This window comes from Bacillus sp. M6-12, assembly GCF_002860285.1.
In the GTDB taxonomy this organism is placed as follows: domain Bacteria; phylum Bacillota; class Bacilli; order Bacillales; family DSM-1321; genus Peribacillus.
This window is the reverse complement of the sequence record NZ_PGVF01000035.1, coordinates 1-57,671: the sequence shown is the minus strand read 5'-3', so window position 1 is coordinate 57,671 and position 57,671 is coordinate 1. Positions and strand designations below refer to the sequence as shown.

The window sequence follows — 57,671 nt, the reverse complement described above, 5'->3', positions numbered from 1 at the left end:
ATTTGCCGGATTATTCTACTGAGGAATTAATGCAAATTGCTGAAAAAACAGCAGCAGACAACGACTATATCTTAACCCAGGATGCTTTGCGGGCTATTGAAAAACAAATAGATAAGGAACGGGTGGATGAAACGTTTGGCAATGCCAGGGCAGTCCGCTCGATTATTACAGAGGCAATTTTCAACAAAGGTTCCAATGCTGACCTCTCAGATACTGGAAAGTTTCCATTTACAATGCTTGAAGGAAAGGACTTTAATCGAAAAGAAGAAGTCAGCGGGCGTTCTCCGATTCAAAGGCTTGAAGAACTTGTCGGCCTTAAAGAGATTAAAAATGAGGTAAAAGCGTTAAGATCCTTTGTAAATATCCAGCAAATTAGAAGGAAAAAGGGATTGCCCTCGATGCCAATTCAGCTGCATGCCGTGTTTACCGGCAATCCAGGCACTGGAAAAACAACGGTTGCCAAACTTTATTCAGAAATACTCAAAGAATGCGGCATATTGAAAAGGGGACACCTCGTTATCGCAAGCAGGGTGGACTTTGTGGCAGGATTTGTCGGTCAAACTGCGATTAAAACAAAGAAAAAGATTCGGGAATCACTTGGAGGCGTTCTTTTCATCGATGAAGCGTACTCTCTTTTAAGCCAATCAGGAGGCGATTTCGGCAAGGAAGCGGTTGACACACTTGTTGAGGAAATGACGAAGCATAATGAGAACCTGATCGTTATTCTTGCCGGATACACAGACGAAATGAATAGCCTGTTAGAAAGTAATCCAGGACTTCGGTCGCGTTTCAAAAAATATTTGATCTTTACCGACTACACTGCAGATGAAATGCTGGAAATAATGGAGCGGTATGGAGAAACCTATCAATATTCGTTAGATGAAGAAGCGAAAGTCTGGTTAAAGAATTATTTGGAGAGACGAAGTGTGAAAGGGAATGGCCGATATGCAACCAATGTAATCAATGAAGCCATCCAGCATCAGGCCTTCCGTTTAATGGAAAAGGGTACGGACATGATAGTCGATGATATGTTGCTTGAGATTCAAAAGGAAGATATACAATCTGCAGTTGAAAAGCTGGAAAGAGGGGAATTTTAGGTGCTGATATCAGAAAGAAAAGTGGAGGTCCGCTATGCGGAAACAGATCAAATGGGTGTTGTCTACCATGCTAATTATTTGGTTTGGATGGAACTCGGCAGGACTCAGCTAATTAATGATCTAGGCTTCAATTATGCTAGCCTGGAGGAAGACGGTATCATTTCGCCGGTCATTGATATCCAGGCTTCCTATAAGAAGCCGGTAAGGTATGGGGAAGAAGCAATGATCAAGACATGGATAGAAGCATATGACGGCTTCCGAGTAACCTATGGATATGAAATTATGACTCAAGCAGGGGAACTTTCGGTTCAAGGGACTTCTGTTCATGTTTGTGTAAAAAAGGATACATTCCGCCCCATTTCTTTTAGGCGTGCTTATCCGAATTGGCATGATGCCTATGAAAAGAGTAAGAAAACTGAATAACATTGTTAAAAGGAATTTAACAAAGCAGGGTAGGGATAAATTTGGCATTCGGAATAAAGCGGGAAGATATTGAAAACTGGAAAAGGAAAATAGACCGGGGAGAAATAGCCTTCTTGACTCATTATTGGCTGGATCCCCGTTTTCCCGGCTGCAAAACAATCACCAAGGCAGGCTGTAAGGATCTTTCCAGGCTGGCAGAATGGGGAAGGCAATATGGGTTAGAAAAAGAATGGATACATATCCGAAAAGAGGGGTACTCCCATTTCGATCTGTTAGGTGAGAAGCAGCGGGAAATCTTAAAATTCGAAGGAATTAAAGAAAGATTAGTTGAGGAAACAGCTGAATATGAATGAAAACCTTGCCCGCTGGCAAGGTTTTTATCTTATTGCAGTTTTTGATAATCAAATACCGGTTCATCATATTTTTCGCTATAAGCTATATGGAGATCATGACCGTCAAAATACCATATATCATTTTCCTCTATAAAAAACGAAATACCGCGGGAAACAGTTTTTGCACCAGCCTTTACGGGGTGGTCTTTATTAATCCCTAAAGAAAAACCGCTTTGAACGGGACTGGAGCCGCCATATCTTACAAATAAACGTACGGAATCGCCCTCGTGCAAGTTTAATTCACGCTCATACCATTCAGTTGCCTGTTCAGAGATCGAAATGTTCATGTAAATCCCCTTCCGTATTATCCTCTGCTTTTATCAGTATAAAATAAAAGCGTTATAGATGCGAATATACAGCACTACTGATGAAGGAAGCCTCAATGTACTAATATCCTAAAAAAATGATGCCGCCCCAAGCCATAAGCAGGCTGATAACGAAGTGCCATATCAAGGAGGGGAGAATGCTTTTTGTTTTTATTGCAAGGACTGCATATAAAAGTCCGCTGATAGCAAAAAGGAGTGAAAAAGGCAGTGTAAACCCTAAAGTAATATGGCTCAGCCCAAAGCCAAGACTTGTGGCAGCCACTGCCCAGCGAACTCCGATTACTTCCTTAAATCCGTATAAAAGAAGGCCTCGCCATAAAAACTCCTCCAGGAATGCATTAACGAAAGCAAACGAAAGTCCTGCTAGGAGGAAGTTTCCTTGCAAATTTCCAATATTATTTTTAAGCAGCGGAACAAAACAGACGATAGTTAAGGTAATGGCCCAAATCAGGAAATGCTTTAACTTGAGGGTACGAAGCCGAAATACAGTCCATGGAGCCACAACAGGAAGATTCCAGTCAGGTGATGTAAAGCCCAGGGACATTTGCTGTTTAAAGGATTTCATAATGACAAAAACAGGAACAGCGTAGCAAATTAGCATAAGCCTGTTCAGCACCACTTTCATGGCTGTCCCGGCCGAAGTAAAATCTGTAAATTTAACACAATACAAATAGGCAAGGTCGCCCAAGGAAAAAGCAACTATCATCCAAATAAAATAGCGGTCGTATTCCTTTAGGAATGGGAGTATCAGCATACTGATTCCCATAAAAGCAAATCCAATAGAAAATCGCTGCAATTGATTGAATAAAATAATGAATATAAACATGGCAAGCAATATTGCCCGTAAATGGGTAAGCCTAATTGTATCTTCCCCAAAAATCCTCATCTCTTTATCACCTTTTTCAAATTTCCTTATCCGACGGCAAGATTTGTTTAAATACACAAGTCTTTGCCTCAGTATGATAGGCGAGTGTACCGGCATAATGGCCGGCAAAACCGCTTACATCACGATGTACATCTTTTGAAAGGCCATTTGTTAATTCATTAGCGTTCTCTGAAAATAGCTGAACAGAAAATAGTTAAAAATAGAACAAACTGCAATTATGGCGATTGTCGTGGAAAGGACTTCAGCGATTAATTTTGTATTCAAGGACATAAACAAACCCCTTTCTGTATTCTGAAAAAAATAAATAACCTCCTGAAAAACATAGGCCTTTTTTCTCATTATAAAGAAGAGGGGCGAAATAATTTTTCACAATTACGACATCTTTTCAACAATTCTTCTAATGCCAGAGCATGTTTCACAAATGGGAAAGCGAATCGCCTGGAACGGAGATCAACAGCCCAAATCAAAAAATAACTGCAGTCAAACTTGATGAAATCGAGTTTGACTGCAGTCTGACACCCTTTCAATAGAGAGGGTGTTATTTGCTATGTAATATTTACTCCCTCTTTTTTCGGGGTGACAGCCATTTTATCTTAGGTTCTGTTTTATTTTTAATTCGGCTGATATTTGCCCGGTGGCGGTAGATGATAAAAGTCGCCATAACCAGCAGGACTATTAGCAGAGGGATGTCTTCATGGTTTGTGGCAAGCGTATACACGACGGCAAATACCGCAGTAATCATCGATGCAAGTGAAACATATTTTGTAATGAAGAGTCCAAGAGCAAATACAAGGAATACCAGCAAGAACAGCATTGGAGCGTACCCAAGCAAAACTCCTCCCGAGGTTGCCACTGCCTTTCCGCCGCGGAAGCCCGCGAAGATTGGAAACATATGGCCGATAACACTGAACACACCAGCCAATAGCGGATGAATGTCCGCACCTAGCCAAATGGGAACAAGAGTAGCCAGCGTACCTTTCAAAACATCCATCAGCGTTACAGCGATGCCAGCCTTTACCCCCAGCGTCCGAAAAGTATTGGTTCCGCCCAGGTTGCCGCTGCCGTGTTCCCGGATGTCTTTTTTATAAAATACCTTGCCAATAATAAGTCCAGAAGGAATTGAGCCTATCAGGTATGATAGAATTAATGAGATAATTATATTCATAAAATTGCCCTTTCTAAAACAGCTAAAAGTTTCTCTTCATTTTAACATGAGTTGGACAAAAAGCCATTAGGGAGATTATATTATGAAAAATTTATTTGGTGCCGTCCAATGGGCGGCTTTCATGATTGCTTCATCGATCGTAGCCCCAATTGCCGTCGCTGATTTATTTCAGCTAAGTCAAGCAGATTCCGCGGCCTTTGTCCAGAGGACGATTATGGTTCTCGGAATTGCAGGGATCATCCAGATTACTGTGGGTCACAAACTGCCAATAAATGAAGGTCCTGCAGGGCTTTGGTGGGGTGTCTTTGCTTTATATGCGGGATTTGGAGCTGCCCTTTTTGGGTCTGCATCCAACACGCTTCAGGCTCTGCAGGGAGCATTGCTTGCGAGCGGTATGTTATTTGTTCTGTTAAGCCTGTTGGGCATTATCACCCGGATAAGCCGATTGTTTACTCCTGTGGTAACAGGTATTTATTTGCTGCTGCTAGTTTTGCAGTTAAGCAAGTCGTTTATTGGCGGAATGCTGGGGGTCGGCTATCTTAAAGAAGGAATCGATATAAAAGTTGCAGCTCTTAGTTTTGCTGTTGTTTTAGTTACCTTTTATTTTACCAGACATAAAAATGGAATTATACGCCAATATGCTATATTGCTTTCATTAGTCTCTGGTTGGCTGCTGTTTATCCTTGCCGGAGCGGGTAAAACCATTTCTTTATCTGCAGGAAAACTCTTTTCCTTTCCAGAAATCTTCGTTTTTGGACCTCCTGTCTTTGAACCGGGTATGATTGCTGCTTCAGCCTTTGTAACATTATTATTGTTAACTAATATGATTGCGAGCGTTCAGGTGGTTGAAAACGTTTTAAACTCTGCTGGAAGGGTCGAGATGAAGACGGTTAGCCTGAAACGGGCCGGAATTGCTACAGGAATCAATCAGGTCTTCGGAGGCCTGTTTAGCGCAGTGGGGCCTGTGCCCATTTCAGGCGCTGCAGGGTTTATTTCATCAACCGGATTTACAGCACGGCTCCCGTTCATTTTCGGCAGTCTGCTTGTAATAATATTAAGCTTTTTTCCGTTTATGATGAAGTTTTTTTCAGCTATTCCAGTTCCGGTTGGATATGCAGTAACTTTCGTCATTTTTACAAATATCATTGGACTTGCGTTTAAGGAGTTTGATAAAGAAATCGAGTCAGACAGGATTCGAACTGTAATCGCCATTTCTCTTTTTTGTGGGGTAGGGGTGATGTTTTTGCAGCCCGAAGCATTTGCCGGTATGCCTGTGATAATAACATCGATACTAAATAATGGGCTGATTCTTGGAAGCGTCGTAGCGATTATTACTGACCGGTTCACTAGCAGATTAAAAGCATGAAGACAATCGGTATTTGAATTCTTTTTCTCTTAAAGGAATTTGGAGTTTAACGTTTAAATTTAAGATAGTGGGTATAAATATTATCAGGTGCAAAAGAAAACATTACAAGGAGGGTTCTGTATGATTGAAAATCTAGGCAGAGATGAAATAAGGGAAATCCTAAAAAAAGCAAAAAGGATAGCGGTAGTTGGTTTATCTGACAATCCAGAACGTACTTCCTACATGGTTTCCCAGGCGATGCAGGCGAACGGCTATGAAATTATTCCGGTTAACCCTTCAATTCAGGAAGTCCTCGGAGTAAAAGCTGTTTCTTCCTTGAAAGATATTGAAGGACATGTCGATATTGTGAATGTTTTCCGCCGGTCAGAATACCTTGCCGAAGTTGCTGAGGAGTTTGTTCAAATCGACGCCGATATTTTCTGGGCCCAGCTTGGCTTGCAGGATGAAGCTGTTTTTACATACCTGAAAGAGAAGGGCTATGAAGTAATTATGGACCGCTGCATAAAAGTGGAGCATGCTTTAACGAAATAATAGGCTGCTGGCGGTGCAGAATTTTACGGAATTTCACATATCAGTCAGTAAGGAGGAGCGTATTTCACGCTCCTTTACCATCTTTACTCCTTTTAATCTCCATCCTTAATTTCATCGTTTTCGTATGCAGTTCCTCACAGTAATTCTCTTTTTTTTTCGAAAGGTTATTTGCCAAATAAGAAATTATCGCTACAATAAGTCATAGGTGTTTTATGTCCTGCCGCATAAAAAATTGTATATCCAGCTTTAAAATAAGAACATTTGTTCTTTAGGTGAAAATGCCTTATACTTATAAAAGTATGTAAGGCAAGTATTGTTCGGATAAGCATCGGTGCGAGACTGGCAAATATATATTTCCAGTATTGTGTGAATGCTTTGTGCTTGAAACGAAAGGGGATTTTTTAGTGGCTAGAAATGTTAAGCCAATCGATTATAATGACGATGCGATCCAGGTTCTTGAAGGCCTTGAAGCCGTCAGAAAACGCCCGGGCATGTATATCGGCAGTACAGATGTACGCGGGCTTCACCATCTTGTTTATGAAATTGTTGATAATTCCGTTGATGAAGCACTAGCAGGCTTTGGCGACCACATAATTGTAAGGATACATAAAGATAACAGTGTGAGCGTAACTGATAAAGGGCGAGGTATGCCAACAGGTATGCATAAGATGGGGAAACCAACTCCTGAAGTCATTTTAACTATTTTGCATGCTGGGGGGAAATTTGGGCAGGGCGGCTACAAAACGAGCGGCGGTCTGCACGGTGTTGGTGCTTCGGTAGTCAATGCCTTATCAGAATGGCTTATCGTTACAATCAAGCGGGACGGGTTTGTTTACGAACAGCGTTTCCATGAAGGCGGCAAGCCATTAACCACCCTTGAAAAAACCGGAAAAACGAACCAGTCAGGAACGAAAATTCACTTTAAGCCAGATCCGTCAATTTTTTCAACAACAACATATAATTATGAAACCCTGTCTGAACGCCTGCGGGAGTCAGCATTCCTGTTAAAAGGGATGAAGATTGAATTAATTGACGAACGCCATGACCATCAGGATCTTTTTTACTTTGAAAATGGCATAGAAGCCTTCGTAGCCTACCTAAACGAAGAGAAAGACACACTCCATACGGTAGTAAGCTTTGAAGGCGAACAAAACGGAATTGAAATCGACTTTGCCTTTCAATTTAATGACGGCTTTTCCGAGAACGTTCTAAGTTTTGTCAACAATGTCCGCACGAAGGACGGCGGTACCCATGAAGTGGGTGCGAAAACGGCTATGACTCGTGCTTTCAACGAGTATGCCAGAAAAACCGGCCTGTTAAAGGAAAAGGACAAAAACCTTGAAGGATCTGATATTCGTGAAGGTTTATCGGCAATTATATCAGCACGGATTCCAGAGGAATTGCTGCAATTTGAAGGCCAGACAAAAAGCAAGCTCGGGACAAGCGATGCCCGGTCTGCTGTAGATTCGATAGTTTCAGAGCATCTTGCTTACTTCTTTGAAGAAAACCCGGAAACAGGTACCCTCCTGGTTAAGAAATCTATAAAGGCTTTCCAGGCCAGGGAAGCTGCCCGAAAAGCGAGAGAGGAAGCGAGAAGCGGAAAGAAGCGGAAGAAATCGGAAGCTATTCTTTCCGGAAAGCTGACTCCGGCGCAATCACGCAATCCGCAAAGGAATGAATTATACCTTGTTGAGGGAGATTCTGCAGGAGGGTCTGCAAAACAGGGCCGTGACCGCCGATTCCAGGCAGTCCTGCCGCTCAGGGGTAAAGTAATCAATACAGAAAAGGCAAAGCTTCAGGATATCTTTAAGAATGAAGAGATTAATACGATTATCCATGCTGTCGGCGGCGGGGTAGGGCCTGATTTTAACGTAGAGGACATTAATTACGACAAAGTAATTATCATGACAGATGCCGATACGGACGGCGCTCATATCCAGGTGCTGCTGCTGACATTCTTCTATCGCTATATGAAGCCGCTTATTGAAGCAGGGAAGATATATATTGCCCTTCCCCCGCTTTATAAGGTGAGCAAAGGAAGCGGGAAGAAGGAAGTAATTGAGTACAGCTGGAGTGATGATGATCTCCAGGATGTAATCAAAAAAGTCGGTCGCGGTTATATGCTACAGAGATATAAAGGACTTGGAGAAATGAATGCAGACCAATTATGGGAAACCACAATGGATCCGGAAACAAGAACATTAATCCGAGTACGGATTGATGATGCTGCACGTGCGGAGCGCCGCGTTACTACCCTGATGGGCGACAAGGTGGAACCGCGCAGAAAGTGGATTGAATCGAATGTTGCCTTTGGTCTCGAAGAGGATTCGAATATTTTGGATAATGAAAATATTTCGATGATAGAGGAGGTCAACCCAACAGATGTCAGCAACTGAAAAATTTCGTGATTTGCCTCTCGAAGAGGTATTGGGCGACCGTTTTGGCCGCTATAGTAAATATATCATCCAGGACCGCGCGCTTCCTGACGCGCGCGACGGATTGAAGCCTGTTCAGCGGCGTATTTTATTTGCAATGCATGAAGAAGGAAATACGCACGAAAAAGGGTTTAGAAAGTCCGCTAAAACAGTTGGGAATGTAATCGGTAATTTCCACCCTCATGGAGACAGCTCGGTTTATGACGCTATGGTAAGGATGAGCCAGGATTGGAAGCTGCGTAAACTGATGATTGAGATGCATGGAAACAACGGCAGCATCGATGGAGATCCTCCGGCTGCCATGCGTTATACGGAAGCAAGGCTCTCTGCTATAGCTGGAGAAATGCTTAAGGATATTGATAAACGGACGGTTGAGTTTGTCCCTAACTTTGATGATACCTCAAATGAACCAGTTGTCCTTCCAGCACTTTATCCGAATCTGCTTGTGAACGGTTCGACCGGTATTTCCGCAGGCTATGCAACTGAAATTCCGCCTCACCAGATTGGCGAAGTGATTGATGCAGCGATTATGCGTATTGAAAACCCGGCATGTTCAGTCGATGAACTGATGACGGTCATTAAAGGCCCTGATTTTCCTACAGGCGGAATCATTCAGGGTGTCGATGGGATAAAAAAGGCGTATGAAACGGGTAAAGGGAAAATTATTATTCGCGGAAAAGCGGAGATTGAAGACATCCGCGGCGGAAAACAGCAAATCGTAATTACAGAAATTCCATATGAAGTCAATAAAGCCAACCTTGTAAAAAAAATTGATGAGTTCCGCCTTGACCGCAAAGTCGAAGGAATCTCGGAAGTCCGCGATGAAACTGACCGCACAGGTTTGAGGATTGTAATTGAGCTGAAAAAGGATGCAGACGGTACTGGAGTACTGAACTATTTATACAAAAACTCAGACCTTCAAATTCCCTATAACTTTAATATGGTTGCCATCTATAAAAAACGGCCGATGCTGATGGGAATTCAAAAGCTCCTGGATGCCTATATTGGCCACCGCAAGGAAGTTATTATCAACAGGTCACGATATGAGCTGGAAAAGGCTCGTGACCGTTCACATATCGTAGAAGGTTTGATGAAGGCGCTATCGATTTTAGATGAGGTTATCGCCGCCATCCGCGCTTCCAAAGACAAAAGGGATGCTAAGGACAACCTGATTGCCAAGTTTAGTTTTACAGAACCACAGGCTGAAGCCATTGTGTCCCTCCAGCTTTACCGATTGACTAATACAGATATTACTGCGCTCCAGGCAGAAGCTGAAGAGCTGGAAAAGAAAATTGCCGAACTAACTTCCATTCTGGATAGTGAACGGAAACTGCAGAATGTTATAAAAAAAGAATTAAAGGAAGTCAAAAAAGGCTTTAATGATGAGCGCCGTTCACGAATTGAGGACCAAATCGAGGAAATCAAGATCAATCTTGAAGTGCTGATTGCCAGTGAAGATGTACTGGCCACGGTCACGAAAGAAGGCTATGTGAAGCGGACTTCATTGCGTTCATATGCAGCCTCTGGCGGCCAATCATTCGGAATGAAGGAGTCGGACAGGCTTTTAGGACAATTTGAGGTAAACACGACCGATGTGCTTCTGCTGTTTACCAGCAAGGGCAATTATTTATTCTGTCCTGTCCATCAGCTTCCAGATATCCGGTGGAAAGATATTGGACAGCATATAGCCAATATTATTCCAATTGACAGGGATGAACAGATCGTTAAGGCGATTCCAATAAAGGAATTTGATTCCGAACAATATCTGCTCTTTATCACAAAGAACGGCATGGTTAAGAAAACGGAGTTAGCTGCCTATAAAGCACAGCGATATTCGAAGCCATTGGTGGCTGTGAATATAAAGGGAGATGATTCCCTGATCGACGTTCACCTCACAAATGGCAAGTCAGAGTTATTCTTAGCCACATACTTTGGTTATGCATTGTGGTTTGATGAAGAAGAAGTGAGCATAGTTGGTGCCCGTGCCGCCGGGGTAAAAGGAATTAGCCTGAAGGATGGAGACTTTGTCGTCGGCGGGAAAGTCATTGAAGATTCCCAGGCGGAATCAGTTATCATTGCCACACAGCGCGGAGCTGTTAAGAAAATGAAGATGGCTGAATTTGAAAAAGCAAGCAGGGCGAAAAGAGGTCTTGTTATGCTTCGTGAATTGAAATCCAATCCGCACAGAGTTATCGGTGTTATTATGGGCCAAAAGGGCGATACAGTTTTTATTGAGTCAGAAAAGGGTACAATCGAAAGTATACCGGTTGCACAGCTGAAAAACAGCGACCGCTATATGAACGGCTCCTACCTGATTGATGAAGCCGAAAGCGGGAAAGTAATAGAATTGTGGAAAACCGTCCAGGAAATCGAAAACAACCCTGCTGCGGAGTGATATTGATACTAAGAGGCCCTGCCGCAGTTAATAGCGTGCAGGGTTTTTTGTGTGTTTAGGGGAGGATAATATAATGCTTGTCCTTTACTAGAGTCGAGGTATTGAACTGGACTCTTATAGATAAAGAAAAGTCAATTTTGAACATTTTTTATCTAAATATGTACTGAACGCCTTTGGTTTGCACAAATAGAAACGCTGATAAGAGACCAATAAGCGTTCTTTATATTCTGAAAAACATAAATGTCATTTCAACAAGTAATCAGATTGCTGGTTTCATGGAGAATATAATTGAACATAAAAGTAAAAGTACATTTTCTATCATATGCAAAACCCTTGCCATTTCAGGCAAGGGTTATTTGCTTGAGCTATCGCTTATGCAGAGCTTTACTGTAATACACTGCTGTTAATATGATAAACCAGAGCGGGCCGACTATAAGAGCGATCCTTGTATCAGGAACATATGCCATGACAGCGACAACAAAGATGAGAAACAATAATGCTAGGATATTGCTGTATGGGAAGAGCGGCATTTTGTATTCCAGTTTGTCCAATTCTTCAGACGTTAGTCTTTTACGGAATTTCATTTGTGATATTAATATAGTTGCCCAAGTCCAAATAGCCCCAAATGTCGCAATGCTTGTTACCCATGTAAACACCTTTGCCGGAACAATATAGTTCAAGCAAACACCGATCAGCAGCGCACCCGCAGAAGCAAGAACTGCGTTGCCAGGAACACCGTTTTTCGTTATTTTTCCATAGCTTATTGGAGCTTCACCTTGCTCAGCGAGATTGTAAAGCATTCGGCCTGTGCTGAAAATACCGCTGTTACATGAAGAAAGCGCTGCGGTAAGGACAACGAAATTGATGATGCCAGCGGCACCTGGAATGCCGATTTTTTCAAATGTCAATACAAACGGGCTTCCCTGCGAGCCAATTTCATTCCATGGATAAATAGACATAATGACAGTTAGTGAGAGCACATAAAAAATCAATATTCTCCAGAACACTGTATCGATTGCCCGAGAAATGGATTTCTTCGGATTTTTTACTTCTCCAGCCGTGACACCGATCATTTCAATTCCAAGGTAAGCAAACATCACCATTTGCAGTGACATTAGGACACCTGATATGCCATTTGGGAAAAATCCTCCATTATTGACGAGATTGCCAAATCCGGTAGCGGCTCCTCCATTACCCAATCCAAAGAAAATCATTCCGGCCCCAATGACGATCATTGCCACAATGGTTACGATCTTAATGAGCGCAAACCAGAACTCAAGCTCTCCATAGGCTTTGACGGCAAGAAAGTTAACCGAAGTCATGATGACTAAAGCGGCAAGGGCCCACATCCATCGTTCTGTTTCAGGAAACCAGAATTCCATATAAATGCCAACGGCGGTTATTTCAGCCATACAGGTGACGACCCAGAGAAACCAATAATTCCAGCCTGTTAAATAACCTGCCAGCGGGCTTATGAAGTCTCTGGCATAACGGCTAAAGGAACCGGCGACAGGGTTTTTAATCGCCATTTCACCAAGAGCACGCATAATGAAGAAAATGGCCATTCCTCCTAAGGCATAGGCTAAAAGTATGGCGGGGCCTGCCAGCTTAATAGCTGATGCGGAACCGAGAAAGAGCCCAACCCCAATAGCAGCTCCCAGCGACATCAAGGAAATATGCCGTTCCTCCAGCCCTCTGTTCAGCTGTGAGTTTTCATGTTTATTCCCCATCTTTTTTCTTCCTTTCATTTAAGACGGAACCAATTCTTTCCTTCTTTTTTGAACTGTTTTCCGGAAATAATTTTGATGGATCTTTATTTAAAATATTCAACTCATGATAGTATACAGGAATAATTTTGTAAAGAGAGCCGAATTACTCTGGTACCAAAGAAACAGTTAGCTAATGCTATTTGAAGTTTCACTTATGATCTTCAATTTTGTTGACCAAATTATAGATATTTTTTCGGTATATGGTAACGCTAAGAGTTACATAAACAGTGAAAGGATGAAAAAGATGGATCATTTAGTGATTGCCAGGTCGATGTTTGGGACGACCATGGCCTTTCATATTATTTTTGCCACTATTGGCGTCGGGCTTCCGATGATGATGCTGGCTGCCGAATTACTGTATCAAAAAACAAAGGACCGCGACTATGCGGTCATGGCAAACAGATGGACGAAGGCATTTGCCGTGCTGCTAGGGGTCGGCATTCCGACCGGTACAATCGCTGGAGTACAGTTGTCTTTACTGTGGCCGGGATTCATGGAAGTCATCGGGCGGGTAATGGCGCTGCCGTTCCAGATTGAAATCTACGCCTTCTTGGTTGAAGCTCTATTTATGTCGATATACGTCTATGCTGCTAATCGGATCTCCTCATGGATGAGGATTGCAGCACTGTCCCTAGTGGCATTTGGTGCCCTTGCTTCTGCCGTACTGATTACTAATGTCCATGCTTTCCAGGGGACACCGGCAGGTTTTAGGATGGAAAATGGCCAGATTGTCGATGTCGACCCGTGGGCGGCGTTCTTTAATCCGAGTTTTCTAGATTCCGCCCTCCATGTTTCGTTTTCTGCTTATACGGTGGGTGCTTTTGTCATTGCGTCCGTCTCGGCTTATAAAATGCTAAAAAAAGGCATCAGTACCCGTGTCTATGATTTTCATAAAAAAGCGCTCATGCTCAGCCTTGTCCTTGGATTGATTTTCTCTCTCGCAACAGCTTTGAACGGACATGAAACAACACAAATGCTTCATGAGAGGCAGCCTGAGAAGCTAGCTGCTGCAGAAGGACTTTTTGAAACTCAGACACATGCGCCGCTGACGATTGGCGGTTTTACGGACAAGGAAACGCAGGAAGTGAAATGGGGGATTGAGATTCCCTGGGCTTTAAGCTTTCTGTCAGGGAACAGCTTCGATACCAAGGTGGTTGGGCTGAATGATTTTCCTGAGGAATACTGGCCTCCCCTATTTGTTCACACACTGTTTAATGCCATGGTTTTAATGGGGACATTCCTGATTTTCCTGTCTGCTGCCGGAATCTTCTGGAGGAAGTTTTTAAAGAAGGATCACTTTCCAAAACTATTTATGTGGGCTTTTATCCTGTCTGGTCCGCTTTCAGTCATCAGCATTGAATGTGGCTGGATTTTTGCGTGCACGGGCCGCCAGCCCTGGAATATCTACCATATTCTATCGACAAAGGAATCGGTAACGACCGCTGGTAATCTGGGGTTGCTGTTTATTTTATTCGTGATTGTCTATCTAATTCTTGCAGCCTCAGTCGTTTTTGTACTGCTCTATTATTTCAAACGTCATACAGTTAGTGATGATTTGGCCAAAGATGAAAAAAATGGACCGTTTTCAATTGATTCAAACTCATAAGGAGGCAGATAGGATATGTCAGATGCACTACTGGCCGTTACAGTGCTATGGGGATTTGTTTTCATCTACTCGGTTATGGCAACCATGGACTTTGGGGCCGGATTTTGGTCCATGTTTTATCTTAATAAAACCAAAACCAAGGCAACGAATATTGCCAACCGGTATTTATCACCGACATGGGAAGTAACAAACACATTCATTGTGGCCCTGGTCGTTGCTGTTTACAGCATGTTTCCAGGTGCCGCCTATACTCTTGGTACCATCCTGCTGGTACCTGGCAGTGCGATTCTGCTTCTGCTTACACTGCGAAGTGCATTTTTGGTTTTTTCCCATACGGCTGAGGATTACAAGAAGGGCCTAACATATATTTCAGGGATAGCCGGCATAATAATTCCCGGGCTGCTGATCAGTGTTCTTCCGATTACACACGGCGGTTTTGTCGAACGGATTGATGGCGCCCATACCTTGAACATGGCAAAACTGTTTACAAGCCCTAACGAGTATGCGTTCATTGCTTTTGCTGTGAGCAGCACACTGTTTTTGTCATCATTGTTGCTTTCGGATTACTCAAAAACGTCTAATGCTCCAGAAGCGTATCGGGTGTATCGAAGAGATGCCATGATCCTTGGCCCTGTATCGATACTGATGGCTTTTACGATCATGCTGACACTGCAGCGGGAAGCAAGGTGGCTTTTTGATCGGATGATGGATGATTTACCGCTGCTCCTTGTATCACTCGGTTTTTTTGTGGTTAGCGGCATAGCGCTTTTTCTGCCCTCATTAACAAAAACAGACGTAAGAGGGATGCCGCGGTTAGCCGTAGTGGCTGTCTGCATCCAATACTTAATTGCAAGCTATGTGTATGGAAAAGCGCATTTGCCTTATATGGTATATCCGGATGTAACGATCCAGTCCGGGTTTACTGACCCGGCTTCGTTTCGCGCTGTGTTTGCAACTTATGTAGTTGGCTTTGCCATTTTGTTCCCAGGTTTCGTTTATTTTTGGAGTCTATTTATGCATGACAAAAAATATTTGCGGCAGAGGCAAACCACTAAATAATATTGCAGCTCTTTCCCTGGGAACAGTCGGTATTTCATAAATCATGCCTTAGGGCATGATGCGAATGAATAGATGGGAGCTATTGTGGAAAGGGAAGTGAAGATTATATGAAAAAAATAATTCTGATATCTGTTTATTTGTTTATCACTGTCATTTCAGTTATTGGGCTGCAGCATGTAAAAGCGGCGAACGAACAGGACTCCAAAGTAATTCCTATCAAAACTTTGAAAAAAGACGTAACAGGCGATAATCGGCGGGAAAAGATTTCTCTGGTTGGAGTGCCTTATGAAGATAACAACTCCTTTTTTAAAAACATTTATCTTATTGTGAAGGAGAAAAACGGCAGGAAAGTAAAGGTTCCGCTAGAGGGCGGATATGAACCGAAAATAAACTTTGCAGATTTTAATCATGATAGGATAAAGGATGTTTTAGTAACAGTCAGTACAGGCGGAAGCGGAGGACTAATTAGCAGCTATGTGTATTCCTTTGCGGGAGGACGTACAAAAAATCTTACCGTCCCTCCGCCGGTGTCTGTTACTGCCCAGTTTGAGGAAGATTATAAAGCTTCCATTGCAGTAGGAGGAAAAAAACCGGTAACAATAGATGTGAGCAGCAGGAAAGAAGATTATGCCAGGCTGGGTTTATACAACAAAGGAAAGCTGAATGAACCTACAGAATTAATGGTTGACCCTTACTCTGTGATGAAAATTGTCAGGCTGCCAGGAGGAAAAGGGCTAAAAGGGGTCCAGAGGGTAAGCGGAGCCTATCATGCCGATGCACTTGCAGATATTGCATCCGTCTGGTTTTATAAGGATGGAGAGTGGAGAATGGTAAAATCATCTGTAAAACCGCTTGAATAGGGACTTGCTGTAATGGCACAATTTATAGGCTTTTATCATAAGATATAGAAAGAAAATCTGTCGAAGGGAGTTTTTCTTCCTATGTCTAAGCTCAGTCCTGAAAAGCTGTCTGTAATGTATTTTCCGCCTGCAACAGAATGTATGCCCGTTGATGGACGCAAATATACCGTTACACATTCAGATTTGGCGGGAGATCTTTTTCTAAGCATCGGATGCCAGTTTGATTATTCGCGGATTAATGGTGACATGCGAGATGAGTTATTAGCCGAATGGCTGCCTCAAATGGGACAGTATATTTTATCAGGCAAAGTGTATGTAAACGGGGGAGAGTTTGACGAAAATATCACAAAGGTGAGATATTTGATTTTTCGAAAAGAAATGGATTTAGCGCTTCAGGCAATTACACAGGGAGACTTTTTGTTTTTCTCTCATTTTCCGTGGCTGCTGGATAGCCCCATTTGTATACATTTTGAATCAATTTTTCCTGAGTATGATCAAATCCTGCATTTTGGTACGCCGAGGAGGTATCTGAGTACAAATATTAGAGTATAAAAAGCCCTGTCCTGCAGCAGGGCTTTTTAGCATTGACTGAAGGTGTAGCAGCCTGCAAAAAATGTCCTTTTTTGTTGAAGGAGTTCTATTAATATATGGAGAAATATATATTAAGCATAATGGAGGTGAATAAATGAGATTTTACTCAAAAAAAGGAATTATTTTATCAATCATACTCTGGGGAACCGCGGCAGCCATACTTATAACGGGGATTATGGATATTCATGATGAAGGCCTGGGCCCGATTGTCACTGCAGTGTTATTAGCGCTATTCATAGGCTGGATGTGGCTGACAACCTATTATGAAATTATCGGAAATATTCTTCTGGTTTCAGCAGGACCAATTAGGAAACGGATTGATATTTATACAATTCGGTCAATTAGTAAAACACGCAATCCAGTTTCAAGTCCTGCGCTGTCTTTAGACAGAATAGAAGTGGTCTTTAATATGTATGATGCTGTGATCATTTCACCTAAGGATCAAGAAGCGTTTGCCGCTGAATTAAAGAAAATCAATCCAGATATCAGAGTGAACTTATAATGTTGACAAAATTTTGAATAAATTGTTAAAATCTAACTAGCTTCTGCACATAAAATGATTCGAAAGGAGGGAGATATTACGGACCTTAAAGAACGGATTATCGAAACATCGCTGTCTCTTTTTGAGAAAAAGGGCTTTCACGGTGTTACAGTTAACGACATTGTCAGAGAAAGCGGCACCTCCAAAGGTGGTTTTTACCATCACTTTCATTCTAAGGATGAGCTTCTGTATGTCATTCATGATTATTTTATTTCTTATGTTTTAACAAAAGCACAGGAAGCAAACGCAACCAGTCAAAACCCCACTGAAAAACTCCAGAAAATCATAAAATCATTTGTAAAAGTATTCGACCTTTACAAACCGCATCTAACAGTATTTTACCAAGAAAGCACTTATTTGAATCCTCAATATGAAGAAGCAATAAAAGCTAAACGGGATTCCTACAAAAACGTCCTGTTCCAGGTGTTGAGGGAAGGAATGGAATCAGGGGAATTCAGAAATGAATTGCCTGTGGAAATTACCGGTATGAGCATACTGGGTATGGTTAACTGGACCCAAAAATGGTATCGCAAGGAAGGAAAGTATACCATTGAGGAAATTGCCGATATTTATGTGGATCTTGTCCTCCAGTCATTGCTTACAGAAGAAAAAAAGCGCTCCAAAACCAGCCGTGCATACTTTTTATCAGATAGAGAGTCGGCGGTTAAAAGTAAAAGTAAAAGTAAAAGTAATGATTTTTATCCAGGACAGACCAACCAGTCGGTCTAAGGTTGTTTTGATGCGGCAATATGAATGCGCTTACATAAAAATTTTAGGAGGGTATGCAATGGAATTTGCATTAACAAAAGAACAGCAAATGATTAAAGATATGGTAAGTGAGTTTGCCGAAAAAGAAATCAAGCCAATTGCAATCGAGCTGGATGAGAAATCAAGATTTGCGGTGGACGTATTTAAGAAGATGGGAGAGCTTGGGCTGCTCGGAATACCGTTTCCTGAAGAATATGGTGGCAGCGGCGGCGACACGATATCCTATGCAATCGCGGTTGAAGAAATCGGGAAAGCATGCGGCGGCACGGGGTTAAGCTATGCAGCGGCAGTATCGCTTGGATCAAGTCCAATTTATTATTTTGGAACAGAAGAGCAGAAGCAGAAATATCTTGTACCGCTTGCGAAGGGTGAAACGCTGGCTTCTTTTGGCTTAACGGAGCCGAATGCAGGATCAGATGCAGGAGGAACCAGGACCAGAGCTGTACTGGATGGCGAAGAATATGTGATCAATGGAGAGAAGTGCTGGATCACAAACGCCGGGTATGCCCGAACAATCACCGTTACAGCGGTGACCGGCCAAGATGAGAGAGGCAAGAATATTATTTCAGCTTTTATCGTACCTACTGACGCGAAAGGCGTCACCATTAACTGCAATTATGAAAAAATGGGTGTCAGGGCTTCCAATACATGTGAAATCGTTTTAGAGGATGTTAGAATTCCAAAGGAAAATATTCTTGGTGATTCGAAAAAAGGCTTTAAGCAATTTTTATACACTTTGGATGGCGGCCGAATTTCCATAGCAGCACTTGCTGTCGGGCTGGCTCAAGCTGCTTTGGAAAGATCGCTTGCCTTTGCAAAGGAACGAGTCCAATTTGGCAAATCAATTTCAAATTTCCAGGCGATCCAGTTTAAGCTTGCCGATATGGCTATGGAAATTGAATTGGCAAGAAACATGGTATATAAGGCAGCCTGGCTAAAGGATCAGAAGAAGCCATTTACTAAAGAATCTGCCTACGCAAAGCTTTTTGCTTCGGAAATGGCTTTCCGTGCATGCAACCAGGCAATTCAGATCCATGGCGGCTCAGGCTATATGCGAGAATATGAAGTGGAGCGGTACTTAAGGGATGCGAAACTGCTGGAAATCGGAGAAGGAACTTCAGAGATTCAGAGGCTTGTAATTGCAAGGCAGCTGGGCTGCTAAAGGAATACTCTGAACGCACGCAAACAATGAGCCGCAATGAATAGCGTTCACCTATTTTTGTAACTATCACATTCAAATAGGGGGATATCAATGACTGAACTATTGCAGTTGACGGTAGGAAAGCTATTGGAAGAAGTGGCCAGCAAGCAAGGTGACAGGGATGCGGTCGTTTATCATCAGGAAGGTGTGCGATACTCATATACCGAGTTTGAGAAGGTTTGCCGCCAGGCAGCCCGGGGTTTTATGAACCTCGGGATTGAAAAGGGCGACCATATCGCGATCTGGGCAACCAACAAGCCTGAATGGCTCATTTCCCAATTTTCGACCGGAAAGATGGGCGGAGTACTCGTAACTGTCAACACAAACTACCGGGCAAGTGAACTTTTTTACCTCTTGGAGCAGTCTGATTCGTCAACATTAATCTTAATGGAAAAGTTTAAAGATCATTCTTATATAGACACCCTTTATGAGATCGTTCCGGAATTAAAGACTTCCAAGCCGGGAAAATTGCATTCTGAGAAACTGCCAAAATTAAAAAATATCATTGTCCTAGGAGATAAGAAATACCCTGGAACTTTTTCTTGGGATGAATTAATGGCCGGGAGCGCTTCTGTCAGTGAGGAACTGCTTGGCGTGAGGATGGAGAGCCTCCATTTTGACGATGTAATTAATATGCAATATACATCGGGCACAACAGGCTTTCCGAAAGGAGTCATGCTTACACATTCCAATATTGTTAACAATGGCTTTAATATTGCAGCTTGCATGGAGCTGAGCAGTGAAGACAGAATGTGCATTCCGGTCCCGTTTTTCCACTGCTTTGGCTGCGTTCTCGGTACAATGGCCTGTGTTACCGTAGGAGCCACAATGGTTCCGGTCGTTGAATTTAACCCTAAAACTGTTCTGCAGACTGTCCAGGAAGAAAAATGTACAGCGCTCCATGGTGTACCGACTATGTTTATTGCCGAGCTGAATAGCGAAGATTTTGAATCCTATGATTTGCGGACACTCCGTACCGGCATTATGGCTGGCTCCAATTGCCCAATAGAAGTAATGAAAAACGTGGTTGAAAAAATGGGCGCAAGGGAGATCACTATAGCATACGGGCAGACAGAAGCTTCACCTGTAATTACCCAGACCAGGACAGATGATCCGATTGAGCTCCGTGTTTCATCAGTAGGCAGGGCGCTTCCAAACGTGGAAGTTAAGATTGTAGAGCCTGGCAGCAACAGGGAACTGCCGCGAGGACACCAGGGCGAGCTATGCACAAGGGGCTATCAAGTCATGAAGGGCTACTACAAAAACGAGGAAGCCACACGTGAAGCGATCGATTCTGAGGGCTGGCTTCATACAGGGGACCTTGCAGTGATGGATGAAAACGGTTATTGCAAAATTACAGGCAGGCTGAAGGATATGATTATCCGCGGCGGTGAAAAAATCTATCCGCGCGAAATAGAAGAATTCCTGTATCAGCACCCATCAGTTTTGGATGTCCAGGTAATCGGGGTCCCTGATAAAAAATACGGAGAAGAAGTAATGGCCTGGATTATTCCGAAAGAAGGAACAAAACTGTCGCAGGAAGATATCAGATCGTTTTGCGAGGGGGAAATTTCCCGCCATAAAATTCCGCGTTATATCGAATTTACGGATCAGTATCCAATGACAGCTTCAGGTAAAATCCAGAAGTATAAGCTGAAAGAGCAGTCGATAGATTTATTAACCGAAAAAACAAACTAGGGGTGTAAAAGAATGATCGAAAAAATCCTGATTGCCAATCGCGGTGAAATTGCTTCCAGGGTCATCAGAACCTGTAAAAGAATGGGAATCAAGTCAGTGGCTGTTTATTCGGAGGCCGACAGTGAATCTCCTTTTGTTTCAAAGGCGGATGAGTCTTACCTGCTCGGCGGTCCACGTGTTCAGGAAAGCTACCTGAATGCTGATAAGATAATTGAAATTGCCAAAACTGCTGGATGTGATGCTGTTCACCCCGGTTACGGATTTTTAAGCGAAAATGCCGGATTTGCAAGAAGGTGCAAGGAGCTGGGCCTGACTTTTATTGGTCCTTCACCAGAAGTTATCCAGAGCATGGGCAGCAAGGTTGAGGCAAGAAAGACAATGGAATCAGCAGGGCTTCCACTTGTTCCTGGAATCAGCAGGGCATTGAAGGATGTTGACGAAGCAGCCAATGTTGCACAGGAAATCGGCTATCCGATTATGCTTAAGGCATCTTCCGGCGGCGGAGGCATCGGCATGCAGGCAGTCAATAATGAAGAAGAATTGCGCAGGGCCTATGAAGGAAATCAAAAACGGGCACAGATGTTTTTCGGAGATGGGGCGATGTTCCTCGAAAAGCTGATTCAGGAGCCAAGACATATCGAGATTCAGGTTTTGGGCGATGAACACGGAAATGCCGTTTATTTATGGGAACGCGACTGTTCAATTCAACGGCGTCACCAAAAAGTTGTCGAGGAGGCACCTTCACCGTTCTTGGATGAAGCGACCCGTTCAAAGATGGGGGAAGCGGCAGTCGAGGCGGCCAAGGCCATTGGTTACAGCAATGCAGGCACAATTGAATTTTTAGTAGATAGCGAGAAAAATTTCTACTTTCTTGAAATGAATACAAGGCTTCAGGTAGAGCACCCGGTAACAGAAGAAATTACGGGACTGGATTTAGTTGAACAGCAGATCCGGATTGCTTCAGGCGAAAAACTGCGGTTTAGCCAAAAAGACATTACCTTGGACGGGCATGCGATTGAAGTCCGTATTTACGCGGAAGACCCGATAACCTTTTACCCATCTCCCGGAAAAATCACCGGGCTTAAGCTGCCTAGTGGAACAGGGGTCCGGCACGAGCTGGCAATTGGGGAAACTTCGGCAGTTACTCATTTTTACGATCCGATGATCGCGAAATTAGTGGTAAAGGGCGAAAATCGGGAAAGGGCTATTGCTGCCCTGGAAAAAGCTCTGGGAGACTACCGAGTAGAAGGAATCAAAACCAATATTCCGATGCTGCAGAAGGTAGCCGCCCATCCAGCGTTTAAAAATGGAGACACAACTACTGACTTTGTAGAAAAGTATTATAAGCAATCAACCATATCATCTTAGTTTTAGGAGGAATCATAAATGTCTGAAGTAAAAGCAAGCATGGCAGGAAGCGTTTGGAAAATCGTAGTAGCTGAGGGAGACAGTGTGACGAACGGCCAGGATCTCATAATCCTGGAATCAATGAAAATGGAAATTCCGATCGCTGCTGAAGAAGATGGTACTGTTAAGGAGTTAAAAGTAGCTGAAGGAGATTTCGTAAACGAAGGCGATGTTCTCGCCGTGATCGAGTAGGTGACTGATTTTGAAATGGCCGGATTCTATCATAATTAAAGAAGTGGGCCCGCGGACTTCAAAATGAGAAAGAGATTTTAACCACTGAGGATAAAATCGCCTGGATCAATGCCTTATCAGATACTGGAATATCGTACATCGAGATAACCTCGTTTGTTCATCCAAAGTGGATACCCCAGCTGAGCGATTCTGTTAAGGTAGCCAGCGGGATAACAAGGAATCCAAATGTTACTTACGCAGCCCTTGTCCCAAACATGAAGGGGCTTGAAGCAGCGCTTTCTGTTCCGCTTGACGAGGTTTCAGTGTTCATGTCAGCAAGCGAGACCCATAATCTTAAAAATATAAACAAAACGAAAGAACAAACTTACCCGGTTTTGGCTGAAGTTACCCGGGAATCGATTACAGTAGGTAAGTCAGTTAGAGGCTATTTATCTACTGTGTTCGGCTGTCCTTATGAAGGCAAGGTTTCTATTGACCAGATTATCAGGGTAAGTGAGTGATTATTTGACATGGGAATCGGTGAATTGTCACTCGGAGATACAATCGGTGCAGCTAATCCCCGGCAGGTTGAAGAAGTTTTGGAAGCCATGCTTAAACGGTATGGAAGGGAAAAACTAGCCCTTCACTTTCATGATACAAGGGGCATGGCACTTGCCAATGTGTTAAAGGCCTTGGAGTTTGGCATAGAGACATTCGACTCTGCCCTTGGAGGACTTGGCGGATGCCCGTACGCCCCTGGAGCATCCGGGAATGTAGCAACCGATGACCTGGTCCATATGCTTGAAAAGATGAATATCAAAACCGGAATTAATGAGAAAAAACTGCTGGAGGCAGCTTCACTGCTGCAGGAAAAACTAAACACGAAATTGCCGAGCCATCAAATGGCAGTGTACAACATTCCAAGAAACTAGCTGAATTGTCCAGGGAGTGAAATGAATGGATAAGTTAATAGATGTTCATCGGTACGAAGGAGGAATTTTGCTCTTAGTTTTAAATCGTCCACAGGCGGCAAATGCCCTGTCTAAACAATTGCTGAGTGAACTGACAGCAGAAATTGCGAAAATCAGCCTGGATAGCAGTATTCGCTGTGTACTTATTACCGGGACTGGTGAAAAAGCATTTTGTGCCGGTGCAGACTTGAAGGAACGCTTAGAGATGAATGAGGTAGAGGTCAGACAGGCTGTCTCATCTATCCGGGATGCTATCAATGCAGTGGAAAAAATGCCGCAGCCAGTAATAGCAGCCATTAACGGAGCAGCTTTTGGAGGTGGGCTTGAACTGGCGCTTGCGTGTGATATCAGAATTGCGGCCGAACAAGCCAAGATGGGCCTTACAGAAACCTCGCTTGGAATTATTCCGGGAGCTGGGGGAACACAGAGGCTGCCGAGGATTATCGGTGTTTCGGCTGCGAAGGAATTAATCTTTACAGCAAGGCGGCTGTCAGCCCGTGATGCCGAACAATTAGGTATCATCAGCAGAACAGTCCCAGCAGATGAATTGCTTTCCGCTGGATTGGAGCTAGCCAGGGAAATTGTAAAGAATGCTCCTCTTGCGCTTCAGGCTGCGAAGAAAGCAATCAATAACGGAACAGAAACAGACTTGGCTACCGGTTTGCGAATAGAAGAAATGTGCTATGAAACGACTATTCATAGTGAAGACCGAAAAGAGGGGCTTCAAGCTTTTAAAGAAAAAAGAGAGCCGATATATACAGGAAAGTAACAGGGAGGGATAAACAGACCATGACGTTACAGGAAAAACTGATGGAAACCGTTGAGAAAATAAATCAGGGCGGTTCTGAAAAATATCACGAAAAAAATGCAGAAAAAGGAAAGCTGTTTGTTCGCGATCGCTTAAAGCGGTTATTCGACAACGATGTTGAAATAGAAGATGCATTTTTTGCAAACTGCATGCAGGAAGGGCTGCCAGCCGACGGTGTTGTCACCGGAATTGGCAAAATCGGCGGGAGAACCGTGTGTGTCATGGCCAATGATTCTACCGTAAAAGCAGGGTCTTGGGGAGCTAGAACGGTCGAAAAAATAATCAGGATCCAGGAAATGGCCGAAAAATTGAATGTGCCAATGCTTTATCTAGTGGACTCAGCCGGAGCAAGGATAACAGACCAGGTTGAAATGTTCCCTGGGCGGCGGGGGGCAGGACGGATTTTTTACAATCAGGTTAAACTATCCGGAAAAGTACCTCAAGTTTGCCTGCTATTTGGGCCATCCGCTGCAGGAGGGGCCTATATTCCGGCTTTTTGTGACATAGTCGTAATGGTGGAAGGGAATGCTTCCATGTATCTTGGATCACCTAGGATGGCAGAAATGGTCATCGGCGAAAAAGTGACCGAAGAACAGATGGGCGGAGCGAAAATGCATTGTTCAATATCGGGCTGCGGAGATGTACTGGTTAAATCTGAAGAAGAGGCGATTGATTATGCGCGCAGCTACCTTTCCTACTTCCCGGCAAATTTCCGCGAAAAGCCGCCAGTTTTTGATTCGAAAACTACTAAAGAATTCGAAAAAAGCCTTGAGGAATTAATCCCGGCCAACCAAAATGCGCCATTTAATATGCATGATTTCATTGAAAGGTTAATAGATGAAGACAGCTTCTGTGAAATCAAAAAGCTATTCGCCCCAGAGCTTATCACAGGCCTTGCCCGGCTGAATGGAGAATCAATCGGCATTATTGCCAACCAGCCGCGGGTGAAGGGAGGCGTTCTTTTCCATGATTCTGCCGATAAAGCGGCAAAATTTATTGCCCTTTGTGACGCTTTCAACATTCCGCTTCTGTTCCTGGCTGACATACCAGGTTTTATGATTGGCACAAAGGTTGAACAGGCAGGCATTATCCGGCATGGAGCAAAAATGATTTCAGCGATGAGTGAGGCCACCGTGCCGAAAATTTCTGTTGTTGTCCGCAAAGCATACGGGGCAGGACTTTATGCTATGGCCGGACCGGCATTCGAGCCAGACTGCTGCCTGGCGCTACCGTCTGCTTCCATTGCGGTTATGGGCCCGGAAGCAGCTGTAAATGCGGTTTATGCCAACAAAATAAACGCTTTGCCTCCGGAGGAACGCAGTACCTTTATAGAGTTAAAGCGAGATGAGTACAAGAAAGATATTGATATTTATCGCCTTGCATCTGAAATGATTGTGGATGGAATTGTCCAGCCAAACAATTTGCGGAATGAATTAATTGCCCGTTTTGATGCTTACCGGAGCAAAATGCAAATCTTTACAGAGCGCAAACATGGAGTATACCCGGTTTAACAGGGAAATTTCAGGAACCCCGTCATACTGGCGGGGGTTTTTCAATGAAAAGACTTTAGGTGGTAATGGTTGAATTTTCCTTGGAAGGATATATTATTAATATAAAGACAATAAGTGAATGATCTCACAAAAACGGTTCAGTGCAATTTTATCAGCTGATTCCGGATAAGAATAGGAGGAGGAGAACTAATGACCAAGAAAGCTTTGATAAATATTGATTATACGTATGACTTTGTTGCTGAACATGGAGCGCTTACGTGCGGAAAGCCTGGCCAGGCGATAGAGGAAAGCATAACTCTCCTGACAAAGCAGTTTATCGAACGAGGGGATTTTGTCGTCTTTGCCGTAGATTTCCATCTAGCCAATGATGAATACCATCCGGAAACGCCGCTCTTCCCTCCTCACAATATAAAAGGTACTAAAGGGCGAGATTTATACGGATCTTTGGAGACCTTGTATGAAGCTAATAAAATGAAAAGCAACGTTTCTTATATGGATAAAACCCGTTACTCGGCTTTTGCCGGTACGGACCTAGAGTTAAAATTAAGAGAGCGGGGCATTACAGAGGTTCATTTAATTGGGGTCTGTACTGACATCTGCGTTCTTCACACAGCAGTGGATGCCTACAATAAAGGCTTTTCGATTGTTGTCCATAAAGATGCGGTTGCCTCTTTTAATCCAAATGGCCATGAATGGGCTTTAGGACACTTTGAAGGATCTCTCGGTGCAAAAGTAATATAATAGTTTTACTACTCTTTAATAGCATTTATATATGGAGGTTTAATGATGAATTCGCAATATAACGATGACAGTCTTATGCTGCATACTGACCTTTATCAAATTAATATGGCACAAACCTATTGGAATGATAATAAGCACAACAAAAAAGCGGTATTTGAGTTATATTTCCGCCATCTCCCATTCGGAAACGGCTACGGCGTATTTGCAGGATTGGAAAAAATCATACATTACCTGGAAAACTTCCGCTTCACAGAAAGTGACATCGCTTATTTGCGTGATGAACTCGGCTATGAAGATGGCTTTTTAGAATATTTAAGCGGCCTTCGCTTTACTGGAACACTCCATTCCATGAAGGAAGGGGAGCTAGTATTTGGCAATGAGCCGATACTGCGGGTTGATGCTCCGCTTGGAGAAGCCCAGCTAATTGAAACAGCATTGCTGAATATCGTAAATTATCAAACCCTCATTGCGACAAAAGCCGCAAGAATCAAGGAAGTTATCAGAGAATCGGTAGCCATGGAGTTTGGCACAAGAAGGGCGCATGAAATGGATGCCGCTATTTGGGGCACAAGAGCGGCATATATCGCCGGGTTTGCTTCAACAAGCAATGTCCGTGCCGGTAAACTGTTCGGTATCCCAGTTTCCGGTACTCATGCCCATTCCCTGGTTCAGGCTTACAGAGACGAATATAGGGCTTTCCATGAGTATGCCAGCAGCCATAAAGACTGTGTGTTCCTTGTTGATACATATGATACCCTAAAGTCCGGTCTCCCCAATGCCATCAAGGTTGCAAAGGAGCTTGGCGACAAAATCAACTTTATAGGCATTCGCCTTGATAGCGGGGACTTGTCCTACTTGTCTAAGGAAGCCAGAAGAATGCTTGATGAAGCAGGATTTACAGAAACCAAAATTATTGCCTCCAATGATCTGGATGAATACACCATAATAAACCTCCAGTCTCAAGGAGCGCAAATCGACGTTTGGGGCATTGGAACGAAGCTGATTACTGCATTTGAACAGGCAGCCTTGGGTGCTGTTTATAAATTAGTTTCAATTGAGGATGAAAACGGGAATATGGTAGATACTATAAAAATTTCTGGAAATCCTGAAAAAGTAACAACACCTGGCTTAAAAAAGGTATACCGGATTGTTAATTCAGTAAACAACCATGTTGAGGGGGATTATATCGCCATGGAGGATGAAAATCCGCAGGAAGAAGACCATCTTAAGATGTTCCATCCTGTCCATACATACATCAGCAAGTTTGTGACAAACTTTACAGCCCGGGAGTTACATGAAACGATCTTCCGGGATGGCAAGCTGGTGTATAACATACCTTCGCTGGCAGAAGTCCGTTCCTTCTTACAGGAAAATTTGGTTCAGCTGTGGCCTGAATATAGGAGGTCTCTCAATCCGGAAGAATACCCTGTCGATCTTAGCCAAAAATGCTGGGACAATAAAATGGAGAATATAGAAGAAATAAGAAAGAAGGTTGCTGATCTTTAATAGACCGGCAGTTTACCATTATACATTTTTTCAGCGCATAATACAGCTTAAAAAATAATTGTTCAGCTTACTCACTCAAAAGAAAGCAGGGGATATTCATGAGACAATTACAAAAAGAAATCATCGAAAAACTTTTAGTCCAGCCAACGATTGATCCGGAAACTGAATTCCGCAAAAGCGTGGATTTCCTTAAGGACTATTTAAAAAAATATCCTTTTCTGAAAAGCCTGGTGCTTGGTATTTCGGGCGGACAGGATTCAACCTTATGCGGCTATATCGCCCAATCGGCAGTTAACGAACTGAATCAGGAAAATGGCAATGAAGAATATTTATTTGTGGCAGTCCGATTGCCATATGGGGAGCAAAGGGATGAGGAAGATGCACAGGCTGCACTTGATTGGATCAAGCCAAGCAAGAGCGTTACAGTTAACATCAAGCCTGCTGTTGATCAGAGTGTTAAGGCAGTGGAAGAGGGCACTGGCGAGAGCTTGAGCGACTTTCTTAAAGGCAATGTAAAAGCCCGTGAGCGAATGAAGGTCCAATATGACCTTGCAGGTATTTATAAAGGAGTTGTCCTGGGCACTGACCACGCTGCAGAGGCTGTTACCGGCTTTTTTACTAAGCACGGCGATGGTGCTGCTGACCTTGTGCCGCTTTACCGTCTAAACAAACGCCAGGGAAGGGCTATTATGAAATATTTAGGTTCCCCTGAACGGCTGTATTTAAAAATTCCTACTGCCGACCTGGAGGATAATAAACCGCAGATTCCAGATGAGGTTGCCCTGGGAGTATCTTACGATGAAATTGATGACTATCTGGAAGGAAAAGAAATCAATCCTAAAAGCGCAGAAACGCTTGAAGGCTGGTATTTAAAAACCGAGCATAAACGGCATGATGCTATCTCTGTTTATGATACTTGGTGGAAATAAAGAATATCTTAAGCTGCCAGTCACCTTTGGCGGCTATTTTTTATTGTTTAGGAATTATTTAGGGCGCTTGCGCTTTTGTTATTCTGAGTGCCTGGAATATATTTTCATCATTTTAAAATAATTGAAAAACCAAGAGTGGGGATCTATTTCCAGGGGTATATAGGTAAGAAAGGGAAAACATGAAAGTGAAGGTAAAAAGCAACAGGTTTTCAATTCTAATTTATACATCTATGGGGGTGCGTTACATGGTTAGGCCATCAAAAGAAATACAGAAACGTAACCAGGGAAAACCATTTAGATTCGCAGCCAGAATTGCTGGAGGAGTTTTACTTTGCCAAATCTTATTCACCGGGCAGGCTTTGGCTAGCAGCAGCTACATGGTAAAAAAGGGAGAAACATGGAGCCAGATCAGCAAGAATGCAGGTTATCCTGCAAACGAGCTAATGAAACTCAACCGTAAAAAAAATACTTCTCTTGCAGCGGGTGAAGTGATTGTTCTGCCTGGAGGAAAAAATACCTTGCCTAAAAATCCACAGCGCATTAATGTGCTCCCTGGAACTGCAGCAGCCTATTCAGTTTCCAAGGGAGACACACTTTGGAGCATAGCCAAACATTTCGGAACAGCGGTCCAGACGCTGAAGGCGGACAATAAAATAACCAGCAACACAGTAAAAATTGGCCAACAACTTCATATTAGAACCATGGACGAAACAACAGCTATGGTAATTGGGGCAGCAGATGCAAACTCTGTTGAATTTAAGGTTGGCAATGAATACCAGGTATTCAGGGTTCCAAATAGAAGCGGGGAAACCTTTCAGGAAATATCAGGAAAAAAAGTGAAAATTATATACAACAAAGCGACTAAGGAAATTTATACGTACAAAGTACAATGATGGCAGCAGCCCGCGGAAAACGGTTCCGCGGGCTGCTTTCTTTTGTTAATGCATTCTGAGATCCAGAAAAACAATTAAGCTAATTTAAGCTTTCGTTCCTTCCCAAAATAAGCGGATTGCTTCCACAGTTGCCGGATTTTCAAGAGAAGAAAGGTCTCCGGAATCCTGGTTAAGGTAGGCTGATTTAATAACTCGGCGCATCACTTTTCCATTGCGGGTTTTTGGCAGCTCCTCGACAAATAAAATATCTTTTGGAGTTAGCGCCTTGCCGAGATGCTTTGAGACAAGCTGGTACAGCTCGGCCTTGAGTGTGTCATCAGCCTGGACACCTGGTTTTAATACCGCAAAACAAATTGCCGCCTCGCCCTTTACGGGATCAGGAATACCAATCGTCGCTGCTTCAATAATCGATTCATGCTCAACAAGTGCCGATTCCATTTCAGCTGGGCCAAGACGTTTGCCGGCTACATTTAGAATATCATCGGATCGCCCAGTGATCGTCCAATAGCCATCATCATCCTTGATTACCCAATCCCCATGAACCCATGTATCTGGCCAGCGGCTCCAATATGTTGTTTCATAACGTTCATTTTCCTTCCAAAATCCGTTGGTCATTCCAACCCAAGGCTTACAAATAACAAGTTCACCAACTTCATTTGTTACAGGGTCGCCTTTTTCGTTGTAAACATGGACATCCATGCCTGGAATCGGTGAGTTAAATGTAATGGGTGTAATTGGTCTAATCAATACATTACCAAGGATCCCGCCTGAGATTTCGGTGCCGCCAGAATAGTTGATGATAGGAACCTTGTTTTTCCCGACCTTTTCAAACAGCCACATCCATGGCTCAGGGTTCCATGGCTCGCCAGTTGAACCGATTGCCCGGAGTGACGATAAATTATGTTTGTAAATATAGTCCGTATCATACTTCATTAAACTGCGAATGAGGGTAGGCGAAATTCCAAGATGGGTGACAGAATGCTTGCTGACAATTTCCCAAAGCCTTCCTGGGTCAGGAAAATCAGGAGTACCTTCAAACATTAAGACAGAGGCACCATTAACCAAACCGCCAAAAATTAAGAAAGGTCCCATCATCCAGCCCATATCTGTGTACCAGAAAAGGGTATCACCTTGTTTTACATCCATGCAGATTCCCGCATCAAAAGCTGCCTTGATTGGAAAACCTGCATGAGTATGGACCGCCCCTTTAGGCTTTCCGGTTGTTCCCGATGTGTAAATCAGCATGAAAGGGTCACTCGCATCGGTGTCTGCTGTAGTGAAAGTGCTTTCATTTTTGGTTATTGTATTCCAATCGATATCCCGGGAACTGTCCCATGGAATATCAGCTCCTGTGCGGCGCACGACAACCACTTTTTCAATGGAAGGTGACTGCATGACCGCCCGATCTGCTTCTTCTTTCATCGACACCTTTTTGCCCCGGCGGAAAAAACCGTCTGCTGTAATCAATACCTTGGCCTGGGCTGCATTTATCCTTGCAGATACTGCCTCGGCTCCATATCCTGAAAAGGCTGGAGAGAAGATAGCCCCGATTTTGGCAACAGCAAGCAAGGCGATTAAAGTTTCAGGGATCATTGGCATATAGATGGTTACTACATCGCCAGGTTTAACGCCAATTCTTGAAAGTCCGGCTGCTGCGCGGCTGATTTCCTGATTCAGTTCTGCGAAGGTAAATGTTTTTTCCTCATTATTATCTCCTTCCCATATTAAAGCAGGCTGATCTTTAGTATCTTCAGCTTCAGCCCATTTTTCAACAGCGTTGTGGACAATATTCATCCTGCCTCCCGGGAACCAGCTTGGATACTTAAAGCCGTGTGACAGATCGAGTGATTTCTGATAATCCTTTTTCCAGGAAATGTTCAGCTCTTTCACAGCTTCATCCCAAAACCATCCAATATCTTCAATGGATTTATCATAAAAAGCATCATAATCGGAAAATCCAAGTTTGTTCATCCATTGATATAGCCTTGTGTTTTTTATGTATTCATCTTGAGGAAACCAAACTGCGTCAGCCTTTCCCATAAAAAACCCTCCAAACAATTCAAAATTTTTGATAACTTTAGTATATCGCAAAGAACCGCTAAAGGAAAAAATTGTTTTCGTTGGAACTTTTCTAAAATTGTCTGTTAAAAGGGCTTAGGGATAACAAAAGGCAGTTAAAGAAAATAAGGATATGTCTGATGGGTATCATGGAGACCGCGAACAAGTTAATTACTTTATATAAGGGGATATTCAAGATGCCATACAGGAGAAGAGGAAAAAAATACAAATAGGAAAGCCGGATAATTATCCGGCTTTTTCAGTAAATCTCAACACTGCTGATTGAGCATTAAGCTTTTAACGGTTGTTAGCCGGAAAATTATTTTTCTTATTGATGCGGTCGCTATCAAGGCTAATGCTAGATTCTGCTTCTGGCTGCCCGAAGATTTCAATAAATCCTTGCTGCAGGTCAGTCATTCCTTCATTTTGGAGATTTGCGTTATTTATTACATTTTGGTTCGGATAATCCATGACTTCACCCCCTGAAAGTAGGTTGCGAAGAATGGGAAAAATGATACACCGCATTTAATTCTTTATATCATGCGAACGTTGGCTTTTATTAACTTAGATACATGATAGGTATAATGGTTACCTTAATAACCTGGAGGTGAGGTCAATGGCAGACAACAGGCAAAATCGTAATGCGTCCTGTATCGCTCAGTCCTTGGAAAATCAGGAATACGCACCTGGAGTTGACGCACGCGCAACTTGCGACAATCAGGCAGAAGCGGCCGAAAATCAAGCTGGCTCATCGGGCCGATTTGGTACAGAATTCTCAAGTGTCGAAAACACATCCACCAGAAAGCTTTAGAAGAAGGGCACCCATTCTCGGGTGCCCGGTCAGTCGGGCTAGTAATCTCCCAGACTTTTTCTATGAATCTTCTCAATAACCTCCTGAAGCTCATCCGGTTTATGAAACTCAATCGGAGATACGCCTTTTTCAAAAGAGACAGTATCAGCTTCAATCAGCAGAACATACCGTCCATTTACCTTTGCAAGATGGATCGTATCGCCAAAATCCGCCAGCAATCCGCTTACTGAGACTTGTCCTATTTTCATTTTAAGTTCTGCCTCTGGCGTATGTTCGATGATTTGTGCGGAAGCTTCGATTACCTGATGGGTGGTCAGCCTTTCCTGGATCTCCCGTTTGGGGCTGGCTTCCCAGATTTCCATTGCCTGTTCAAAATGCTGACGCTCCTCACTGCTTTCTTCAAATTCTTCAAACACATGCTCCTGCACCATCGACATGACTTGCGATTTCAAGATTTCAGGGATGGACTCGCCATACTCAACAAACTTAAGGAAATCCTCGAAATAACGGGCATGTGATGCCTGGTGAATCTTTAACTCATGTTCTTCAATCATTCCTTCTTCCGGCATAAAGGGAAATTGGATTGATTTCATGTTTTTTGTGGTTATTGCCATTTCTACATTTCGAATCAGGCTAGATTCATCAGCAATCGAAGCAACCTTTGGTTCAAAATCGCATTTCATAATAAAAACGAAAGGTTGATCGAAATATTTGCTCAGCTTTGCGGAAGCAACGAGAAACACTCCGCCGCGGACAGCACTTGTATCGATATAGGAGATGACGAATTTTTCGTTTTCTGCCTGAAAGCTTTCCATCGTTTCCGCATACCGAACCCGATTAAATAAATTGTAGTTGGGATTTGAATCGAGACTATGTCCTCCCTCAACAATAAAATGGCCAATCTTTGTCGGAACCTGTTCAGCTTTTGGATGGCGGTCAACCTTGCGTTTTGCAATCTTCATCAGTTCCCCATCCAGAAATTCCTTAAGAGGGCTGTTTTCATATCCAGCTGTATCAAGCGTCTGGAAATGCTTATACCGCTTATCAGTCTGTTCTCCCTTTCCTTCCACTTGCACGACATAGAAGGAAAGGAACTTAATATCAAAATCCATGTTATTCACCTTGTTTCTAATTTTTCGCTTTCACAAGTATAGAAAATGGCTTTACGTTCGTCAATCGATGAAAGCTTGAATGGAGTAAATAAATAAAAACAGATATAAAAGAGAAGAAACCCCATACAGGTGTCAGGGTTTCTTCATGCTTTTATTCAGTTTTAGGGATTAAATTTTCACGGCAATAGGCATTTATCTGTGCCTCTTCTTCTTCTTCAAGGGCAAAATCTAAATACTTTTCAGTTTCATTTTCATAAAAGTCATATTTTGCAATATAAGCCTTATCATCTTCAAGAACATATATCACTTTTAAATAAACGCCTTTTTCTGAATAAAGCTCATCATCATCGGGTACATCAAGATCAATCAAGAATTCAAAACGGTTTCCAGGCAAAATGCCAAACGGGTCATTAATTAATTCAAGAGTATGGCCAGTTATTGGAAGCATCCAATCGCCTTCTTTCTGGTTATTTTATGCAATTACTCGATTATACCTGTAAAATCAAAAATCATAAAGGATTAAGCGTACAAACTATAACGGGGAGTGATACTATCTTGAAAATTATTGTGCTGGCTGATACTCATATGCCAAGAATGTCAAAAAAGCTGCCAGAAGCACTGCGTTCAGGATTGAAAGGAGCCGGCCTTATCATTCATGCAGGTGATTGGCGGACTGCAGACCTTTATTATGAACTCCAGCAATATGGGCGAGTGGAGGGTGTTTCAGGCAATGTCGATGGCCCAGACATTAAACAGCTTGTCCCGGAAAAAAAGCTTCTAATAATTGAAGGTTTTAAGATAGGAATAGTCCATGGGCATGGAAAAAGGCTGACAACTGAAAAGAGGGCGCTTGCCGCTTTTGATGGTGAAAAACCTGATGTTATAGTTTTTGGCCATTCCCACATACCATCTTTATCTTATACGGATGAAACATTGCTATTCAATCCCGGTTCACCTACCGACAAACGGCGGCAGCCCCGCTATTCCTATGGTGTGATAACAATAGGGGAAGAATTAAAAGCTGAACACATTTTTTTTGACAGCAAGGAGTAACGATTTCCGATTCTTTGCATTTGCCAAAAAATACTGCTGTATTATCTTTCTCCGTTTTTCAAAAGCTATATTCAAATAGCATCAAAAAGGCGGGGATCTCATGTCGGAAAAAACAAGCAGTCCTTGCGAACCAAAAAAGGGAAACCTTAAATGGTGGCAGCTTTCCTTAATCGGAGTCGGCTGTATCATTGGGACTGGTTATTTTCTCGGTTCTGGGATTGCAATTAAGAAAGCAGGACCTGCAGTTCTACTGGCATTTTTGTTTGCGGCCATTGGTACATATGTGGTATATGATGCCCTTGCACGAATGAATGCTGATCATCCTGTAAAAGGGTCATTTTGTGCCTATGCGAAAGAAGCTTATGGCCATTGGGCCGGATTCAGTAATGGCTGGGTTTATTGGAGTGCAGAAGTTCTTATTATGGGGAGTCAGCTGACCGCTCTTGGGTTATTTACTCGCTTTTGGTTCCCGCATATTCCTTTATGGATATTTGCATCTGTATATGCTGTTCTTGGACTCTTGGTCGTTATGATCGGTTTGAATGCTTTTGAAAAAGTAGAAAACATAATGGCGGTTATTAAAATACTGGGAATTTTTATGTTTATCATAATAGCTGCATTGGCGGTATTTCATTTCATTGATGGCAGCCAAAAGCACCCGACGGTCCCTGCCAGCATGGATATGATTTTCCCGAATGGCCTTAAAGGGTTATGGGCAGCTATGATATACGCGTTCTATACCTTTGGCGGAATTGAAATTATGGCTTTAATGGCAACAAAATTGAAGAATCCCGACGAAGGACCGAAGGCTGGAAAAGTAATGCTTTCGATTTTGGCGGTTATCTATGTCTTATCCATCGGCTTAGCTGTGCTTTTGGTTTCATGGAATCTGTTCCGGGAGAATGAAAGCCCTTTTGTAACCGCACTAGATGGCTATAATTTGCCTTTTGTACCGCATGTGTTCAATGCTATTCTGATAATTGCCGGTTTCTCCACAATGTCTGCTTCTTTGTATTCAGTAACTGATATGTTAGTTAATCTTGCGGAAGATGGAGACGCTCCAAAAGTTTTTGCTAAAAAAGCAACAAAGCGCAAAATCCCATTTCCTGCCTTGATTATTACAGCTATAGGCTTAATAATTTCTATAGTATTGGCGCTGTTATTGCCGAAAAACCTCTTTGAACACATCACTACGGCTGCCGGATTAATGCTGCTGTATACGTGGCTGTTCATTTTATTTACTTTTGCCAGGCTGATGAAAATAAAAGGATTCGACCAGGTCAAAAGGATTGTGGGGATACTTCTGATTTTAGCTGCTGTAAGCGGAACGCTTGTGGAACATGCAAGCCGACCGGGATTTTTCATAAGCCTTGCCTTTCTTGCCGTGATCGGAGCAGCCACCCTGATAATGAGACGCAAATGGCCCAGCAATGAAACGGAGCAGCAGTCCTGAGTTTAAAAAACCTTGCCCAGTGCAAGGTTTTTTGCTGAGATATTAGCTTACAAACACCTTATATGCCTGATAGCCAAAATAAATTCCGAATCCGATTAAAGAAAGCCCTGATATAACAGATATCATTGTAAGTAGACGGGTGGTCAATAATCTCCTGAAGCTGCTTGCAACACTTGCCATTGTAATATCCCACAGCAGGATACCGGAAAATATCGCTCCGCTGTATAATAACAAATGGCTGAAATCATATGAATTAGCAGCATTGGCGAGAACCGATCCGTATATCCCCAGCCAAAACAGGATGGTAAGCGGATTAGACAGTGACATGAAAAAGCCGGAAAAAAATGATTTGAAAAGAGAATCGGTTTTTTTTCGCTGATCGGCCTGAACCTTGCCAGCACTGATGATGCTTTCCACCCCAGAATAGCAAAGCACGAAAAAACCAAACAGCCACAAGAAAGTCTTCATAAAGGGAGTCTCTAGAAAATGGACAACGCCGAAGTATACTAATGCCATATAAATTGCATCAGCAAGGGCAGCACCAAGTCCAAGGATCCAGGCGTGCATAAAACCGTTTTTAATACCTTTATCAAGCTGTGCTGCATTGATCGGCCCAATTGGCGCAGCTAGTGACAGTCCCAAAAATACGTATCCAATTAATACACTCATAAATTCCCCCCGCTTTAAGCTTCGATATGCTCGTACAATTCTATTCAGAAAATTATGCTTGTACTACATAATTTTTCGGCTGAATCAGATTTTCTATTTCAGGAAAAGCTTGCTCCAGATTTAAAAAGATGATATAATAAACTTTGCGATGAGCTAATTTGTATAAGCCGATAGACAAGCCTTAGGGTTAAACGTTTGGATGTGGCCAAACGGTTTATCGCCTCAAAACGCATCAAAGACGCCTGCTGTGCAGGCGTCTTTTTGTGGTGCGAATTAGAGTCTTTAAATTCATTCAAATGCAAAAATAACGATAAGAGAAAAGTAAGGATATCCCTTGCTATTGTTTTAACAAAAATAAAATCTTTTTGAGATAGATTTACAGTCACAAAGAACTTTTTGGACCGGCATAGTTAAACATAAGAGTATTATCACTGACATACATTAGTGATTTAAGATATAATCAATTTATCCGGTATATGCTGCCAGACAGCATAATCGTTATATTATTTTTTGGTAGGAGAGTGCGAAATTGGACCCTATTCTTAAAGTTGCAAAATATTTTACTGAAAATGCACAATCCTTGTCTGCCGAAATTGTAGACATCATTCTAATAAAGATAAACTTGGATATACCTCAATGGGAAAAAGAGCTTGCAGTAAACGTTTATACCGACTTTATCGGTTTTTTAGGTGAATCACTTTCATTCGGGGAACATGATAGGGTGCCTGAAGGGCTTATTGAATGGAGCAAAACAAATGGAGAACGTGAAGCTTCTTCAGGGGGCAGGATTTCGGAAATCATAAGGCGTTATCCTGAAACAAGAGCCGTATTTACAGAACACATCACCCGGATCAGTGAAGAATATCAATTATCGATTAAACAAATGGCTTATATTATCACCCGGTTAAACTATATGCTCGATATAAGCATTAGCGAAACGATTAAAGCGTTTGAAACTCTGACAGATGAAATTATAAAAAAAGCGCAAAATGAAGTAATCTCATTGTCAGCTCCAGTTGTTCCTATTCAGGATGGCATAGCGGTTTTGCCGCTAATTGGTGCTATTGATACAGAACGTGCAGAGTTTTTGATGGAGAAGGCAATACCAAAAGTTGTACAGTTAAATATACAATGCTTAATAATCGATTTTTCAGGTCTTGCAACTATAGATACATCAGTTGCCAACCATCTGTTTAACATCCATTCGGCGCTGAGGCTGCTCGGCATTCGAGCCATAATAACGGGAATACGTTCTGAGCTTGCGAAGGCGGTTGTAGGAGCGGGGATTGATTTATCTTCAATTCGAACATACGCTAACGTAAAACAGGCAATTGAAGCAATGTAATTTGCTCTATACCTAACCGGAACGCAAGCTGTTTCGGTTTTTTACTTGTAAAGGACAATTTATCATCAGTCTCCCAATTAGCTCTATTAAATACTTCGATTTTGGGTAAAGAAGTCATAAACAAATCTTTCCGATAATAAAATACTTCATATGAAAAGAACATAGAGGAGAGAGAAATGAAATCATTAAAAGCGAAAGCAATTATTTTAATTTTGTTAACCACCGTCCTCGGAGCGTTGGTATTCATGTGGCTGAAAGGTTCTGGAGGATTCTCTGAACAGCAGCTTACGATTCTAGAAAAATACTATTCACCAAACCCGGAGGAAAAAGCAATTGGTATAGAAACAAACGAAGCGGCTGAAATACATATGTCTTCCAAAGGCCCAACCTGCGCGATGAAATTCAGCAGCGGACAAATTTTAATTTTGGATTGTGACAAATATCTAGACTATCAAATCGGCGATGAGGTTGTTATTTCCCAGCAAGATGGAATAGTATCGGAAATAAGGAAAAAGGAGTAAGCAATTGGCGGCTTTGCGAACTTTTAGAGAGGATTTTTAGGTCCTTTAATTTCAAATCTCAAATTTGAAGTCATAGACCGGAGCACAGATAATGTCTGTGCTCTGCTTTATGGCTCCTATATGGCTATACTGTTCTCCCGGCCAGGATTTCTGACATAATTTGAGACGGATCTGATTCAGTTAAACCATCATGATATTTTGATAATTGATCTTGAAAAGCTTTCAGCCTGCCTTGGTCCTGTAAGATTGCAAGCAATTGATTCTCCAAAGAAGTGCTTTGTAACTGCCGATCTTTTAATTTAAATACAAATCCTAAATTGGTAAGCTGCTGCAAATTGATTTCCTCTTGTCCGGGCAAGGCATGATAAATAAAAATGGGCTTCCTCTTAAAAAGGCATTCGCTGATCGTCACCCCGCCTGGCTTGGTTATAATGGCATCCATTCGTTCATAAAGGTCATTCATTTTTTTTCGGCATTCAACATAATCCAGCGGAAAGATATTCCCAGCCTGGAGGTTTTGAAGCTTGTGAAAGAGTTTGCGATTTTTTCCGCAGAGCACGTAAAACTTAATGTTGCTGCTTCCATCCATCTTTTTTGCCAACTTGTCGATGGCCCCAACTCCCAGGCTTCCTCCGCAAATCATAATGGACAAGGGGGAGGCATCTTGATCCCGCTTTTGAATGAAGTGTTTGGAAATATCTTCATGGATCGGTATACCGGTCACAAATATCCGTTTTTCGTGAATCCCCTTATTCAGCAAATAATCCTTTATCCCGGCAGTTGGTACGAAATGATAATCAATCTGCTGAATCCCCCAAAATTGATGGATGAAATAATCTGTATAAACATTGATGACCGGCACTTTTATTTCTCCATTTACCTTCAGGCGGCTAAGCATATAAGAGGGCAGGGCATGTGTACAGACAATCAAGTCAGGCTGCATTTCTGCAATAAGCTTTCTCATATACCTCAAAAACAATGATTCATAAAGCCTAAAGCGTTTGTTTTTTTTCAAATCCCTGTATACACTGCTCCGATAAACCGCACTATATAATTTTGGAAAAGCAGTAATCCATTTAATATATGCTTTGGAAATGAGGGCTTCAGTTTTACCGTAGCCATACGTAAGAATGTCTATTTTTTCGCAATGGACAGTATTCAGTCTATTCTTAAGGCCGTATATTAAGGAGTCTGCCACCTGGTGATGGCCAGAGGAGATGCGTAAAAATGGCAGGAACAAAACAGTTTTCTTCGCTTCGTATGTTTGCATATATAGCACCCCGGTTTCTTCATGCTTAAACAAATCCCTTCCATTCCATCAATTACCGGGCTAACCGGTGCTGTTTTTCATGTATAATGTTGTAGGAGGGGTGATAAAGTGAAAATCTTACTAGTTGCAGCTTTTGTTGCAATAATATTTTATATAATTCGGCGGGCCTACCAAAATACAACCGATATAGTTATCAATCGTATTCCAATTGAAAATCACGGTCCTATTTTAAATATTCTCCAGCTTTCCGACCTTCATCTTGAAAACATCTCCATTACTCCCTCAGAGCTTTATGAAAAGCTAAAGGGCGAACCGATCGATATTATAGCGTTAACCGGCGATTTCTTAGACCGTAAACGTACACTTCCTAAGCTTGCTCCATATTTGAAAGTGCTCAATAGATTAAATGCCAAACATGGAATATATGCTGTTTTTGGCAATCATGATTATGTGCTGCGCGGTGAAAATTTCCAAAGACTTAGAGAGATTTTAGAACAGAACGGCTGCACGGTAATGCGGAATGAAAACACAACGATTCATGTCGACGGAAAACCTGTAAATATTATCGGTATTGATGATTTCAGCACGAAGAGAAGTGATCTGGAAGCTTCATATTCAGGTGTAGTCCCTGGAACAAATCTAGTACTGACCCACGATCCAAATCTTGTGCTTCATATGAAGGACTATCATTTTGATTATTTAATAGCCGGCCATTTTCACGGAGGCCAAATTTGCTACCCTAAAGCCTACCATCTTGTTAAAATGGGCAAGCTGGTAAAGATGAATATGATTAAAGGGCTGCATCAGCAAGATGGAAAGCCTTTTTATATCAATGAAGGATTGGGCCAAACTGGAGTAAATATCCGGGTTGGGAGCCGTCCCGAAATCACATTGCATCAATTTTCTCTTACGGAAGCCCAAAATGATTCATTGCCCGCTATGTAACTTTGCCTACAACTGTAAATATTTGTTTATGACCCATTTTCACTAAAAGATGTGATATGGGTCATTTTATTACTTTACATAACAAAGCTACGGTAAACTTTCTGTTGTTTACTAGACATTAAAATTGCCTACATAAGTAACCTTGGGCCAGATGATAACTAGGCAATGATTCATTTGCTTACCATATGCTATTCCCTATAAATTTGATATAGCTTTTCCTTTGACATAAACAAATAACTGGGAGGGCCTTGTTTCACAAAATTATTCAAAGAGGGCTTGGAGACAGACAGGTACATAATAGGTAAAAATGAAGCCCATTTAAGCCATTTATAGACGGGATGGCCAATACTGAAAACCTCAAAACCGAGACGATCACAGCCTTTATTTAAAGTAGTGATGCCAATGATGCCCTTAATGTCATTTGCATACCTGTTGTTGCCGATATATGCCTCAATAGCTGGAAGGGATCCCCGAACTCTTTCGTACACTATTTTTGCTCTTCTTAGTTCACTGTTAATATGCTTTATTTCATTCAATAATCTGGCATTATGTAAATGAATCTTCACCAACTTATCACTTTTTTTAATTAGTGTGCCGTCTGAAAGAGTTATATCCCTTCCCTTGTAGGAGGTCAAACGAACCCTTAAGATATTTTCGCTTTCGTCCAGGCCAGGAAGATAGCAAAGACGGGTAAATTTAAAGTAGATAGGATCTAACACATTCCAAACAGATAAAACATATCCTCTCATATTTCTCTTCCTCTTTTGTTTTTATTATTAATGTGGATAATGATTATTTTTTTATATCTGGTTTTATTTGTAAGGTGGCCAGAACTGGCAAATGGTCTGACGCTTGAATGTCGGAATTTATTATCCGGCAATCTACAGGTTCCAGTTCCTTTCCTGTGAAAATATAATCCAGCCTACGAAAGGGGCGTGCTGACGGGAAGGTATTTCCGCCGCGCAAGCTCAGATTAGTTTCAAGCCAGGCGTCCTTCAGAGATTTGGTTACTTTTCTCCACGCAATTGAGTAGGGAGTCATATTCCAATCCCCCATAACAAATGAGGGACCCTTGCTTTTTTTAACTGCATTAACAATAAAGGTGGCTTGTCTCTGATGCAGGAATGGTGTCAAACTTAAATGAGTGGTAAACGCGGTCACTTCCTGCTTGCCTGCTTTAACAGTTACCTCAAGCAAAGCCCTGTCTTCAACGACTTTCGGCAAAAAATCAAATGGGTGGTTCTCCGATTTTACAATTTGGAACCGGGTGAGTATAGCATTGCCGAATTGCCGTGGGTTGTTTTCAGCTGGCGTATCAATCGTGACGGCAGGCCCGTATACATAATTCATTTCTAATTCATTTGCCAGATAAAGCGCTTGGTCTTCAAAACGGCTTCTGGCTGAAAAAAATCGATCCACTTCATTAAGGCCAATAATGTCAGCTTGTGAATACTTAATTACTTCTGCTATCCTCTGCAGGTCCAGCTTTTTATCGATTCCTCTCCCTTGATGGATATTGAATGACATAACTTTAATCTCCATAAGTCACCACCTATTCCTTCAAATATGCTTTTATAGCATTTTCAAGCTTCAAAAAGTTTATTAAAAAAATCATGAGATTCACTGAAAAAGTAGATAGTAAGTGTATTGTAAGCTAATTTGAAAAAGGGTGGATAAATTGGAAAAAGGAAAAAAGCTAGATGCTGGCAAACCAGTACTGTTACTCATGATTGATACGCTCATGGATGCCCCATTACAGGAAGCCATACAGCAAGATAAGGCTCCGCTGCTGAAATTTCTTATTGATAACGGACAGTATTTTCCGGATGTGGTTGCTCCGTTTCCGACCATGTCCGTAAATTGTGATACTACATTGCTAACAGGTACATATTGCGATAAACACAGACTGCCAGGGCTGGTTTGGTTCAACCAGCAGGAAAACCGGCTGATTAACTACGGAAGCCATTATCGGGAATTGTGGAAACTGGGGCTTGAACGATCAATTGAAGACGTTCTTTTTAATATGAATGAAAAGCATATTAGCCACGGGGTCGTGACGATACATGAGGAACTTCAAAATAACGGAAGAGAATCCGCCTCAATTAATGCCCTGATTTATCGCGCCAATACAGAGCACCAACTTAAACTGCCAAGAACGTTAACATTTCTTACTAATATCCGGAAAAACCGGCTGGTGAAGGCCCCAATGGTCTTTTCATTTGGCAAGCTGTCTAAAATAACCCCCTCCAACCGGTATCAGCATTTTTTTCAAAAGCTTGGGATCAACAATTCGTCTACAGTTCAGCAGTTAACTCAGCTGATTGTAAATCAAAGTCTGCCAGATTTCTCAATTGTGTATTTCCCTGATCTTGATCAAGCGGTACATAAAAATGGACGGATGGATGTAAAGGGCATTGAAAAGGTGGATCAGCAATTGCAGCAGATATTTAACCTGTTTGAGTCTTGGGAAGCAGCACTAGATGAAAATATTTGGATAACGATGGGGGATAATGGCCAAGCCTGGGTCGGAGCTGACAAAGATGAGGCGCTAATCGATTTGCGGGAATTGCTCCAGCCATTACGAATCATGAAGGAAAGTAAAGGAGTCGAGGAAAGTGATCAGCTGATTCTCGCCGTGAATGATAGAATGGCCTATATTTATACGCTCGATCCTAGCAATGTCCCAGTCGAGCGGCTTGCGGAATTATTGCAAAAGGATAAAAGAATTGACGTAATTGCATGGAAGAAGGAACAGTTTATTTCAGTCCTTTCAGGGGAGCGGCAGGGGGAGCTTCTATTCAAGCCCAATGGTGAATATCGGGATAAATATGGCCAGTCCTGGACGCTTTTCGGAAATCCCAGCCTGCTGGATATAAAGCAAAGTGATCAAGGCATTGAATATGGCCAATACCCGGATGCCCTGGCCAGACTTCGAAGCAGTCTATTTTCACATGATGGGAATTTCCTGGTTGTAAGTGCCAAACCCGGCTACGAAATTATCGGTGAAGGATCCCCGGCCCATGTCGGGGGTGCGGGCCATGGAGGGCTGCATCAGCAGGATACATTAGTGCCAATGATTGTAAACGGCACCGATACAAAACCAGTACATTTGCGCATGGTGAATTTAAAGGAATGGATTTTGACCCTGATAAGCTAAAAATGACGGAAGTCTGCTCTTTAAGAGCAGCTTCTTTTTTGTAGTAAAAGCTAAGGGGTTTAAAAAAAGCATAATGATTTAGGTGATGATTCTGGGAATATGCAAAAAGTTCTAGTGTCGTGCTTTTAGTGAGTGTCGAGCGCTTTCGTCATGGTAAGCAGCTTTCAGTAGAAATTTGCTGATAAATCGAAAACACCCTGGGAATGAAGAAAATCGCAAATGAAAAAGCAGCTACATTTATGCCAGCAGTAACCTCGATAGAATATAATGAACTACCCTCCGCCCCAGTATTAGCCTTTTATAATATTTTATCGCTAAAGGGTCAGGGTATAGCCAATACAATTCCACATAATTCACTTGTTCTATTAGGATACTAATAAAAATGTGAGGACAAGGAGAAGACAAAATGCCAGAATTGCCGGAAATGGAGCTTTATCGCATAGAGTTAAGTAAATATTTTATAGGACAACAAATAACTTGGGTCGAGATAAACCGGGAAAAGTCGATTAATGTGCCGGTTTCTCAATTTACAGAAGAACTGCTGGGCAGTACGATTTCCGGAATAAGAAGGAGAGCAAAGTATATTATTTTTGATTTAAGTTCAGGAAAACACCTGCTTTTGCACTTAATGCTTGGAGGCTGGATGTTTATAGGAAATGAGCATGTCAGTCCGGAGCGGACAAAACAGGTGATATTGACATTCGGTAACACAAAATTATTTTTCATAGGCTTAAGACTGGGATATCTTCATTTATTAACTTCAGAGGAATTGCATAAGAAGCTGTCTGTCTTGGGACCGGAGCCTTTTGACCCTGAATTTCAGCTAGAAGATTTTAAGGAAAGATTAAGCAAGAAGCGGGGAGTACTCAAATCTATATTGATTGATCCCAAATTCATTGCGGGCATCGGAAATTGTTATTCGGATGAAATTTGTTTCGAGGCGCGGCTGCGGACAACGAATAAAGCGGCGGATCTATCTGAGGGTCAGGTAATTTCTCTTTTCAGTTCAATAAAGCCTACTTTATCACGCGCTATTCAAATTGGCGGTTATATGGATTATCCTTTATATCAAAATGATAAGAAAACTGGATCCTACAATGATCATTTCTTGGTATATGAATGCGAAAATCTTCCTTGCAAACGATGCGGAACATTGATTAAGCGAATCGAAATTTCATCACGAAAATCTTTTTATTGTCCCGGATGCCAAGAATAATGAAGGGAAGGGGATCAGCATTTTGAAGGATCTTTGGAAAACGAGAGTTATTACTTGAAATGAATACTTGTATACGATATATTTCAGATAAATTAGAAATATATCGGAGGTAAAAGTGAGTGCCAATTCCTAAAAATATTAAGCTTCAAAGGCGTGCGTCCGCAAAGGATCGGGCATTAAAACAGCTAAGAACCTGGATTGTTGATGGAACATTGGAGCCGGGAGAAAAATTATATGATGAAGAAATCGCAGAAAGCATAGGAGTGAGCAGGACACCGATCAGAGAAGCGATGCAAATTCTTGAGCGCGAACAATTGGTATCTGTCAATCCAGGCAAAGCAACAATTGTCAAGGTTATTGAGAAAGAGCATGTCTTAAAAATATATCCCACAATTGCAGCCCTACATTCCCTGGCTGCGGAAGAGGCTGCAGCAAAGATAGCTCCAAATCAGATTGAAGAGCTTAATATAATCAATGAGCAATATCAAGAGGCAATACTTCAGAATAATGTCCTCGATGCGAGTGAACTAGATGAACAATTCCACAGTGTAATTGTAAGGGTAGCCGACAACCCGTTTATTTTAGATTATTCTTCAATTTTACAATTGCATATCCGCCGGGTTCATAACATCTTAAACCATCAAATTGGTTTGAAAAAGAACTCAGTAAACGAGCATCAGATTATCATTCAGGCGTTCCTAGGGAAAAATCCGCGGCTCGCATCAGAAATAATGAAACAAAACTGGCTAGGGCAGATGGATGAGGGATATGCTTTGTGGGAGGAAGGCAATAAGTGAAACGCATGACCAGAAAGGGAATTCATCCGAATATCTTCGTAAACTTGTTATTATGGTTTTGGGGTGGTGAATTCGGGGCTGCGAGGGATAAATGGGTAAAAGCGTGGGTTCAGAAGCATCAGCAATTTACGCCATGGAAAATGCTGTTTCTCTTTATCTAAGGAAAAAAATAATTTATGAACATGTTAAATGCTGTATTCTTAGATTATATCAAGGCTATTAGCAAATGAAATAGGTGACTATAATGGATAATGCTGGTATCACTTTAAGAGAATTACTTCGCCTTCCAGTTTTAAAAGACGCAAAGGTCATTAGTGGTGAGAAGGGATTGGACCGCGCTGTTCGTTTTATTGATATTATGGAAGTCCCTGATGTTAAGGACTGGCTAAGAGAGGGCGAATTATTATTAACTACTGCCTATTCTATGCGCCATGATCTTTCTCAGCTTCCTGAATTAGTGGAACTGCTTGCGAAAGCAGGAGCTGCCGCTCTGGCCATTAAACCAGAAAGATTTCTTCAGGATATGCCGGTTGAGATGCTGAGAATGAGTAACGAATATAACTTGCCGATTATAGAAATACCAAGTGGAATTCCTTACATGGATATCACACACGCAGTGATGGAACAGATTATTGATAAACAAGCAAGTCTGCTGAGAAGGTCTGATGAGGTATATAAAACACTTACAAAGCTTGTGTTAGAAAATAGAGGGATCCAGGCAGTGGCGGATACTGTTGCAGGGCTGCTGAAATCACAAATCCGGGTAATTGATAAAACGGGCGCAGCAATTGTTTCGTCTCCGCCAGCTGTTGTCCCTGATGTCTCAGTTGATAAACGCTATTGGGACATAACTGTAGATAAGCAATTTGTTGGTAAGCTTATCATAGAAAAGGAACATTTAGATGAGTTGGAATTGATATGTGTGGAACATGCACGCTTGGTTTTTTCTTTAGAATTGATGAGAAGAAAAACGGCTTTGGACACAGAAATAAAACTGCGCGGAGATTTTATTGAAGAATTATTAACCGGATTGCCTTTATCAAAAGAGGAAGTGGTGAATAAGGGGCGTCAATTGGGATTAACTTCAGATTGTGTATGGCAAATTGCTATCGTTGAAGCAGACCAGCTTCATATTGAGGAGAATTCCGCATATATGATTAATCTTGGTGAACTAATTGAGGAAGAATCAAAAAAAAGGAAAGTCAAATCTCTCTTTCATAAGCAAGGGAACCGAATAGTCCTAATGCTTGCCTCTATTAATCAGGAGGTAGTTACCGAGGAACATGATTTTCGCTTTAAGGAAAAGGAACGCTGGCCGAAATTATTAAACCCTTTAATTAGTAATTGGAAAGGTTTTCGAATAGGTTATGGGGGAGAATGTCTTCTGTGGACAGCGCAGCGAAGTTATATAGAGGCCAAAAAAGCAATTAGGCTCGGAATAAGACTGGATAAAAATAAAAAGATTTTTTCCTTTGAAGAAATCGAAATGTTCCAATTATTGGTAGATTCTTCAGATCATACTATCATGGACGCATTTGTGCAAAAAAAAATTGGAAAGCTTTGTGAATATGATACAGACCATGGTACAGAATTAGTCACTTCTCTTTATTATTATCTAGCAACTGGAGGCAGCTTGCTGGATACTGCTAAGCAATTATATATTCACCGAAATTCAGTTAAATACCGTATTGATCGTATAAAAGCAATAGCGGGGATTGATCTGGAAAACTTTCAAGAACGATTCGTATATTACTTCAGTTTAATATACCATTTTTTAAAGAAAATGGAATAAGAAGGATTTATTGTGCTCTGAGCACAATAGATCCTTCTTATTTTTAGTGAATGGGGACATTGTTGTCAGCCACTAAAATAATTAGAATAATAAACAACATTCATTACATTCTTTTTATTCAGAAAATATTTTCAATTATATGGAAGAGAGGATTCAAAACATGATTGGAGTAATACGAGTTTTTACAACCGAGAAAGAAGAAATTCTTGAGCAGCATGGGAAGGTTATTACCGGTCTTTACGGGATTAACACAGTGAATAAATGCATACCTGATCAGCCATTAGGTATTTTTAATGATGAGACCGAAGCGATTGCCATACCTAAAATTGTTGAGTTAGGGAAATCCATGGAAAAGGAAGGGTGCAGCATCCTGGTAATCAGCTGTGCAGCGGATCCAGCGATTAATGAGCTTCGAAAAGAAGTATCTATTCCGGTAATCGGGGCAGGGAGTGCTGCCGCTCTTACAGCTTTAGCTATAGGGGAGCCGGTAGGTGTACTGGGTATCACTGACACTCCTCCGGCAGTAATCAAGAATCTGTTAGGGAACTTGCTTGTCGGATATGCAAGCCCTGAAGGTGTAGCCAACACAACAGATTTGATGACCCCAGCTGGCCGCGAAAAAGGTATTGAGGCTGCTATATCATTATTGAATAAAGGAGCAAAAGTTATTGTATTTGCTTGCACCGGTTTTTCAACTATTGGACTGGCGGATGTTTTGCGAAGTGAGCTTAACGTTCCGATTATTGATGCAGTAGAAGCAGAAGGATTGTTTGCATCATCGCTTTATAAGCAATCTGCTTCCGTTTTGCAATAGAAGCTTGGAAGCTTCCCGGTAACACGGGAAGCTTTAAACCAAGTTTTAAGCTTTGAAAGAAGGTTTCCCTTTGGCAAAATCCTATATAACTTTATTTTTCTGTGTGTTTGTATGGGCTGGGAATTATTTGGCACGGCAATTCCTGTTAACAGAATTTTCACCATTGTTTCTTTCTGCCTTCAGCCTAACCGTGGTTTCCATTTTCTTTTTCAGTCTGGCCTTAATAACAAAATCATTTGTACGGTTGCAGCGGAATGAAATTATTCTCCTATGTATTGCAGGTTTAATTGGATTGATTGCAAACCAGATATTTCTTTTTACTGGCTTAAAATATTCATCAGCCACCAATGCTTCCCTGATTTTTAGTTTGGCACCGTTAATTACAGCTGTATTAGCTAATGTGTTTCTTAAAGAAAAAATTACAAGGCAGATGATCTTTGGCAGTGTGATTGCTATTGTAGGTATCTACCTGGTTTTATCAATTAACGGACACTTTGAGTTTAACATTGGTGATTTGCTTCTGCTTGGGGGAACGGCTACATTCTCCTGCAATCTAATATTTGTCAGATTGCTTTCCAGACGTTTGTCTTCGATGATTATTACTACCTATAGTTTTATCATAGGCGCAATACTCTTCGATCCATTTGTGTTGGCTGGCACTGCGATTAATTGGAAGCAATCATTTTATTTCTGGGTATTCGCTTTGATGTCAGTGATAATAGGGCAAGGCATTACCACGATGATGTGGAATAAGGCGATGAATGCAGTTGGGGCAGCAAGATCAGCTATTGTTCTTAATCTGCAGCCTTTAATGACCATGCTGCTAAACTTTTGGATTTTTCATAATACTGTTACAGTTAAGCAAATGTTTGGTGCAGCGCTTGTTTTTGCCGGGATTCTCCTGAGCACGGCACAAAATGGTATCTCCATACATAAACAGGCCATAAAAAATGACGTCGGAAATAAAGAAATAAGCAAGAAGGAAATAAGTTAAGCTTTTTCAACTATCTCAAAATATTTGCATGCTCATCAAGATAGGTCATGGTTAGGATAAAACGGCAGTTTGATTGAGAAATAAAAAGAATTAAATTTGTTAAAGTTGCCGAATGGATAAGTTAACACTGTTTTCAGAAGGGTTATCACATAACAAAATCTGCTGCACATATAAAGAAAAACATAATAGGGGGGTTACAACAGTGAATCAAGAACAAAAAGAAAAGAAACATCCAAGTATCTTTGAACCATTCTCGCTACTGCTAAATGTAATAACGGCCGTCTTTGGAGCAATCATCGGGATGCAAATCATTACTACTCTTGGGGTTACACCGAATACCTCAATTATTGGTGCACTTATTGCGATGCTTATTGCCAGAATTCCTGTGACATTGTTTCGAAAATATAAATCTATTCACCGCCAAAATCTGGTTCAAACATCCATTTCGGCATCGACATTTGGTGCTGCCAACAGTCTATTAATTCCTATCGGTATTCCTTTCTTAATGGGAGCCCCGGAATTAATCATACCTATGCTTATTGGTGCTGCTTTAGCGATGTTTGTTGACGCAGCTATCCTTTATAAAATTTTCGATTCAAAGCTGTTTCCGGCAAGCGGAACATGGGCGCCTGGCGTAGCAACTGCCGAATCTATCCTTGCGGGTGATAAAGGCGGTAAACGGGCAGGGCTTCTGGGACTTGGGACAGGCATCGGTATTCTGGGCGCTTACCTGCATATACCTATGTCAGCATTTGGTGTCGCGTTTATTGGTAATATTTGGGCACTATCGATGTTTGGAATAGGTTTATTGTTCCGCCAATATTCTATTCCGGTGTTCGGCGTAGATGTCAACGCTCTTTATATCCCTCATGGAATCATGATTGGTGCCGGGATTGTAGCCTTAATACAGGTGTCTATCCTGCTTTTCAAGAAACCAACAGGTTCGGCTGCAAATGCTAATAACGAAGTTGCAGCGGCATTGGAGGCTGCAGAAGATGCTGTTCACACCCGCCCAATCAAGGAAGCAAAAAAAGCGTTGGGGTTAGGATTCTTAGCATATGCCGCAGTTGCTGTGGTAATAGCGATAACAGGTGGAATTATAACTGATATGTCTTCTGGCATGTTAATTGGATTCATCATTTTCGCCGCGTTTGCTGCTTTTGTACACGAAATCATTGTAGGGATTGCAGCGATGCATTCCGGTTGGTTCCCGGCATTTGCAGTAGCATTTATCACTCTTTTGATAGGAATGATGATTGGTTTCCCGCCGTTAGCTCTTGCTCTGCTTGCAGGTTTCAGCGCTGCAACTGGACCTGCATTCGCTGATATGGGTTATGACTTTAAAACAGGACACATTTTGCGAGGCAATGGTGAAGACAAGGCATACGAATTAGCGGGAAGAAAGTCTCAATACATTACGGCGATGATTGCATTTGGAGTAGCTTTATTGACTGTTCTTGTAACTTACAAAGGATACTTTGCTCAAAACCTTGTTCCACCGATCGACACCGTGTATGTGTCAACTATTAAAGCTGGCACTTCTTCAGAAGTTGCCATGCAGCTATTGCTTTGGGCTATACCAGGGGCGATCCTTCAATTAATTGGAGGTCCTAGCCGTCAAATCGGGGTCATGTTTGCGACAGGTCTTCTCATCCTGACTCCAAATGCATGCTGGGCTGTGTTGGCAGGGATCGCAATTCGTCTGATCTGGAAGAAAGCAAAGGGCAAAGAAGCGGACACACCGATGAGCATTATGGCAGCTGGATTTATCGCGGGTGATGCATTGTTCAGCTTCTTCAATTCAGTATTTAAACTTAACAAGTGAGGCGAGTTTCTATGGCGAAAATTAAATTAGACGAAAAAACAGTAGAGTACGCAGTTTACGGTGGTGCTGTCCTTGGCGGCGGCGGTGGCGGCTGGATCGAGGATGGCCTTCAAATAGGGCGTCTTGCGTTTGAAATCGGACAGCCTGAGTTATTGACAGTTGATGAGCTCCAGGACGAGGATTTGCTTGTTACTGTTTCATTGGTCGGAGCCCCGGCTGCTAAGGATAAATATGTAAAACCGATCCATTATGCAAAAGCTTTGGAAATTCTTTCGGCAAAGATTGGCAAACCGATCCAGGGGATTATTACAAATGAGAATGGAGCCGGAACAACAGTGAATGGCTGGTTCCAATCAGCAGTAACAGGAATCCCTATCATTGACATTCCATGTAATGGCCGTGCCCATCCGACGGGATCAATGGGATCGATGAATTTATCAGAACTGAGCGATTATGTTTCCCACCAGGCTGCTGTCGGAGGGAAGGGTGCTAATTATATGGAATTAAGCATTTCGGGCTCACTGGACAAGGCATCTACCGTAATTCGAAAAGCTTCGATTGAAGCTGGAGGTTTATTGGCAGTTGCAAGAAACCCTGTCACTGTCGCTTATGCAAAGGCAAATGGTGCAGCAGGTGCAATTCAGCAGGCTATTGCAGTAGGAGAGGCCCTGCTTAGCCAAAAAGGGGAAGCAGCCATTGATGCAGCCGTGAAAAAACTCGGTGGAAAAGTAGTGGTTGAAGGAACAGTTACAGACTTTGTGCTTGAAACAACAGGCGGTTTTGATGTAGGAACTGTAACAATCAATGATTCTTATTACATGACATTCTGGAATGAATACATGACCATTGAAAAGGATGGAGAACGTTTTGGCACATTCCCGGATCTGATCATGACTCTAGATGCCAAAACGGCAAGGCCGATTGTGTCAGCTGCAATTGAAAAAGGCCAGCAAATAGCCGTGATTTCTGTTCCAAAGGAAAACTTGATCCTTAGCAGTACGATGAGGAATGAAAAATTGATGAAACCAGTAGAAGAAATTATTAAAAAATCGATTATTCGATATCTCTAATAACCGAACAGGAGGATCTTAAAAATGGTACTTAAGCAAACGTTAATCGCAATCGACACCCTTGATAGCGCTTTTGTAACGGGGAAAAATGTCAAAGAATTGTTCACTCAGTTTCCAAATGTAGATGTAACTGTTACAACAGTTACCGGTGAAAAAGGCAGCACTGATTTTATTAAAATTGTGATTCCGGGATCTAATGGTAAATTGAATGGCGGAAACACTCCTACTTTTGGCATTATCGGACGACTTGGGGGAATCGGTGCCCGTCCTAGCCGCATCGGTTTAGTATCGGATGCAGACGGAGCTGTTGCAGCCGTTGCTTCGGCCTTGAAGCTTGCGGAAATGCAAACGAAAGGTGATACACTCCAGGGGGATGTAATCGTTACGACTCACATTTGTCCAGATGCTCCAACCCGTCCGCATGAGCCTGTGGACTTCATGGATTCGCCGGTTGACATTTTAACAATGAACCAGTATGAAGTTGTACCGGAAATGGACGCGTTATTATCTATTGATACAACCAAGGGCAATCGTGTAATCAATCATAAAGGAATTGCAATTTCTCCAACTGTTAAGGAGGGATATATCCTCCGTATAAGTGATGATCTACTTCGAATCATGGAAATGACAACAGGAAAATTCGCAGTGACTTTTCCGATTACGACTCAAGATATTACACCTTACGGTAACGATCTTTATCATATTAACTCCATTCTTCAGCCGGCTGTAGCTACAGATGCTCCTGTCGTGGGACTAGCAATTACAGCTCAGTCTGTAGTGCCTGGCTGCGGTACAGGTGCCAGTCATGAAACAGACATCGCCGATGCTGTCCGCTTTGCCGTTGAGGTAGCAAAGGAATCAACGAATGGTACATGCCAGTTATATAGCCAGGATGAATTTGAGAGAATAACTGAACTCTATGGTTCTATGAAAATGCTGCAAACCATGGGTAAAAAGGCTTCTCATCAGTAAAAAAAGAGGAGGGAGAAGTCCCTCCTTTATTCTTTAATAGAAAGCACCACTATAGTAATGCATCGCAGCAGCTTTTTTTACGAAGTAAAATAAAGCCGCGATACACTGGAGAAGGAATGCTTCAGCAGCGATATATTAGGCGGCAACTTGTCCGTTGCCTCTTTTGGTGCGCTTGCGCTTTTCTATTAAGCAATTGGAGGTAGGATGATGGAAAAACTAGGAATGATTACTATAGGCCAGGCTCCCAGGACCGATGTGGCACCTATAATTGAGAAATTTGTGGATGGGCGTGCAGAGCTTGTCCAGGCAGGTGTCCTGGATGGGATGACGAAAGAGTATATTGAACAGAAATTGTTTCCGGAAGCTGATGACTATGTGTTAACGTCCCGTTTGGTAACAGGGGATTCAGTCGTTATGTCCCGTGAGAAAATCAAACCGATTTTACAGGAAAAAATCAATCAACTGGAGCAGCAAGGAATTAAAAATATTCTGCTTCTTTGCACAGGGGTGTTCCCTGGGCTTACTACTACAACTTCCTATCTGATCGAGCCTGATCATATCATTCCTCCAACAGTAAAGGCACTTGTTGCAGACCGCCGTTTTGGAGTGATTGTGCCACTCGATGAGCAAAAAGACCTCCTGCATCCGAAGTATTCACCTTTTGGGCTGGATCCAAAGTTTGCGGTTGCTTCGCCTTATAAAAATGATATGGCAAGTTATAAAACTGCAGCAAATGAACTGAAGGATAAAGTTGATATCATATTGCTGGATTGTATGGGGTACACCGAAGAATCCAGAGATTTGGTTGTGAAAGCTACGGGATTGCCAGTTATTTTGTCAAATGCCATAATGGCGAAATTAGTGTCAGAGATGATTTAAATAAGAGGATGATAACAATGAATGACCAAATGGTTCAAATCAGCAAGAATGTATTGGAAAAGTGCTTGGGCCTTAAAGAAAATGAAAATTTTCTTGTCGTGGCAGATGACGTTAAAAAAGACCTTGGACTTGCTTTGTATGAAGCAGGAAAATTAATTGGGGCTGAAGCGATGTTTCTTATCATGAAGGAACGCGAAAAATCGGGTCAAGAACCCCCAGCTTCCGTTGCTGCGGCAATGATTCAGGCAGATGTTGCCGTATGCGTAACAGAACATTCGTTAACCCATACCCATGCTCGAAAGAATGCAGCTGCATCTGGCACCCGATTGGCTACAATGCCCGGGATTACAGAAGATATGTTTTTGGAGGGTGCTATTTCCGCTGACTATTCAAAAGTAAAAGTGCTGACAGAAGCTGTAACGGAAACATTGACAGCAGGAAGAAATATACGAATAGAAAAGGGTGGTTACACACTCTCTTTCTCGATTGCTGACCGTAAAGGGGTTCCAAGCACCGGAATGTATTTAAACCCAGGTGAATCAGGAAACCTGCCTTCCGGTGAAGCATATATAGCGCCAGTCGAAGGGACAGCGTCGGGTAAAATTTTAATAGACGGCTCGGTCGCAGGAATTGGCCGGCTAGCTTCCCCTATCCTTCTGACACTGGAAAAAGGTCGTATTATTTCTGCAGAAGGAGATGTTTCCGAAAAATTACTGAAAATCCTCGGCGACAGTGATGGAAGATTGCTTGGTGAATTTGGCATAGGCACCAATGATAAAGCCAGGATCACTGGAGTAGTGCTTGAGGATGAAAAAGTATTCGGCACCATACATGTTGCCTTTGGAAGCAATAACACATTTGGAGGAAACATTTCGGCAGGCGTACATATTGATGGAGTGGTGAATAAACCTGATATCTATATTGATGATAAATTATATATCAAAAACGGAGAATTGCAGTAGTACCCATAGTACATCAGTAAAAATTTAGGGGCCAAGCAGGCGTTGAAGCGGAGGAGATTTTTATTAATAAAAAAATTAAACCATCCAACCGTTTGGAACTGGAAGGAATCCAGCTGCCTGAAAACATGTTGAATGACACAATTAACGTACTCACTTCTCACGAATCAATCCGTGGTTTCCTGCCAAAACCTCTGCCTGAAGGTGCAATGCAGGCCATTACCACTGCTGCCCGAAGCGCTCCAACCTCGTCCAATCTGCAGGCATACAGCATCATAATTGTAAAAGATGAACAGAGGAAGCGGCGGTTGGCCGCACTATCCGGCAATCAGAATTTTATTAGCGAGGCTCCTGCGTTCCTTATATTTTGTGCCGACATATTCAGATTGAGGTATGTGACGGCAAGGCAGGGATATCAGTTTTCTGCAGATACACTTGAGATGTTTCTTCTGGCAGCAGTTGATGCCTCGCTTGCTTTGCAAAATGCTTTGGTAGCTGCTGAATCACTGGGGCTGGGCGCTGTACCAGTAGGTTCTATCAGAAATGATCCTAAGGCTGTAGCCGAGGAAGTAGGACTGCCGGTGGGTGTGTTTGCTGTTGCTGGGCTGGCAATAGGTTTTGAACGCGAGGGAGTCAGGAGAGGGACAAAGCCCCGGCTGCCTGAACAAGTAACCGTTCACAATGAAACTTATTCTTCTCTGGCACTCGAACAACACTTACAAGCATATGACCAAACGATGATTTCCCGCAGAACCTACGATGGACGGCGGGTTTCGCTGGCGGGTGAGCCGGAGAAGCAGGGAATCGAGTATGGATGGTGTGAGCATACTGCACGCAGATGCACACGTCCAGAAACAATTGCTGCTTCCGCGAGTTTACGAGAAAACTTAAAACAAATTTTAGAAGAAATCGGATTTACTATTCGTTAGAAAAGGAGTGACAATAAAAAGTGGAAGTAATCGCAGCCGTTAAAACAAGGCGAAGTGCCAGGTCCTTCGAACAACGGGCCCTCCCTGAAGAAATAATACAAGAAATCGAGAATGCTATCTTAAATAGCCCGTCCGGGAGTAATGCACAAGAATCCCATTTTGTGATAGTCCAAGATAAATTGCAATTAAAGAGGCTTAAACGTTTTGCTCCAGGTTTATCCGGAGAGCCGGCAGCTGTGGTAGTGCTTTGTTCTAACGGAACCGAGTCATTAATTCGGGGAGGGAAGGATACAGCAGAAGTTCTGCGTTTTGTAAACCTAGGCATAGCTGCTGCTTACATACTATTAGCCACCCATTCATTGGGTATTGGGAACTGCCCAATACGTTCATTCCACCGCGAAGCAGTCAAAAAACTGCTGGATCTGCCGGAGGACATAGAACCAGAGCTTCTTATCAGCTTGGGCTATGCTGACCAGCCTCCACGTCCAAAAACCGGCAAACCTGCACAGGAGGTGATCTCATATGACCGTTTTGGGTCCTTTAGAAACTGAGCAGCAAATCAAGGAGCATCTTCGGGATTATGTTGCTTACGCGCTGACAAGCGCCAAAGGACTATACCGTGAACCGCAAAGCTACGGTGCGATGCGAATGTTTGATGCAATGGAAAGGGCGCTGTGCTTACTTCAAGAACTTGGAGAACGAGATGAGGCTCTTGAAGAAGCTCTTACTGCCGTAAGAAAAGAGAGATGGCAAGCCATGACAAATCCCGATGCTTTTGGTAAAGCGATTGATGACTCGATTCTTAAATTAGTCGACCTATCTATGTATGATGATAATAAAACGTAAATTAAAGGTAAGCAGGAAAGTCTTTTATTTGAACTATACCAGATAAAGGGAAGGATTTAAAAGGCACCTGAAAATTTAAGATAGCTAACAGATGACTCCGGTATTTTGCCGGGGTCATTTTTGTTGTGCGCCCGGCAT

At 42.3% G+C, this 57,671-nt stretch carries 56 protein-coding genes and 1 pseudogene (1 of these 57 running past the window's edge); 45 read left to right on the top strand and 12 right to left on the bottom strand.

The genetic code is table 11. The annotated features are described in order from the left end of the window. The 3 genes in view from CVD28_RS26960 to CVD28_RS26950 are tightly spaced (at most 41 nt apart) and all read left to right on the top strand, a layout consistent with a single transcriptional unit that may run on beyond the window. Positions 1-1,097 carry the final stretch of an AAA family ATPase gene (locus CVD28_RS26960; protein ID WP_101597746.1) on the top strand. It extends 1,264 nt beyond the left edge of the window, so only the last 1,097 of its 2,361 coding nucleotides appear in the window; its start codon lies off the left edge, out of view; it ends in the stop codon at positions 1,095-1,097. Then, positions 1,098-1,520 carry an acyl-CoA thioesterase gene (locus tag CVD28_RS26955; protein ID WP_101597745.1) on the top strand — a complete coding sequence of 141 codons (423 nt, stop codon included), beginning with the start codon at positions 1,098-1,100 and terminating at the stop codon, positions 1,518-1,520. A 41-nt stretch (positions 1,521-1,561) separates the two neighbouring features. Further along, entirely contained in the window at positions 1,562-1,873 is a 312-nt protein-coding gene (locus CVD28_RS26950) for a hypothetical protein (RefSeq protein WP_101597744.1), read from the top strand. A 29-nt stretch (positions 1,874-1,902) separates the two neighbouring features. On the opposite strand, the gene CVD28_RS26945 is transcribed toward CVD28_RS26950, so the two are convergent. From CVD28_RS26945 to plsY, 3 genes are all read right to left on the bottom strand, one after another. Further along, positions 1,903-2,199 (bottom strand): HesB/YadR/YfhF family protein, encoded by a 297-nt coding sequence (locus tag CVD28_RS26945; protein WP_101597743.1) that lies wholly within the window; start codon positions 2,197-2,199, stop codon positions 1,903-1,905. A 100-nt stretch (positions 2,200-2,299) separates the two neighbouring features. Beyond that, a complete protein-coding gene (locus CVD28_RS26940) occupies positions 2,300-3,124 on the bottom strand; it encodes a CPBP family intramembrane glutamic endopeptidase (protein WP_180954332.1) in 825 nt (274 codons plus the stop codon). Positions 3,125-3,680: 556 nt separating this feature from the next. Further along, on the bottom strand, positions 3,681-4,289 hold the full coding sequence (plsY, locus tag CVD28_RS26935) for a glycerol-3-phosphate 1-O-acyltransferase PlsY (protein WP_101597741.1): 609 nt from the start codon (positions 4,287-4,289) through the stop codon (positions 3,681-3,683). An 82-nt stretch (positions 4,290-4,371) separates the two neighbouring features. Between plsY and CVD28_RS26930 the strand changes: the two genes are divergently transcribed. The 4 genes from CVD28_RS26930 to parC all read left to right on the top strand — a co-directional run bounded on the left by CVD28_RS26930 (position 4,372) and on the right by parC (position 11,016). Then, positions 4,372-5,655 (top strand): purine/pyrimidine permease, encoded by a 1,284-nt coding sequence (locus CVD28_RS26930; protein WP_101597740.1) that lies wholly within the window; start codon positions 4,372-4,374, stop codon positions 5,653-5,655. A 120-nt stretch (positions 5,656-5,775) separates the two neighbouring features. Next, positions 5,776-6,186, top strand: coding sequence for a CoA-binding protein (locus CVD28_RS26925; protein ID WP_101597739.1), 411 nt, complete (start codon positions 5,776-5,778; stop codon positions 6,184-6,186). Positions 6,187-6,590: 404 nt separating this feature from the next. Further along, on the top strand, positions 6,591-8,582 hold the full coding sequence (gene parE / locus CVD28_RS26920) for a DNA topoisomerase IV subunit B (RefSeq protein ID WP_101597738.1): 1,992 nt from the start codon (positions 6,591-6,593) through the stop codon (positions 8,580-8,582). Continuing rightward, complete coding sequence (gene parC / locus CVD28_RS26915; protein ID WP_101597737.1) at positions 8,569-11,016, top strand: DNA topoisomerase IV subunit A; 2,448 nt, start codon at positions 8,569-8,571, stop codon at positions 11,014-11,016. Before parE ends, parC begins: the two co-directional genes overlap by 14 nt. A 365-nt stretch (positions 11,017-11,381) precedes the next feature. Here the strand turns inward: parC and CVD28_RS26910 are convergent, their stop codons facing one another. After that, positions 11,382-12,746: an amino acid permease gene (locus CVD28_RS26910; protein ID WP_101597736.1), complete on the bottom strand. Its 1,365-nt coding sequence runs from the start codon at positions 12,744-12,746 to the stop codon at positions 11,382-11,384. 283 nt (positions 12,747-13,029) lie between these two features. Here CVD28_RS26910 and CVD28_RS26905 point away from each other — a divergent pair, with 283 nt between their 5' ends. The 17 genes and pseudogenes from CVD28_RS26905 (at position 13,030) to CVD28_RS26825 (ending at position 30,046) form a co-directional block, all read left to right on the top strand. Continuing rightward, positions 13,030-14,391, top strand: a complete 1,362-nt coding sequence (locus CVD28_RS26905; RefSeq protein WP_101597757.1) for a cytochrome ubiquinol oxidase subunit I — start codon at positions 13,030-13,032, stop codon at positions 14,389-14,391. Positions 14,392-14,406: 15 nt separating this feature from the next. Then, a complete protein-coding gene (locus CVD28_RS26900) occupies positions 14,407-15,450 on the top strand; it encodes a cytochrome d ubiquinol oxidase subunit II (protein WP_101597735.1) in 1,044 nt (347 codons plus the stop codon). Between the two features lie 107 nt (positions 15,451-15,557). After that, the gene (locus CVD28_RS26895) at positions 15,558-16,310 is read left to right on the top strand and encodes a hypothetical protein (RefSeq protein WP_101597734.1); all 753 of its coding nucleotides are present in this window, start codon (positions 15,558-15,560) and stop codon (positions 16,308-16,310) included. A gap of 81 nt (positions 16,311-16,391) precedes the next feature. Further along, positions 16,392-16,862 carry a staygreen family protein gene (locus CVD28_RS26890; RefSeq protein WP_101597733.1) on the top strand — a complete coding sequence of 157 codons (471 nt, stop codon included), beginning with the start codon at positions 16,392-16,394 and terminating at the stop codon, positions 16,860-16,862. Between the two features lie 133 nt (positions 16,863-16,995). Continuing rightward, the gene (locus CVD28_RS26885) at positions 16,996-17,403 is read left to right on the top strand and encodes a PH domain-containing protein (protein ID WP_101597732.1); all 408 of its coding nucleotides are present in this window, start codon (positions 16,996-16,998) and stop codon (positions 17,401-17,403) included. 54 nt (positions 17,404-17,457) lie between these two features. Beyond that, a complete protein-coding gene (locus tag CVD28_RS26880; protein WP_101597731.1) occupies positions 17,458-18,171 on the top strand; it encodes a TetR/AcrR family transcriptional regulator in 714 nt (237 codons plus the stop codon). Positions 18,172-18,229: 58 nt separating this feature from the next. Further along, a complete protein-coding gene (locus CVD28_RS26875) occupies positions 18,230-19,372 on the top strand; it encodes an acyl-CoA dehydrogenase (RefSeq protein ID WP_101597730.1) in 1,143 nt (380 codons plus the stop codon). 90 nt (positions 19,373-19,462) lie between these two features. Beyond that, positions 19,463-21,109 (top strand): AMP-binding protein, encoded by a 1,647-nt coding sequence (locus CVD28_RS26870; protein WP_101597729.1) that lies wholly within the window; start codon positions 19,463-19,465, stop codon positions 21,107-21,109. 12 nt (positions 21,110-21,121) lie between these two features. After that, positions 21,122-22,477, top strand: coding sequence for an acetyl-CoA carboxylase biotin carboxylase subunit (locus CVD28_RS26865; protein WP_101597728.1), 1,356 nt, complete (start codon positions 21,122-21,124; stop codon positions 22,475-22,477). A gap of 18 nt (positions 22,478-22,495) precedes the next feature. Then, the gene (locus CVD28_RS26860) at positions 22,496-22,708 is read left to right on the top strand and encodes an acetyl-CoA carboxylase biotin carboxyl carrier protein subunit (RefSeq protein ID WP_101597727.1); all 213 of its coding nucleotides are present in this window, start codon (positions 22,496-22,498) and stop codon (positions 22,706-22,708) included. Between the two features lie 10 nt (positions 22,709-22,718). Continuing rightward, positions 22,719-23,619, top strand: a pseudogene (locus CVD28_RS26855) (hydroxymethylglutaryl-CoA lyase). Positions 23,620-23,644: 25 nt separating this feature from the next. Next, positions 23,645-24,427 carry an enoyl-CoA hydratase gene (locus CVD28_RS26850; RefSeq protein WP_101597726.1) on the top strand — a complete coding sequence of 261 codons (783 nt, stop codon included), beginning with the start codon at positions 23,645-23,647 and terminating at the stop codon, positions 24,425-24,427. Between the two features lie 20 nt (positions 24,428-24,447). Beyond that, positions 24,448-25,977 (top strand): acyl-CoA carboxylase subunit beta, encoded by a 1,530-nt coding sequence (locus CVD28_RS26845; protein ID WP_101597725.1) that lies wholly within the window; start codon positions 24,448-24,450, stop codon positions 25,975-25,977. Positions 25,978-26,166: 189 nt separating this feature from the next. Then, positions 26,167-26,718 (top strand): cysteine hydrolase family protein, encoded by a 552-nt coding sequence (locus CVD28_RS26840; protein ID WP_101597724.1) that lies wholly within the window; start codon positions 26,167-26,169, stop codon positions 26,716-26,718. 45 nt (positions 26,719-26,763) lie between these two features. Then, the gene (locus tag CVD28_RS26835; protein ID WP_101597723.1) at positions 26,764-28,224 is read left to right on the top strand and encodes a nicotinate phosphoribosyltransferase; all 1,461 of its coding nucleotides are present in this window, start codon (positions 26,764-26,766) and stop codon (positions 28,222-28,224) included. Between the two features lie 98 nt (positions 28,225-28,322). After that, positions 28,323-29,153, top strand: a complete 831-nt coding sequence (nadE, locus tag CVD28_RS26830; RefSeq protein ID WP_101597722.1) for an ammonia-dependent NAD(+) synthetase — start codon at positions 28,323-28,325, stop codon at positions 29,151-29,153. A 245-nt stretch (positions 29,154-29,398) separates the two neighbouring features. Then, positions 29,399-30,046: a LysM peptidoglycan-binding domain-containing protein gene (locus CVD28_RS26825; RefSeq protein ID WP_180954331.1), complete on the top strand. Its 648-nt coding sequence runs from the start codon at positions 29,399-29,401 to the stop codon at positions 30,044-30,046. Between the two features lie 84 nt (positions 30,047-30,130). Here the strand turns inward: CVD28_RS26825 and CVD28_RS26820 are convergent, their stop codons facing one another. Both CVD28_RS26820 and CVD28_RS28405 read right to left on the bottom strand, forming a co-directional pair. Further along, positions 30,131-32,086, bottom strand: coding sequence for an AMP-binding protein (locus CVD28_RS26820; RefSeq protein WP_101597720.1), 1,956 nt, complete (start codon positions 32,084-32,086; stop codon positions 30,131-30,133). 315 nt (positions 32,087-32,401) lie between these two features. After that, positions 32,402-32,575, bottom strand: a complete 174-nt coding sequence (locus CVD28_RS28405; RefSeq protein WP_180954330.1) for a hypothetical protein — start codon at positions 32,573-32,575, stop codon at positions 32,402-32,404. A gap of 145 nt (positions 32,576-32,720) precedes the next feature. On the opposite strand from CVD28_RS28405, the gene CVD28_RS26815 reads away from it, so the two are divergent. Then, entirely contained in the window at positions 32,721-32,915 is a 195-nt protein-coding gene (locus tag CVD28_RS26815) for a hypothetical protein (protein ID WP_101597719.1), read from the top strand. Positions 32,916-32,953: 38 nt separating this feature from the next. Here the strand turns inward: CVD28_RS26815 and CVD28_RS26810 are convergent, their stop codons facing one another. Together CVD28_RS26810 and CVD28_RS26805 are read right to left on the bottom strand one after the other, a co-directional pair. Further along, positions 32,954-34,027, bottom strand: a complete 1,074-nt coding sequence (locus CVD28_RS26810; RefSeq protein WP_101597718.1) for a DUF3900 domain-containing protein — start codon at positions 34,025-34,027, stop codon at positions 32,954-32,956. Between the two features lie 151 nt (positions 34,028-34,178). Continuing rightward, positions 34,179-34,475, bottom strand: a complete 297-nt coding sequence (locus CVD28_RS26805; RefSeq protein WP_101597717.1) for a DUF6509 family protein — start codon at positions 34,473-34,475, stop codon at positions 34,179-34,181. Positions 34,476-34,582: 107 nt separating this feature from the next. Between CVD28_RS26805 and CVD28_RS26800 the strand changes: the two genes are divergently transcribed. Together CVD28_RS26800 and CVD28_RS26795 are read left to right on the top strand one after the other, a co-directional pair. Continuing rightward, positions 34,583-35,080, top strand: a complete 498-nt coding sequence (locus CVD28_RS26800; protein WP_101597756.1) for a metallophosphoesterase family protein — start codon at positions 34,583-34,585, stop codon at positions 35,078-35,080. 100 nt (positions 35,081-35,180) lie between these two features. Further along, positions 35,181-36,533 carry an amino acid permease gene (locus tag CVD28_RS26795; protein ID WP_101597716.1) on the top strand — a complete coding sequence of 451 codons (1,353 nt, stop codon included), beginning with the start codon at positions 35,181-35,183 and terminating at the stop codon, positions 36,531-36,533. 42 nt (positions 36,534-36,575) lie between these two features. Here the strand turns inward: CVD28_RS26795 and CVD28_RS26790 are convergent, their stop codons facing one another. Then, positions 36,576-37,202 carry a LysE family transporter gene (locus CVD28_RS26790; RefSeq protein WP_101597715.1) on the bottom strand — a complete coding sequence of 209 codons (627 nt, stop codon included), beginning with the start codon at positions 37,200-37,202 and terminating at the stop codon, positions 36,576-36,578. A 529-nt stretch (positions 37,203-37,731) separates the two neighbouring features. On the opposite strand from CVD28_RS26790, the gene CVD28_RS26785 reads away from it, so the two are divergent. Both CVD28_RS26785 and CVD28_RS26780 read left to right on the top strand, forming a co-directional pair. Next, positions 37,732-38,547, top strand: coding sequence for an STAS domain-containing protein (locus CVD28_RS26785; RefSeq protein WP_101597714.1), 816 nt, complete (start codon positions 37,732-37,734; stop codon positions 38,545-38,547). A gap of 176 nt (positions 38,548-38,723) precedes the next feature. Beyond that, positions 38,724-39,068 carry a hypothetical protein gene (locus CVD28_RS26780; protein WP_101597713.1) on the top strand — a complete coding sequence of 115 codons (345 nt, stop codon included), beginning with the start codon at positions 38,724-38,726 and terminating at the stop codon, positions 39,066-39,068. A gap of 124 nt (positions 39,069-39,192) precedes the next feature. Here CVD28_RS26780 and CVD28_RS26775 read toward each other — a convergent pair whose 3' ends face one another. Next, a complete protein-coding gene (locus CVD28_RS26775; RefSeq protein ID WP_101597755.1) occupies positions 39,193-40,338 on the bottom strand; it encodes an MGDG synthase family glycosyltransferase in 1,146 nt (381 codons plus the stop codon). A gap of 108 nt (positions 40,339-40,446) precedes the next feature. Here CVD28_RS26775 and CVD28_RS26770 point away from each other — a divergent pair, with 108 nt between their 5' ends. After that, entirely contained in the window at positions 40,447-41,283 is an 837-nt protein-coding gene (locus CVD28_RS26770) for a metallophosphoesterase (protein ID WP_101597712.1), read from the top strand. Between the two features lie 188 nt (positions 41,284-41,471). On the opposite strand, the gene CVD28_RS26765 is transcribed toward CVD28_RS26770, so the two are convergent. Together CVD28_RS26765 and CVD28_RS26760 are read right to left on the bottom strand one after the other, a co-directional pair. Then, the gene (locus CVD28_RS26765) at positions 41,472-42,032 is read right to left on the bottom strand and encodes a YkoP family protein (RefSeq protein WP_101597711.1); all 561 of its coding nucleotides are present in this window, start codon (positions 42,030-42,032) and stop codon (positions 41,472-41,474) included. A gap of 43 nt (positions 42,033-42,075) precedes the next feature. Then, entirely contained in the window at positions 42,076-42,825 is a 750-nt protein-coding gene (locus CVD28_RS26760) for an endonuclease/exonuclease/phosphatase family protein (protein WP_101597710.1), read from the bottom strand. A gap of 184 nt (positions 42,826-43,009) precedes the next feature. Between CVD28_RS26760 and CVD28_RS26755 the strand changes: the two genes are divergently transcribed. From CVD28_RS26755 to CVD28_RS26690, 15 genes are all read left to right on the top strand, one after another. Continuing rightward, positions 43,010-44,440 (top strand): alkaline phosphatase family protein, encoded by a 1,431-nt coding sequence (locus CVD28_RS26755; RefSeq protein ID WP_101597754.1) that lies wholly within the window; start codon positions 43,010-43,012, stop codon positions 44,438-44,440. A gap of 406 nt (positions 44,441-44,846) precedes the next feature. Then, entirely contained in the window at positions 44,847-45,656 is an 810-nt protein-coding gene (mutM, locus tag CVD28_RS26750; protein ID WP_101597709.1) for a bifunctional DNA-formamidopyrimidine glycosylase/DNA-(apurinic or apyrimidinic site) lyase, read from the top strand. 119 nt (positions 45,657-45,775) lie between these two features. Then, positions 45,776-46,453 (top strand): GntR family transcriptional regulator, encoded by a 678-nt coding sequence (locus CVD28_RS26745; RefSeq protein WP_101597708.1) that lies wholly within the window; start codon positions 45,776-45,778, stop codon positions 46,451-46,453. Further along, positions 46,450-46,614, top strand: a complete 165-nt coding sequence (locus CVD28_RS28400) for a hypothetical protein (RefSeq protein WP_180954329.1) — start codon at positions 46,450-46,452, stop codon at positions 46,612-46,614. The genes CVD28_RS26745 and CVD28_RS28400 overlap by 4 nt, the downstream gene beginning before the upstream one ends. Positions 46,615-46,697: 83 nt before the next feature. Next, complete coding sequence (locus CVD28_RS26740) at positions 46,698-48,245, top strand: PucR family transcriptional regulator (RefSeq protein WP_101597707.1); 1,548 nt, start codon at positions 46,698-46,700, stop codon at positions 48,243-48,245. A gap of 160 nt (positions 48,246-48,405) precedes the next feature. Continuing rightward, a complete protein-coding gene (locus tag CVD28_RS26735) occupies positions 48,406-49,059 on the top strand; it encodes an aspartate/glutamate racemase family protein (RefSeq protein WP_101597706.1) in 654 nt (217 codons plus the stop codon). Between the two features lie 70 nt (positions 49,060-49,129). Further along, entirely contained in the window at positions 49,130-50,053 is a 924-nt protein-coding gene (locus CVD28_RS26730) for a DMT family transporter (protein WP_101597705.1), read from the top strand. A 202-nt stretch (positions 50,054-50,255) separates the two neighbouring features. Further along, positions 50,256-51,878, top strand: coding sequence for an OPT/YSL family transporter (locus tag CVD28_RS26725; protein WP_257985998.1), 1,623 nt, complete (start codon positions 50,256-50,258; stop codon positions 51,876-51,878). Between the two features lie 11 nt (positions 51,879-51,889). Further along, a complete protein-coding gene (locus tag CVD28_RS26720; protein ID WP_101597703.1) occupies positions 51,890-52,948 on the top strand; it encodes a DUF917 domain-containing protein in 1,059 nt (352 codons plus the stop codon). A 24-nt stretch (positions 52,949-52,972) separates the two neighbouring features. After that, positions 52,973-53,920 (top strand): DUF1177 domain-containing protein, encoded by a 948-nt coding sequence (locus tag CVD28_RS26715; protein ID WP_101597702.1) that lies wholly within the window; start codon positions 52,973-52,975, stop codon positions 53,918-53,920. A gap of 207 nt (positions 53,921-54,127) precedes the next feature. Next, positions 54,128-54,799: an AroM family protein gene (locus CVD28_RS26710; protein WP_180954328.1), complete on the top strand. Its 672-nt coding sequence runs from the start codon at positions 54,128-54,130 to the stop codon at positions 54,797-54,799. Positions 54,800-54,816: 17 nt separating this feature from the next. Beyond that, positions 54,817-55,761 (top strand): aminopeptidase, encoded by a 945-nt coding sequence (locus CVD28_RS26705; protein ID WP_101597700.1) that lies wholly within the window; start codon positions 54,817-54,819, stop codon positions 55,759-55,761. A gap of 125 nt (positions 55,762-55,886) precedes the next feature. Then, positions 55,887-56,687, top strand: coding sequence for an NADPH-dependent oxidoreductase (locus tag CVD28_RS26700; protein ID WP_101597699.1), 801 nt, complete (start codon positions 55,887-55,889; stop codon positions 56,685-56,687). A 20-nt stretch (positions 56,688-56,707) separates the two neighbouring features. Then, positions 56,708-57,238, top strand: coding sequence for a nitroreductase family protein (locus CVD28_RS26695; RefSeq protein WP_101597698.1), 531 nt, complete (start codon positions 56,708-56,710; stop codon positions 57,236-57,238). After that, on the top strand, positions 57,210-57,533 hold the full coding sequence (locus tag CVD28_RS26690) for a DUF6092 family protein (protein WP_101597697.1): 324 nt from the start codon (positions 57,210-57,212) through the stop codon (positions 57,531-57,533). The genes CVD28_RS26695 and CVD28_RS26690 overlap by 29 nt, the downstream gene beginning before the upstream one ends. The last annotated feature ends 138 nt before the right edge of the window (positions 57,534-57,671 follow it).

Bases quoted from the DNA above. Each gene is read 5' to 3' on its own strand.
- CVD28_RS26805 (WP_101597717.1), bottom strand. From the start codon at position 34,475: ATGCTTCCAATAACTGGCCATACTCTTGAATTAATTAATGACCCGTTT.
- CVD28_RS26740 (WP_101597707.1), top strand. From the start codon at position 46,698: ATGGATAATGCTGGTATCACTTTAAGAGAATTACTTCGCCTTCCAGTT.
- parC (WP_101597737.1), top strand. From the start codon at position 8,569: ATGTCAGCAACTGAAAAATTTCGTGATTTGCCTCTCGAAGAGGTATTG.
- CVD28_RS26865 (WP_101597728.1), top strand. From the start codon at position 21,122: ATGATCGAAAAAATCCTGATTGCCAATCGCGGTGAAATTGCTTCCAGG.
- CVD28_RS26690 (WP_101597697.1), top strand. From the start codon at position 57,210: ATGACCGTTTTGGGTCCTTTAGAAACTGAGCAGCAAATCAAGGAGCAT.
- nadE (WP_101597722.1), top strand. From the start codon at position 28,323: ATGAGACAATTACAAAAAGAAATCATCGAAAAACTTTTAGTCCAGCCA.
- CVD28_RS26845 (WP_101597725.1), top strand. From the start codon at position 24,448: ATGACGTTACAGGAAAAACTGATGGAAACCGTTGAGAAAATAAATCAG.
- CVD28_RS26715 (WP_101597702.1), top strand. From the start codon at position 52,973: ATGGTACTTAAGCAAACGTTAATCGCAATCGACACCCTTGATAGCGCT.
- CVD28_RS26780 (WP_101597713.1), top strand. From the start codon at position 38,724: ATGAAATCATTAAAAGCGAAAGCAATTATTTTAATTTTGTTAACCACC.
- CVD28_RS26790 (WP_101597715.1), bottom strand. From the start codon at position 37,202: ATGAGTGTATTAATTGGATACGTATTTTTGGGACTGTCACTAGCTGCG.
- CVD28_RS26860 (WP_101597727.1), top strand. From the start codon at position 22,496: ATGTCTGAAGTAAAAGCAAGCATGGCAGGAAGCGTTTGGAAAATCGTA.
- plsY (WP_101597741.1), bottom strand. From the start codon at position 4,289: ATGAATATAATTATCTCATTAATTCTATCATACCTGATAGGCTCAATT.
- CVD28_RS26900 (WP_101597735.1), top strand. From the start codon at position 14,407: ATGTCAGATGCACTACTGGCCGTTACAGTGCTATGGGGATTTGTTTTC.
- CVD28_RS26885 (WP_101597732.1), top strand. From the start codon at position 16,996: ATGAGATTTTACTCAAAAAAAGGAATTATTTTATCAATCATACTCTGG.
- CVD28_RS26705 (WP_101597700.1), top strand. From the start codon at position 54,817: ATGAATGACCAAATGGTTCAAATCAGCAAGAATGTATTGGAAAAGTGC.
- CVD28_RS26880 (WP_101597731.1), top strand. From the start codon at position 17,458: ATGATTCGAAAGGAGGGAGATATTACGGACCTTAAAGAACGGATTATC.
- CVD28_RS26905 (WP_101597757.1), top strand. From the start codon at position 13,030: ATGGATCATTTAGTGATTGCCAGGTCGATGTTTGGGACGACCATGGCC.
- CVD28_RS26775 (WP_101597755.1), bottom strand. From the start codon at position 40,338: ATGCAAACATACGAAGCGAAGAAAACTGTTTTGTTCCTGCCATTTTTA.
- CVD28_RS26710 (WP_180954328.1), top strand. From the start codon at position 54,128: ATGGAAAAACTAGGAATGATTACTATAGGCCAGGCTCCCAGGACCGAT.
- CVD28_RS26870 (WP_101597729.1), top strand. From the start codon at position 19,463: ATGACTGAACTATTGCAGTTGACGGTAGGAAAGCTATTGGAAGAAGTG.
- CVD28_RS26810 (WP_101597718.1), bottom strand. From the start codon at position 34,027: ATGGATTTTGATATTAAGTTCCTTTCCTTCTATGTCGTGCAAGTGGAA.
- CVD28_RS26925 (WP_101597739.1), top strand. From the start codon at position 5,776: ATGATTGAAAATCTAGGCAGAGATGAAATAAGGGAAATCCTAAAAAAA.
- CVD28_RS26795 (WP_101597716.1), top strand. From the start codon at position 35,181: ATGTCGGAAAAAACAAGCAGTCCTTGCGAACCAAAAAAGGGAAACCTT.
- CVD28_RS26720 (WP_101597703.1), top strand. From the start codon at position 51,890: ATGGCGAAAATTAAATTAGACGAAAAAACAGTAGAGTACGCAGTTTAC.
- CVD28_RS26835 (WP_101597723.1), top strand. From the start codon at position 26,764: ATGAATTCGCAATATAACGATGACAGTCTTATGCTGCATACTGACCTT.
- CVD28_RS28405 (WP_180954330.1), bottom strand. From the start codon at position 32,575: ATGGATTATCCGAACCAAAATGTAATAAATAACGCAAATCTCCAAAAT.
- CVD28_RS26760 (WP_101597710.1), bottom strand. From the start codon at position 42,825: ATGGAGATTAAAGTTATGTCATTCAATATCCATCAAGGGAGAGGAATC.
- CVD28_RS26700 (WP_101597699.1), top strand. From the start codon at position 55,887: ATGTTGAATGACACAATTAACGTACTCACTTCTCACGAATCAATCCGT.
- mutM (WP_101597709.1), top strand. From the start codon at position 44,847: ATGCCAGAATTGCCGGAAATGGAGCTTTATCGCATAGAGTTAAGTAAA.
- CVD28_RS26940 (WP_180954332.1), bottom strand. From the start codon at position 3,124: ATGAGGATTTTTGGGGAAGATACAATTAGGCTTACCCATTTACGGGCA.
- CVD28_RS26890 (WP_101597733.1), top strand. From the start codon at position 16,392: ATGTCTAAGCTCAGTCCTGAAAAGCTGTCTGTAATGTATTTTCCGCCT.
- CVD28_RS26765 (WP_101597711.1), bottom strand. From the start codon at position 42,032: ATGAGAGGATATGTTTTATCTGTTTGGAATGTGTTAGATCCTATCTAC.
- CVD28_RS26755 (WP_101597754.1), top strand. From the start codon at position 43,010: ATGATTGATACGCTCATGGATGCCCCATTACAGGAAGCCATACAGCAA.
- CVD28_RS26825 (WP_180954331.1), top strand. From the start codon at position 29,399: ATGGTTAGGCCATCAAAAGAAATACAGAAACGTAACCAGGGAAAACCA.
- CVD28_RS26875 (WP_101597730.1), top strand. From the start codon at position 18,230: ATGGAATTTGCATTAACAAAAGAACAGCAAATGATTAAAGATATGGTA.
- CVD28_RS26910 (WP_101597736.1), bottom strand. From the start codon at position 12,746: ATGGGGAATAAACATGAAAACTCACAGCTGAACAGAGGGCTGGAGGAA.
- CVD28_RS26850 (WP_101597726.1), top strand. From the start codon at position 23,645: ATGGATAAGTTAATAGATGTTCATCGGTACGAAGGAGGAATTTTGCTC.
- CVD28_RS26820 (WP_101597720.1), bottom strand. From the start codon at position 32,086: ATGGGAAAGGCTGACGCAGTTTGGTTTCCTCAAGATGAATACATAAAA.
- CVD28_RS26895 (WP_101597734.1), top strand. From the start codon at position 15,558: ATGAAAAAAATAATTCTGATATCTGTTTATTTGTTTATCACTGTCATT.
- CVD28_RS26815 (WP_101597719.1), top strand. From the start codon at position 32,721: ATGGCAGACAACAGGCAAAATCGTAATGCGTCCTGTATCGCTCAGTCC.
- CVD28_RS26735 (WP_101597706.1), top strand. From the start codon at position 48,406: ATGATTGGAGTAATACGAGTTTTTACAACCGAGAAAGAAGAAATTCTT.
- CVD28_RS26840 (WP_101597724.1), top strand. From the start codon at position 26,167: ATGACCAAGAAAGCTTTGATAAATATTGATTATACGTATGACTTTGTT.
- CVD28_RS26930 (WP_101597740.1), top strand. From the start codon at position 4,372: ATGAAAAATTTATTTGGTGCCGTCCAATGGGCGGCTTTCATGATTGCT.
- CVD28_RS26945 (WP_101597743.1), bottom strand. From the start codon at position 2,199: ATGAACATTTCGATCTCTGAACAGGCAACTGAATGGTATGAGCGTGAA.